Here is a 57,671-nt window from a genome sequence, read left to right as displayed (position 1 = left end):
ATCAATGGGTGACTTTCCTAATACCGTTCAGGCAATCAAATGCTTCGACACTGACAACCGTTCACAGCCATACAGATAAGAATTCGCATGCCATAAGGAATTTACCATCACCTGACACCCAAGAATGTAGGACAATATCACCAACGGATGTGGTTTTCCCCGGAGATGGCTTTTCAGCAGTAGACGACTCTGCTAACCACGCTACTCTAGTCTGAGGGCTACTCTATCCAGTAAGGCAACTAGGTAAACTCGGATCAACTAACGTCCGCAGGAGTGGCCCGAATGAATACAATCTCACCTAAATTGGCAAAGAGTTCTTTGCCGAGTGAATCCCAAGCCAATCTTCTGAGTCTGTTTTGCGGGTCTGGCGGTCTAGATTTAGGATTTCACCAAGCAGGCTTTGTAACTTCTCTCGCCTATGATAAGCGCAAAGACAGTCTAGCGTCATGGTCTAGGTCTTTTCCACGCGGCAAAGCCATAGAACAGGACATATTTTCTCTATCAGTTGAAAATCTTGATAGCCATTTCGGCAATGAGTTTGCTCCCGTCGGAGTTATAGGCGGACCGCCCTGCCAGGGCTTCTCTTTAGCCAACAGGTATGGTGGACAGCATGATCCTCGTAATCAACTCGTCCATCGGTTCTTCGATATTGCCCTGTCGCTCCACAAGCGAAAGCCGTTGAGCTTTATCGTCATGGAAAACGTACCCGCGCTTGCCGGGAGTCGTGGAGGCGATATTTTAGCGCTGGAAAAAGAGCGACTGAAAAAAAACGGCTTCTTTGTAACTATTACAACATTGGATGCCGTAAACTATGATGTTCCACAAAATCGTAAACGTCTTTTTCTTGTCGCTTTAAATAAGAATTTCAGCCGCTCTGAATGGATTGCACCTCAGAAGTCGAGTGAATTTAAGACTGTTCGCTTGGCAATTGGAGATTTGCCTGAGCCGACATTCTATAATCGTACGCTGAAAGACGGCGACATTCCTTTTCATCCGAACCACTGGTGTATGACACCGAAATCTCCGAAGTTTGGCTCAGGTGAACTGGTAGAGGGTTTCGTTGGAAAACGGAGCTTCAAAACGCTTAGTTGGGATAAACCAAGTTACACTGCGTCATACGGCAATCGTGAAGTTCATATTCACCCGAGCTGCACTAGAAGACTTAGCGTTTTGGAAGCAATGATACTTCAAGGCTTCCCTCGTGAAACCGTCCTACAAGGATCGCTTTCCTCCCAGGTCAAGCAGGTCAGCGAAGCCGTCCCCCCTCCTCTAGCTTACGCAGTTGCTAAATCAATTGTTTCTCAGGTTGATTTTCGTCGCTGAAAATCTGCTCCTTAGTAACCAACCATGCATCGTAACCGGCGACTGCATCGTCAACAGGATAACCGACTCTCTTAAGAATTTCCTTGCTTTGCGCCACCATTTCGTCGTGGAGAGACTTATTTGCGCGTAATTTAGTATCGAGATTCTCGATTTCGAATGACTTTCTCAACGCCCGCACATGTAATGATATGGCCGGATCTCCGTTAGCAGCTATAGCTGGCGGGTTTCCAGTCAATCCGGTCCCATCTTGGATAACGATTTCGTTAGGCTCAAAAAGGAAGCATAGTGAAACCATATTCGCGTCATACGGGGGCTTGCGAAACATCGAATAGCTGTAGCCTTTTAGTTTCTTCACTTTAAACGTGGCTTGCTCCGCCAAGTGGATAAGCCACTTGGATATACCAAGTGAGAAAACAGATAACAGAACGTCGCCATTGTCTTTAGAAACACGGTCTAGGTACGCTGCAACATCCTCTCCAGTTTCGAAACGAGTGGAAAGCTCTTCTGCAAACAACTCATCATTCTTCGTGTTTATTACAACCTGCTCATTGAGCGCAGCCATACTACTTTTCGATATAGAGTCAGCTTGTATTGGCGTCGTTAAAAAAAGTATCCAGGACTTCCGGCGGTTCGCAAGTTGGTACGCAGTAATCGAGCGAATTGCATCAACAAGACGTCCAGAGGCATTCTCGTCATCTCCTGCTAGCGGCTCGCAAGCATCAATGTTGATTATGTCAAAAGGCCCACCCTTGACCATCTCAATAGCCGCCTCAGAGTTCTTAATGCCCACGTCCTGCAGCCGCGAGCGAACAACCTTTGAACTGCTAACGACCGACTCTTTGTGAGTTAAAGAGAATTCATTGACATTTTGCCGAAGTCTACGCTCCTCAGTGTCAGTCGAGTGACAAAAACCGGTATACCGCAATTTGATTGATTTACTGGAACAAAAATCCGCGACCATTCGTATGTCAAGCAGATCTGGACCCGGCAATGTCATGTATCGTAACGGCTCACCGTCAACAAAACTTTGTGGTCCTAAAGTCCGAAAGATGCCTTCGACATGCCGTAGCCACTGCTCAACCCGCACGTATTGCTTGCGCGGCTTATGCCATGGCTCGAACTGTAGAGGTTCAGGCGACGCAAGCGGGGAAGCTTCGGGAGGCAAAACGGAATCGCTGAAATCGTCATCATCAGTAGTGTTCATTCGGCACTCTCTAAGATCGAGACCAGGTCGAAAATCAGTTCGGCTCGTCCCTCATCCGTCAGTCTCTCTAAGACACCATGGGCATCAAGAACTATTGACACGGCATCGATAAGCTCTGTTTTCTTTGATGCGGGTGGCATATTTTCGCGTATCTGGAGAGACACGGGAATATCGCCCACGACAAAATCATCGTGAGGTGATAGCGAGCTTGACCTTAATATGGGTGGAGGCGGGAACTCGTCACCACGCATCTTTGTCCAGATCGCCGCCGACTTTTCATAGTATTCCTTAGGTTGCACCAAAGATGAATCTACATTTTTGGCCTGCTTACCCAACCTTTTATGCATGGTAGCAAATTGTCTAAAAGCGCTATGAAGCCACCTCTGAATATAAAGGTAGTGCGGATTGCTCGTATTAAACGATTCACGGTCAATATTCAGCGCTCCGTCCAACCCCTCCGTGACAAATATCTCGCAAGTGATTTGCTTCTTACGGGTCTGTTCTGAAACCTGATAGCCCAGAAATTCGGGATCGAAGAGAGTACCGCTAGCGTCATTTACACGAACTATCGACCCAATATTCTCTTTGGGAACGATCCGTGTGTTCCAATAAAGGTAAGCCTCGAATGACAGCCTCCCGCCAGATCGTTCCGCCGTTGCGCCTCCGAAATCGGTACTTACTTTGCCCACAAATATAAGCGGCCGCTCTAATCGAGACGTCGACGCCAATTCCTTTGGAAGCTGAATTGGTCTACGCAACTCAACCGAATCGATGCACACGGAGAATGGTAGTGAACTCGCATTACCTGCGACCATATCAAACGCCTCACGGATGGTTTGGTCCCCGATATCTACGCGGTTGGCTGCACCTTTTTTCTTGTTCGAAATTTCGTACAGATCATATCCATCCGTTTCCCGCAGGTCGAAGGGATGACCGTGTATGTAAGCGACTGGAGAGGCTACGCTGATCCGCCAGATCATTTTCAGATAGTTATCAAAATGGGCAAGGTTGGCTTGCTCTTTCGATGATCGCGTTGTCGAGATTGCGGCCTCTACCAGTTGCTGAAACTTTTTCTCAGGCGAGTCCGTCGATGACCAAGGTAGCTCGGGAGGTTTAACGAGATGACCCTTTTCATCGAGTCGACCAATGTTAAATCGCGGAGGCAGGACGACATCGATAAGTCCGGTGCCATCATCCATGTTGTGCTCATCAATCGCAGACCATATGTCTTGGCTCTGTAATTTTTCTCTGATGGCAGGACGAATTCCGGTCAGAATTATTGTTGTCCCATGAATATCCACATCCGTCGTTTCTTCTGCTAGCACACTATAGGTGCCGCTGACGTAGTTAGATGCGTCTTGCTCATCAATTAAGCTGTCTTCTTGATAGGTGTGAAGACGTATCGACGCAGATACTCTTTTGCTGTCTCCCTTTCGTTTACTTATAATCTGGAATTGCTGGGTAAGCTGGGCAACGGCGAAAAGACCAATACCAATCTTGCCAATAAGCTTTCTACCCGCCGGGCTCCGCGTGGGATCTGTAGTATTAGCAGTTCCCAGTGTTTTTCCGCGAGCGGTCCGCTTAGAGCTACCACCAATATTCTCGAGAAGGTCCCCGATAATGTGTTCATCCATTCCATTACCGTTATCCGTGATACGGATTTCTTTAAAAAATGGGTAGTCACAGTCGATCGAAACCGATGTAGCATCAGCGTCGTACGCGTTTGAGATCATCTCCCTGAAGGCAGACCACGGCTCTCGATAAATTCCGTCAGTAACGCGCGCAATAATGCGATCATTTGTTTTTAAATTACCCTCTACGGGTCGCCTTGTATGGGCGCTCTCTTCGATCTTGCCAGCTAGAGGCAGCTCAGGTTCAGCTTCAGATGTGCTTGACATTGATCGCTCATAGTAGAGAGTAAGTTGACACTTACTGGTTGCATATCAGTTTGACTGATAATCTCAAGGGTGAAAAGCGTTTGAATTTATGTCAGCAGATACGTCTAATCTGTAAATCTTTGCGAACGGCTATCTAAGGGCTACCCTGTAGCTATTCTTCGCACGGGATGCGACCGATTTAGATAAGCAAAACTCTGTCAGCAATCCATCTTCTTAAAACTTGAATGCTAGCCAGGTATATTAACGCAAGAGATTGCAAACCAACTTCAACAGCACAACGCCCCCCCATTCCACCCTCACAACCATTGACCGCTAACACTCCACTCGATGGCCGATGTGGCCGGTGGAGCGGGATTTATGGATTATGGGCAGGCCAGTGAAAATGGTCAGACTGATAGCGGCCAGACAGACAACAGCAGCAGCAACATTGATATAAAATTCAAGAGCCCTGTTGCGGTGCGTGACGTGCTGGCGGTGAGTATTGCCCGTCGGCAGAATGCCGCAACCAATGGCCGATTGTTCTGCGTGATGCTGTTTTGCGTTTGCCTGCTGTTGTGGCTGTTCAGCACTGACAATTTCTTCCTGTGGCTTGCGATGTTTTCCACCCTGCCCGTTGCCGGTGCTGTTGTGGCTGACAATCTGGCCGCGAAATCCCCTGCAAACCTCCCAAAACTTTCATCCGGTCGGCGGGCGCATGGCGCCCTGCATGCGACCCTTTGCGGCATCAATACCGGTGTGCCGGTTGCCGTGTTCATCCTCATTCTTCTCAACATTGGATAACGCTCATGTGCATGTTCAAGACCCCGAAAACCCCGACTGTTCAGGCGCCGCCGGAATACGCGCAGCAGAAGACGCCAGATTATGCCGTGGGCCAGAGTTCTGCGGCGCGGCGCACCTCCGACCGCATTCGTGGTTCTGCCAGCACCATTCTGACCTCAGGTACCGGCGTTGGCACTTTTGCCAACACGCTGTCACCGACGCTTTCCGGCATGGATGGCAAAAAGACATTGCTTGGAGCCTGAGACATGGCAGACACCCGCCGAACCGACGAAAGCCAGATTGCCTACCACCGTCGCCGCCTGGAAGAGCTGAAGCAGCTTCGCCAGCCTTGGGAAGCGGAATGGCGGTCGCTGGCCGATTACATTGAACCGACCCGGTTGCGCCTTGGGGGCGACCGCGACGGGCCGCGCACCCGCGCCAAGATTATTGACAGCACCGGCACACATGCCTGCGACACGCTGAAATCTGGCATGCATTCCGGCCTGACATCGCCTGCCCGGCCATGGTTCCGGCTGACGACCTTTGATCCAAGCTTGAAAAAGGTGGATGCAGTAAAGGCCTATCTGGCCGCCGTGCAGGACAAGATGCGCGAGGTGTTTGCCGCCTCCAACCTCTACCGTGCCTTTCATGTGGGGTATGGCGACCTTGGCCAGTTTGGCCAGTCGGTTGCCATTCTGGTGGAAGACGAGGAAACGGTTATTCGCGTGCAGCAGCTGGTGCATGGCCGGTTCTGGCTGGCGCGCAACCACAAGGGCCGCGCGACGACGCTGTACCGGGTGTTTCGCTGGAACGTGCAGCGCATTGTCGAGCGCTTCGGCTACGAGCAGGTGCCGCAGCGCATTCGGGGCCTGTATGACACGGCCAAATATTCCGAATGTTTTGACGTCTACCACGCGATTGAGCCGCGTTACGACCGCGACGAGACGATGCGCGACAAGCGCAACAAGCCGTTCCTTTCCAATTACTGGGTGGACGAAATCGGCACCGAGCTTTTGGAAGAAAGCGGCTTTGACAGCAACCCGATCATTGCGCCGGCCTGGGAGCTTTCCGACGACGACCATTATTCCCTTTCGCCGGGGCAAAAGGCGCTGGCCGACATCAAGATGTTGCAGCTGGAGCAGATGCGCAAGCTGGAGGGCATCGACAAAAAGGTACGCCCGCCGATGAACGCGCCAACCTCCATGCAGAACAGCCCCAACTCGCTGTTGCCGGGTGCGGTGAACTATGTTGACGACCCCGCTGGCAAGGGTTTTCGCCCGGCGATGGAAGTGAACCTGAGCCTTTCCGAACTGCGCGAAGACATCCGGGAAACGCAGATCCGCATTGACCGGACGTTTTTTGCCGATCTGTTTTTTGCCATTACCAACATGGAAGGCGTGCAGCCGCGCAACCAGTTTGAACTGACGCAGCGCAAGGAAGAACAGCTGTTGCAGCTGGGACCTGTGCTGGAAAACGTGTTTGGCGACCAGCTGGGCCCAACCATTGACCGGACCTATGACATTCTGGTGGCGCGCGACGAACTGCCGCCGCCACCGGAGGAGCTGCAGGGGCTGGAACTGAAAGTGGAATATATCTCCACCCTGGCGCAGGCGCAGCAGGCAGTTTCCACCGGGCCGATTGAGCGCGGTGTGGCCTTTATTGGCCAGCTGGCCGGGGCACGACCGGAAGCACTGGACAAGCTGGATGCCGACGAGGCGATTGACCTTTACATCGAGGCTATCGGTGCGCCGCCTTCCATGATCCTTGCCGATGACAAGGTGGCGGCGCTGCGTGAACAACGCGCGCAACAGGCGCAGGCGCAGCAAAGTGCCGAAATGGCCGCGACCATGGCACCGGCGCTGAACCAGGGTGCACAGGCCGCAGAACTTTTGGCCAGCGCCAATGAAAACCCCAATGGCAACGCGCTGCTGCGCCAGCTTGGACTAGGCTAATGGACCATTTTAACGAACAACCATCTCACCCCCATACCCCGGAGCGTGATGAAATCACGACGGCGTTTCGTGACGTCTTTGCCCTCGAAGCCGGCAAGCGTGTGCTGTTCTGGATGCTGGAACAATGCGCTGTTTACCGCGATGCCTATTCCGGGGAACTGACCAACGCAACGAACTACATCCTCGGCAGGCAGGGGGCCGGGCGAACGCTGATCGCCAAGCTCGATAGCATCGACCCCACCATGTACCCGAAGCTGTTGCTGGCGATCGCTGATTTCAAGGAAGCAGAAAAGGTGGCGGCGAAACGCCGTGCCGACAGCGAGGAAGGCGAAGACTATGACGTTGATGCGTAACAGGTGGCTGGGCCGCGCCGCATTGCTGTTCAGTGCCGAAGGCGACAGCTTTGGCGGCGGTGGTAACGAGGCCAATGCGCCCTCACCCGAGGCCGTGCTGTTTCCCGATGATAAGGCCAATGCGGCTGGCAATGCTAATGGCGACTTTGACGACGACGATCGTGAAGATGATTTCGGCGGCGATACATCAGATGGCAATGGCAAAGGCAAGGACGGCGACAACGCCACAAAGGATGATGCCACCAAAGACCCTGACGATACGGTTCCCGACGACGGCAAATATACGCTCACCATGCCTGACGGCGTGGAGGTGGACCAGGAACTGCTGGATGCGATGGGCAGCGACTTCAAGGAGCTGGGCCTGACGACACGCCAGGCACAGCAACTGGCCGACAAGTTCATTGAAACACAATCACGACGTGGTGCGGCGCAGGCGGAAAACTGGGCCAACCGTGTTCAGGGCTGGGCCGACGAGGCCCGACGCGACCGCGACATTGGCGGCCACAAATGGCAGGGCACGGTTTCCAGCGCCCAGCGCGCACTTTCCACGCTCGGCACGCCCGCCTTGAGGGAATACCTCAACGCCAGTGGCGGCGGCAACCATCCCGAGCTTATCCGCATATTCGCAAAGGTCGGATCGATGATCCGGGAGGACAACCCACCAACGGGAGGCGCAGACGGCGGGGGCAGAAAGGCCGAAACCGCTCACCTTCTTTTTCCAAACGACGCACCGAAGGGCAAATAACACATGGCTATCATTGGTAGCACCGTACCTACCCTCATTGACGCCCACAAAGCCTCTGGCGAGGGCATCGTTCTTGAACTGCTGGCGCAGAACAACCCCATCCTGAAAGATGCGATTGCCACGCAGTGCAACCTCAAGGGCATTCACCGTCACTCCATTCGCACCGGTCTGCCGTCCGCTGGCTGGGGCCGACTGTACAAGGGCGTGCAGAAATCCAAGAGCACGCTGCAGCAGGTGGATGACACCACAGGTTTTCTGGAAGCGCGCTCTGAAATCGACACCCGCCTGTTGAAGCTTGCGCCGGACCCGGCCAAGCAGCGACTGGTCGATAGCGCGCCCTTCCTGGAAGCGATGAACCAGGAAATGGCAACCGGCCTTTTCTACCACGACACGGACAAGACACCGGAGAAGTTCAAGGGTTTTGCGCCCCGTTTCAGCGCCTATAATAGCAACATCCCCGACCCGACGCGCCCTAACGCCGCCAACCAGGTGATCAATGCCGGTGGCACCGGTGGCGACAACACCTCCATCTGGTTTGTGACATGGGCAGACCATGCCGCTTCCCTGCTCTACCCCGAAGGCACCAAGGCCGGCGTGGAAGTGATGGACAAGGGCGAAGAGCCGGTAAAAGACGATGACGGCAACACCTATTACGCCAAGGTCACCGCCTTTGAATGGCACATGGGTGCCTTTGTGAAGGATTATCGTTACATGGCGCGTATCGCCAATATCGATGTGTCCGACATGATGGCCGGCAATGTCGACCTGTGGAAGCTGCTGCGACAGGCCTATTACCGCCTGTACATGACTTACGGCATCAACGCCAAGGGCGGCCGCACCGTGTGTTACATGAACCGCCAGGTCATGGAAATTCTCGACGAACAGTCCACCGACCGTGGCCTGACGACGGGACGCGCCAACACCGTGCCGCTGAAGTCTGCGACACTGGAAGGCGAAGAAGTGACCACCTACCGCAACATTCCAATCCGGATTGCGGACTCGCTGCTCAGCACCGAAGCGCCGGTTCCGGCAGTGGCGCTGTAACGGCACCCTTAAGGCCTGCCGCCAAAGGCGGCGGGCACCTTCTCCCTTCTTTTGCTTTGACACCTATCACGGGGAAAACGCATGATTTTCGATACTCAGAGCCTGCTTTCCAATGCCCAGGCGATTACTGCCACGGCAGCCTCGACCAACATTCTCGACCTTTCACCCATTGCCGGCGGCGTTGTACGCGATGTTGGCCAGGGCAAGCCTGTCCCGCTGCGCCTGCAGGTGGTGGAAGATTTCAACAACCTGACAACACTGACAATTGCGCTGCAGACCGATGATGCGCCGGCCTTCGCCTCGCCTAAGGTCGTGTGGTCGCAGGCCGTGCCGGTGGCAGAGTTGAAAGCGGGCAAGGTGGTTCTGCCGGACTTTCTGCCGCGCGGCACGGCGGAACGGTATGTACGCCTGAACTATACGGTGACAGGCACGGCGCCGACCACCGGCCGCATTACCGCCGGTGTGACCATGGGCAACCCTTCGAATGGTTAAGGTGGTTGCCAACACGCGTGGTTACATTGACGGGGAAATCCGCGAAACCGGCGAGGTTTTTACGATTTCCGACGCGCTTTGGCAGGATGAAAAGCGCCGCCCGAAATGGGTGGATGCCGCTGATGCGCAACCGGTAACGGTGCCACAGGCCACAAAGGCAAAGCCGAAACCGAAGCCGACGGCCGCGATAGCCGAACAGCCGCAGGGTAACGGCGTTGCCGAAGCGCTGGGCGGCCCGCCACCGGACTGGCTGCCTGCGCAGGGTGACGACGCTTAAGGCACTAGTGCCTGCAGACACAGTTCCATACGGGCGGCTTGTTTGTTCAAGGCCGCCCGTTTCTGTTGAAGCCGTGTTCTGTACGAGCACGACCGCGACTGTCAGAGACCACAATCGCCGTCGTCATTCTCGCCCTTGTGGCGAGAATCCAACCACGTTGCATATCAGGCACCGGCTTAGATCCTAGGGACAAGCCCTAGGAAGACGGTTGAGAGGGTTGCAGCCGTGCTTATCCCCTAGCCAGAAATTAACTGCCGCCACCCGCCCAGACTTGCGATTTTATGCGCAAGGCCGTACCACACAACCGGGAATAGAGGGGTGTGGCCATGGAAGAATTCGCACGCGAGCTGCTTGAGCTCAGCATGTTCATGAGGATTTTGTGGTCGTGGCCCGTGATGGTGTTTTCAGCCTGGGCAATCCTTGCGATAACAAAACCGACATGGAAAATTGGCGGTGGCGCTTATTTCTTCGGCTGCTGTCTGGTCTTTGTCATACTTTACGCTTCTACCCTGCTCTACCTGCCGGAACAGCTGGCAATCGAACATGGCTATGCCCATGTTATCGTTGGCACACACATTGCCATGATGATGCTCGCTGGCGCTGTGGCCGGCCTGTTTTCGGCAGCGCGTTCCCGCGATGCCTATGGGGAAAATGACCGATGGTTGATGGGCCTGATGCCCGTTGCCAATCTCGCGCTTGTGTTCGACAAAGGTCAGGAAAAGACCAAGCCGATTGACGACACGATTTTAACAAACATCATCATGACGCTGGCCGGTTTGGGCGTTCTGATTTCTGCGACGCAGCTGGATCGTATTGCCGAGAAGCGTTTCGAACAATTCAGTTTCAGTCTGGCGCTGCAGGCCGCACAGCCGCCTCCTCCGCCCCCTCCGCCGCCAGAACCGCAAACACAAAGCGAAGCGATACAAGCGGCCCTGAAACGTTATGGGGCATCCCGCACCATTCCACAAAACTTCGACAGAAATGTCAGGCTGACCGCCGTTGTAGCGGATGGTTATACCCTGATCTATCGCTACCGGATTGGGAACGACAATGAGGCCGAGCGGCAGCAATGGCAAGATTTGACGGAATTTACCTGGTGCAACGCAAACGACTATAAAGAGCTGTTTGCATTTGGCGCCACGCTGCAAGGCGAGCTGCTGGACCGCACAGGCAATATTGTGCGCAGTGCCAATGCCGACGCCGTGGGTTGCAACCTCGACAACCTGAAGATTGATGCCGAAATGGCAGAACGCGCCAAGGCAGAAAAAACCTTTGCCACCACCAATGGCGAGTTGGGCATATCAGGTGCCAGCTATGCGAACCGGGTTTACACCATCACGATATTTTCCCCTGATCCTGTGCCGGCGCTGGCAAAGGACGTGATGCGGAAAAACTGGTGTAACCGCGAAGAATACAAATCGATGCTTCGCAAAGGCGTGACCATTCGTGGTCAGTTTGAAACCAAAAGTGGACGTCCCTTGGAAACTGTTGACGTCAATGTCATTGAATGCGGAATTGACACTGACAGCTGACACCACTGTCATGCGTCGTCAAATGTTCTTCGTCAGTGCGCTTGCCACCTGTTGCATCAGTTCTGCGGTCGGCAAGGCACCATCAAGGCGCAGAACCGGGGCGGATTGTTCTGCCAGCCATTCCTCATGCTGGGCGATGTTGCGACCGGAAAAGGTCGGGTCATCGTAACGGGACGCCCAATCGCAAAATGCCATGTGTTGAACATGCATGTCCCCGTCCGGCAGAATACGTTTGCCATAACGGGCGGCCTCGCGCGCATCCAGCCTTTGCAACCGGATGGCAGTTGGCGTGTGCAGGAAAAGGATGAGATCGACATCGCCAAGCATGGCATTGCCCCAGCCCATGCAGGACCCGGTCAGCACCCAGCCATTGCTTTGACGCTGCTGCGCCTGAATGAGCTTTACCCGGTCTTGTGGCGGGCGTTTGGTGGTGAATGGCGGATCAGTCGGCATCCAGTAGAAGTCATCGACATCAAATTGCGCCACGCCGTAATGCGCTGACAGAGCGGACCCCAATGTCGAAACGCCCGAGCAGGATGCGCCTGTCAGATGAATACGCGGGCGGGTATCGTGCGGGTTCATAGGCATCTCCTTCATCATTCGACTGCGGGATTTTTCAGGACGGTGCTGCAGGTAGCGTATTGGGGCCGCAGGCTCAAGAAACCGGGCACAGGACACGCCACGCCACGCGGCGTGACATGCACACCAAACAAAAGTCACCCTGCGTCTCCAAGGAGAGGCAGGGTGAAAGTTGTGCTATGAACGACTGTAATTTACTGCCAGGAAATAATGAGCAGCAAAGCGAATGCGCCGCATGTTCAGATGCGTCGTTACACGCCTGCCTCTTCATGGCGTTTGTCACGCTTGGCCTGACTGTCGCGGACAAATTGCGATACACGCCCCAGCTCCATTCGGTTGACCAGATCTTCCGCGCGCTCATTGGGAATGGCGCGCATGCCCTTGTCAGCACGGCGCGAGGTTGGTCTGTTGATGGGACTTGCGGCGGCGCGACGCATTTCCAGCGCCTTTTCGGCGTTACGCTTCAACTCACCACGTCCTTCAAAACGCTGACGACGGGCATGTTCCTGATTGGTGCGCTGCACGGCATTAGCAAGGATAGACAGCCGTTCGCGAATGCCGGCATCTGTTTTGGCCGCCTTGCCATCATCACGCGCCGACTTGCCACGCATTTCGCGGCGTGTGCGATTGGCAATGTCGCGGGCACGATCGCGGCGTTCCCGCAGGTTCTTGCGCAACTGCTGCAGCTCACTGTCGGAAAGTTCGTTTATGGAGGGATGGCGGGAGGCCTCGACAAGCTCTACTTCGGCATTATCAAGCACGCGCAGAGTGGTTCGTCTCGAGTTTGGCATGGGGATCTCCTTTCATTCTATCCAAAAAACCAATGCGCTATTGCTGTGTTCGTTCCTCAGACTGCGGTCACGTTGACCTGACATTTCTGTGAGGTCGGTGGGTGACGTCAACCGGGTAACGACCGCCGCATGCCGTAGACATGGGCGGTCGATCCATTGAGTTTTCAGGCTGCTCTGACAACTGGAACCCTGCGTCCGGAGAGCGCCAGGATCGTCGCGCCCACGGTGCCTGATACCAGCGAGCCCAAGAGAATGCCGATCTTCACATGGTCCTGCAAAGCCGGATCATCAAAGGCCAGGAGGCCGATGAACAACGACATGGTGAAGCCGATACCGCACAGGAAGGCCGTGCCAGTCATTTGCCCCCAGCTTGCATGCGCCGGAAGTTGTGCCCAACGCAGTTTGACCAGAAGTGCGACAACACCGAGAACACCGACCAGTTTGCCGAGAACAAGACCCACTGCCACGCCCATGGTGACCGGTTCTGAAAACACGCCGAGGCTGAGGCCAGACAGCGACACACCGGCATTGGCAAAACCGAAGACCGGCACCACGAAAAATGCCACCGGCTTATGCAACCCATGTTCAAGACGATGGAGGGGCGATTCCTCCGGTGTTGCCTCTGGTGTACCGGGGGTCAGCTTCAGGGGAATGGTGAGCGCCAGCATGACACCGGCCAGCGTCGCGTGAATGCCCGATATAAACACCAGCAACCACAGGACTGCCCCCAAAGCCAGATAAGGCCAGAGTTGCCTGACCTTCATTCTGTTGAACAGGAACAGATTGCCCAGGATGAACAATGCCCCGGCAAGGGCCAGCAGGTTCAGATTTTCAGTGTAAAACAGCGCAATGATGATGACTGCACCGAGGTCGTCAATGATGGCCAAGGCTGCAAGAAATATCTTCAACGAGGCGGGTACACGCGAACCCAACAGCGAAATAACGCCCAGGGCAAAGGCGATGTCGGTTGCGGCCGGAATGGCCCAACCTTGCAATGCAGCCGGATTGTCCTTGTTGAACAGCACGTAAAACAATGCCGGAAATGCCATGCCGCCAGCGGCAGCCGCACCCGGCAGCACACGCCGGTGCCAGCTGTTTAGCTGGCCATCCATCATCTCACGTTTGATCTCCAGACCGACCATGAGGAAAAACACCGCCATCAGGGCATCGTTGATCCAGTGCTGGACACTAAGCGGCCCAAGATAGACATGCAGCAGACTGAAATAAGCCTCTGCCAGCGGCGAGTTGGCAATGATGATGGCCAACAAGGCAACCGCCATCAGCACGAGGCCGCTGGAGGACCCGCTGTCGAGGAATTTACGAAGGGTAGAGTTGATGCGACCTTGCTTTAATGTCGAAGACACAGGTTCACGCTCCCTTGGTTGGAAGTTGATCTTAGTCTCCGTCGATTTCGGGGAATCCCGCAGTGCACGCAGCACGCACTGTTGGAAAGTGTATAGCCAAGCAACTATCCGGTTTCCAGAAAAACCGGAGCAGCCTCGATCACGATCAAATAACAGTCTCGTGATCCGCCGACTGTGCCTGGCGGCAAAGAAAAAGGCGCGCCGCATGCGACGCGCCTGATCACTCACATGCGTTGGCGCGGATGCTTCTCAACCGCGTTGCAACGCTATTTGCTTTCGTTTTCCGTGCGGCCGGAGAACCAGTTCGCCAGAAGTGCGCCAGATATATTGTGCCAGACGCTGAAGATGGCGCTTGGAACGGCTGCAAGCGGTGAGAAATAAGCGGTTGCGAGCGCTGCGCCCAGTCCGGAATTTTGCATGCCAACCTCGATCGCAATGGCCTTGCGCTTTGCCAACGAGAGACCCGTTGCCTTTGCTGCGAAAAAGCCCAGCAAATAACCCAAGCCGTTATGGAGTATGACGACTACGAAGATCAGCAGACCGGACTGGACGATGGAAGCCTTGGAAGCGCCAACCACGGCCGAGACAATGAGCACGATACCGATAACACTGACCAATGGCAGGGCTGGAACCGCTGCCTTCACCACACCAGGCAGGATTTTTTGCAGGATTGCACCCAGAGCAAGCGGCACCATGACCACCTTGATGATGCTCATGAACATGGCCCAACCATCCACCGGCAGATACTGGCTGGCAAATAGCCACACCAGGAACGGCGTGACGATAGGCGCGGCAAGCGTGGTGACGGACGTGCAGGCAACCGACAGCGCCACATCGCCCTTGGACAGATAGGTCATGACGTTGGATGAAGTACCGCCCGGGCAGCAGCCAACCAGAATGACACCCGCAGCAACCTCAGGCGGCATTGGGATGATGATCGTCAACAGCACGGCAAGCAGCGGCATGATCAAAAACTGGCCGAGTACGCCAACTGTCACGTCGAATGGACGTTTGACCACTTCGCGGAAATCATCAAGCGACAGCGTCAGACCCATGCCGAACATGATGATGGACAAAAGGGTGACAATCCATGGTCCGATCTGCTTGAAAGTGTCTGGAAAGAAAAATCCAAGAACTGCAAATAAAACCACCCATGCCGCGAATGTTTTTCCGACAAATGTCGATACCAGCGCTAAAGTTTTCACGTTTCTACTCCCGTCATACAATTACCCGTCGTGTAGTCGTGAACCTTCTCCTGTCAAGGTCATATGACCCCGTACATGATCGCTTGCTCACATGATGTCGGCATTTTCCAGCAGAAGAATATAATCCGGTCAAAATGCTCCCCCATCGTCACGACTGCCATTCAATGCTATGGGGCATTTCAAATCAGACTGGAGGCCACCCGATGAGCAAAAACTGGAACAAGAGCGTGACTTTGGCACTGGAAGAACCAGGCAAATTCACCACCATCAGCAACCTTCAGGAAGCATCCTGGGCGCTGATTGAAGACTGGCCGCTGGAGGAAGGCGAAGCGCTGGACAAGGCGCTGCTGGTTATTGAAGCTGCGCTGAAAGGCAAAAAGACCGTTGAAGAAGCAAGGCTTGCCTTTATTGCTGCGGCCATTGAAGCAGAGATTGAAATCAAGGAATAGGCCCCAGTTTTTGGTCGCCAAATCTGCCAATGGCCCTGCCCTACTTGCTGCGCAAACATTCAAGGTGATGCATGACGTTCGATCCCAAACTGAAACCGCTGTCGCTTGACGATGCCGATATGGAGGCGTTGTTTGGCGATGCCCGGCTGGCCAAGCAGCTGCGCTTCATTCTTGAAGTTGAAAAGCTGAAAACCGTGCTGCGCAGAACGCCGCTGCTGGATATTTCCCGGCGCGAAAACGACGCGGAGCATACCTGGCAGCTGGCGATGATGGCGGTCATTCTTGCCGAATATGCCGATGAGACAATAGACCTGACGCGCGTGTTGAAAATGATCCTGATCCACGACGTTGTCGAGATCGATGCCGGCGACACGTTCATTTATGACTCCGTGGCGATGCAGGATCAGGAAGAGCGCGAAAAGCTGGCGGCCGACCGGCTGTTTGGCCTGCTGCCGGAAGACCAGTGCAAAGAGTTCCGTGCCTATTGGGACGAGTTTGAAGCCCGCACGACGGCAGATGCCCGTTTTGCCCGCGCCATAGACCGGTTGCAGCCGCTGCTGCACAATTTCTTCACCAGCGGTGGCACATGGCATTCGCCCGGCGTACACCGGGATCTGGTGCTGGAGCGCAAGACGCCAATCGGCAAGTCATCGAGCCGCCTTTGGGACGCAGCCCAGACACTGATCCATGAAGGTGTCAAACGCGAGTTTCTGCCGGAAACGCTTGCGGATAATCCTCTTTCCCCTGCGGCAGAATAATACGGCGCTGACAGCCAAGGACGAGAAAAGCAGCCGAAGTGGCTGCTTCTTTTAGGCACGTCACGCGGCGATCAGTTGCGCCAGATGGGCGGGAATATTCCTTCTGCATTGTGGTGCCAATGCGTTTATTCTGCCAACTGGGCGGCTGAGATCATCCAGTTTTTAACTGCATCCAATGCGTCCGATTTGCGGTGTCTTGGCCAGACGAGATAAAAATCCGATGGGCCTTGCAGCACCCACTGGCCAATCTGCATCAATCGCTTTTCCGTCAGATCGGTTGTGATGAAATTGCGCGTGGCAAGCACGATGCCCTGCCCGGCCACCGCCGCGTCAATGGCATGCGATGTCTGGTTGAAGCTGATGCGGCGGAAGCCCTGCATGTCATGCGGGGCGGCGGCGGCACCAAAATGCTGTTCGATAAACTCCGGCCAGAAATTATGGGCATCCTGCAACAACGCAAAAGCAGAGAGTTCAGCGATGGTGGCGGGTGCGCCGCGCTCCCGCAGGACCAGAGGGCTGCAGGCCGCAATGATTTCCTGGCGGAAGAGCAGTTGAGACGCCAGCCCCGGCCCGAAGGGCGGCACGCCGTGGCGGACGGCCAGATCAACACCATCAATCTGGAAATTCGATATACGGTCCGTCGCGACGATGTGGATATCCAGTTCCGGATGGCGGGCTGTCAGTTCCGGCAGGCGCGGGATAAGCCATTTGGAAGCAAACGTCGGCGTCGTGCTGATGGCCAGCCGCACCGGTTGCGGGCGCAGGTCCGCCGTTGCGCGGGTGATGATTTCAAAGGCCCGCCTGATATCGGCAATGTAGGCGCGCCCTTCCCCCGTCAGCGCCAGCGTGCGCGGCAGGCGCTCGAACAATTGTAGACCAAGCTCGGCCTCCAACCCGCGCACCTGCTGGGCAACCGCGCCCTGCGTCACGCCCAGTTCTTCCGCAGCCAGCCGGAAGTTCAGATGGCGTGCGGCGGCCTCAAAGGCTTTGAGGCCATTCAACGAGGGAAGTTTTCCGGATGGATTGTTCATACGATAGATTTTCTACAGTCAAAATTCAAAAGAACTGATTGGCTAGCCCAAGCTTTACAATGATAAAACTCATTTCAGCTGATATCAATGAACACGCATGTTCTGGAAGGAAAACGACCATGGCAGTAGAAAAAACGGCAATTATCACCGCTGGCGGCAGTGGCATGGGAGCAGAAGCGGCAAGACGGCTTGCTGCCGATGGCTACAAGGTTGCCATTATTTCCTCCTCCGGCAAGGGCGAGGCACTGGCCGCCGAACTGGGCGGCATTGGCGTGACCGGTTCCAACCAGTCCAATGACGACCTGAAACGACTGGTTGATGCGACCATGGAAAAATGGGGCCGTGTCGATGCGCTGGTCAACAGTGCCGGCCACGGGCCGCGTGCGGCGATTACCGAAATTACCGATGAACAATGGCACACCGGACTTGATGTGTACCTGATGAATGTGATCCGCCCGGTGCGGCTGGTGACGCCGATCATGCAGGCACAGAAGTCTGGCGCGATCGTCAATATTTCGACCGCATGGGCATTTGAACCGGCGGCGATGTTCCCGACTTCCGCGGTGTTCCGTGCCGGACTTGCCTCCTACACCAAGATCTACGCAGACACTTACGCGGCTGACAACATCCGCATCAACAACGTGCTGCCAGGCTGGATCGACAGCCTGCCTGCCACAGAACAGCGCCGCGATGCGGTGCCAATGAAACGTTACGGCACAAGTGCGGAAATTGCCGCGACGATCTCCTTCCTGGTTTCCGAAGGCGCCGGTTACATTACCGGCCAGAACCTGAAGGTGGATGGCGGTTTGACGCGTTCGGTCTGATGCGAGCGACCTGATAACAAGATCAAAGCGGCTGTCATTGGCATGACCATGACAGCCGTTTTTTTATCACTCTTTGCCCTGCACATTCAGCTGTCTCCGGCGATTATGGCACGGCTGCCAGCATAAGCCTCTTCTTCCGCATATTATTCGTCTCGTGCTCTTTGGCCCGAACGACGCCTCTTTCGCCTCACCTCCCCAGGCTTGACACATTGATCTCAGTTTATTTATAACCATCTGGTTGGAAATAAATATGAGTGGTACAAATGGGCAGGAAACGGGTTATCGACCAGCAGGCTGTGCTGGATGCGGCCGAGCGTGTTGTGGGACGTGACGGAGCAGCCAACCTGACGATTGACGCCGTGGCAAAAGAGGCTGGCGTCAACAAGGCGAGTGTCCTTTACGACCACAAGTCCAAACAGGCGCTGGTTGAGGCGGTTGTTGACCGCGCCTTTGAGCGTGACAACGCCCACCATGCCGGCATTGAAAGCAGGCTCGATGATCCCAAGGACCGCGCCATTCGTGGGCGCATTTTAGCGGCTGCCGAACCGCCACCGGAAGAGTTTCGCGCCGTTGCGCTGAACCTGAGTGCAGCCCTTGCACTGGATGAAGGTTTGCGCGCCAAGATGAAAGACAATCAAGCCCGCACCATCAGCCGGATCGAGGAAACCTCACCTGCGCCCCGCGGCGCATTGCTGGCCTATCTGGCACTGGAGGGGCTGAAATTTCTTGAGCATCTGGATTTCCATCACTTCACCCGCGAGGAACGCGACAGGGTTCTTCGTGAGATAAACTGGCTTGTGAGCGTGGACACCCAGGAGGCCGACCTTCCTGACAGGCCCTCCTGAACCACAGACTGACAATTCCTGCCGTGCCGACACGGCAGCAAGCTGACCTAACTTCCCTTTGAGGTAAATGACATGACTGACAATATTGCCGCAGCCGACGCGGCCACGGATAAACACGCCCAATTTCAACGCCTGTTCCTGACCGGAGCCAGCGGTTATGTGGGCCGCAACCTTATCCGCCATTTTACCGCCCGCAATATTGCCGTGACGGCGCTGGTCCGCAATGACGCAGCAGCACGACTTGTGCGCAGCCTTGGCGCAACAGCGGTGACGGCAGACATTCTGGACGGCAACCTTGCGGCAAACATGGCCGGTTGTGATAGCCTGATCCATGCGGCGGCCGACACGGACCATGGACCGGCAACGGCAAAACAGCGGCGGGTGAACGAAGATGGTACTCGTGCGGTGATGGATGCGGCACGAAAGGCCGGCATCAAAAAGGTGATCCATCTGAGCACGGAATCCGTTCTCGCCACCGGCAAGCCGATCATCAATGCCGATGAAACCACACCGTTGCCGCGTAAACCGGCCGGAGGTTATTCCCGCACAAAAGCGGCAGCCGAACGTTTGGCGCTGGCGACCAGCACACAGGATATGCCGGTTGTGGTGCTGCGCCCGCGTTTCATCTGGGGCCGCGATGACACCACCGCCCTGCCCGCGTTGGTGCAGGCCGTGCAATCCGGCAAGTTTGCTTGGATTGGTGGCGGCACCTACCTGACCTCAACCACCCATATCGGCAATCTCTGCACGGCGGTTGAACTGGCGCTTGGCAAGGGCCGCGGCGGCGAAGTCTACTTCATTTCCGATGGCGAGCCAGTGCCGTTCCGCCAGATGGTATCGGCACTGGTGGAAACACAAGGGCTGACGGTGCCTGATAAAACCGTACCGCGTGGTGTGGTGCGGATCGTCGCTGCGATTGGTGATCTGCTGGGCGCGATGTCTCGCGGCAAGATCATTCCACCCTTGACCTTGCAGGCCTATGCAACATCGGCGGTTGAAGTGTCATTCACCATTGGCAAGGCGCAACGTGAACTGGGTTATGCCCCTGTGATCTCACGCGAGGAAGGGCTTGCCGAGTTGCGCGCAGCTCAGCACTGATAATCTTCAAGGCGTGGCGCATCATCCGGTTTACCACTGTTGATCCACGCCACCTTACCCCGCAGGAATGACAGGGCCGCATCCAGTGCGGCCTTTTTCTCTTCCAGCCTGGCGATCTGCGACTGCAGAACCTCTAGGGTTCGCTCGGGCGAATGTTCACCGGCGCGGTACTCCTCATTAAGCGCCAGGATTTCACCCAACGAATAACCAAGCGTCTGTTGCAGGCGGATCATGCGTGCCGTTGTCACATCCTGCTCACCAAAGACCTGGTACGGGTTGGAGCCACCCTTGACGCTACGCTCAGGTCTCAACAGGCCCTTGGCAATGTAGAACCTGATCGTATCGACCGGCAGGCCGGTCTGTTTGGCGAACTGCGAAATCAACATCATTAAACCCTTGACCATGGAGCATACTCCACACTTATAAACCTTATCTGTCACAATGTGGAGACCCGACATGATAGGTAAAACAACCCCTATTCCGCAGCTGCAGCTTGGACAGACCGGCCCAATGATTGGCATTCAGGGACTGGGCTGCATGGGCATGAGCGAATTTTATGGCAAGAGCGATGAGGTTGAATCCCGCGCCACGCTGGAACACGCACTGGAGCTGGGTGTCAGCCTGTTTGACACGGCTGACATGTATGGCATTGGCGCCAACGAAGAGTTTCTGGCGCCTTTCATTAAGACGATCAGGGACAAGGTTATCATTGCCACCAAGTTCGGTTACACGCGCACGCCACAAACGCCGGATGACTGGAGCATTGACAACCGGCCGGAGTTCATTCGAGCAGCCGTGGAAGGTTCGCTCAAACGCTTAGGTGTCGAGGTTATCGACCTCTATTACATGCACCGCCGCAATGATACCGTGCCGCTTGACGATTCCATTGGCGCGATGGCTGACCTGGTGCGTGAGGGCAAGGTGAAATGGCTGGGTCTTTGCGCCGTCAGCGAGGCTGAGTTGCGGGCTGCCCATGCCATTCATCCCATTTCGGCGCTGCAATCGGAATGGTCTATCTTTACCCGCGACATTGAACGCCATGTTGTGCCGGCAGCGGCGGAACTTGATATCACCATCGTTCCCTACTCGCCGCTTGGCCGGGGCATGTTGACCGGACAGAGCTTTGCCAATGGGCTGACCGATGGTGACGCCAGGCAGTATTTTCCACGTTTTTCGGCGGAAAACCGGGGTGCCAATATACGGTTGGTTGGCGAGATTGAAGCAGTTGCTGGCGCCAAGGGCATTACTCCAGCCCAACTTGCACTGGCATGGCTTTATGGGCAGGCAAAACGCCTGAACGTAAAAACAGTGCCCATTCCCGGCACACGCAAGCGCCACCGGCTGGAGGAGAATATTGCGGCGACATCCATTACCCTCACACCAGAGGAGATGGATTTGCTGGAGCCGTTGGCCCATGCCGTGCAGGGCGTGGCGGTGTAAGGCCCGCCATCTTCAAGGCATCACGATAATAGCAGCATCAACCAGACAATAAGGCTCGCAGCAATGCGGGTCTTTTATCATTCTGGCATGGGATTTTGCCCAAGGCATGTGCGAGCTGTTGTGCGTAAACCCTTGCAATGTTTCCAAATTTGTAAGGAGCAGCCTTCATATTGCCCGAGAGCAGCTTGGGGGCGGAATGTTTAAAGCCGGGAATGTAAAGGTTGGTTATCTCATCACCGCGGCTTGGGCTGTCCTGAGTTTGCTTTTGGCTTACCTCATCGCCATCGAAAACTGGGGCCCAGACAGTTCCATTGCGAAGTTCTGGATATGGTTGGGCCTAATGTCCGGTCCTTTGATGCCGTTTCTCTGGGTAAGTACCGACCTGAAAACCCCTGCCGGTCGGCAGTTTGTAATGTGGATTGTAGGTTTGGGTGGGCTTGGAGCCATTGTCGCCCTGCGCTACGAATTTACCTATACGGCCATTGGCCTTTTCGGCTGGATGATGATGGCATTCATGTGCGCGCTGCAGTGGCCGAAAGGCGATGACTACATAATCCAGTTGGAATTGGAGAAGCTCGTTAAAGCACTGGAAAATACAGAGCACCTCGAGAAAATCGTCATTGAGTACGAAAAATATCTGCATTTGCTCAGTGCTCAGGCAGCTGTCGGTTTCCCAAGTGTCATGCGTTTACGCGCGCATTTTCTGGAGGCATTGCCAGAGGTTATCCCCTCTCTCAAGGACGATGGTGGCAGTGACAGCCAACACCTGACGACAAGAGAGACGGCCCGTATGAGACAGTTCATTCTGGAGAAGCTGACATGCGAACTGGCCTATCTCTGCGCCATCTCGTTTTTTGACCGGGTATGTGGCCCTGACTTTCGCGGTAAGAAACAATATCAGGCGCTCGTCAAAATGTTGCTGCAGATCAAAAGCACCGAACAAGAGGTCAAAGGTGTCATCAAACGGCGTGGCAAGAAACTGACCGTGATGACGATTGATGATCTTAGGGAAGTGGAGCATGTGCTGGGACAAGTGCGCAACGATGACGCCAAGGAACATGGAAGACAGGTGCTCGATAGCGACCTGACCGTGACATGGGCCGCACGCACACTACTCGTTCACAGACAATTCCTGCCGGAAAAATTCGACAGTGACACGCAGGCCAAGATGTTCGAGATGATGCGGACCGGTATGCGCGATGTCGGCCAAACCTTCGCGCGCATGAGTTCGGAATATGCAGTGCGGCGATGAGAGACTTTGGGGGGGGGCGGAATGTTTAATGTCGGGAATGTAAACGTTAGTTATCTGATCATGGCAGCATGGGCTGTCCTGAGTTTGCAATTAGCTTACTTGATCGCTAGCGAAATCTGGGGACCAGAGAGCTATTCAGCGCTTCCGCTGGTGTGGCCGTTGTTGAATTCCGGCCCAATCCTGCCGATTTTGTGGGTCAGGAAAAACAAGACCTCTCCAGTCGACCGCAGGTTTGTACTTTGGACTGTGGCCGCAGGCGGGCTTGGAGCCATTGTCGCCTTACGCTACGAATTCACATACATGTCGCTTGGCCTGTTCTGCTGGATGATGCTGGCACTGACAAATGCACTGCTGCTGCGGGATTCTTACCACAAATACCTTCTCGAACTTCCAAAGCTTAGTGCCTCGGATCAGGTCAAGCTTGCCGCGTTGGATCAGGTCGAGCCTGGCGCGTCGGATCAGATCGAGCCTGGCGCGTCGGATCAGATCGAGCCTGGCGCGTCGGATCAGATCGAGCCTGGCGCGTCGGATCAGATCGAGCCTGGCGCGTCGGATCAGATCGAGCCTGGCGAGACGATTTTCATCGCGCACGAGAAGTATTTGCATTTGCTGAATGCGCACGCGGCAGTCGGTTTTCCAAGTGTCACGCGTTTACGCGCGCATTTTCTGGCGGCATTGCCAGAGGTAATCCCCTCACTCAAAGACGATGGTGGTCTCGACAGCCAACAGCAAACGACGAGAGAGATGGCGCGTATGCGACAGTTCATTCTGGAGAAGCTGACATGCCAACTGGCCTATCTCTGCGCTGTCTCATTTTTTGACCAGGCATGTGGTCCTGACTTTCGTTATACAAAACAATATCAGGCACTCGTCGACATGTTGCTGGAAGTCAAAAGTACCGAACAAAAGGTCAAGGGTTTCATCAAACGGCATGGCCAGAAACTGACCGTGATGACGATCGATGATCTCAGGCAAGTAGAGAATGTGCTGGGACAAGTGCGCAACTACGAAGCCAAGAAACATGGAAGACAGGTTCTTGATAGCGACGTGACCATAACATGGGCTGCACTCACAATACTCATTCACAAAAAATTCCTGCCGGAAAAATCCGACAGTGAAACACAAGTCAAATTTCTTGAGATGATGCACACCGGCGTGCGCGACGTGGCGCAAACTTTCGACCGCATGAGTTCGGAATATGCCATGCGGCGGTAAAATGCCCTTCCCCATTGCTATCTCATTTCAGATTCCTGCATGGCTATTCTCTGGCCGCACCACCACCCGTAAGAAATTATTGACAGGTAACATTCCCCACATGTAAGAAATTTCTGACAGGTGGGATGAATTGTGAATCACGACAATGGCGACCAGTTACTGATGATGCTTGCAGCGTTGGCCAACCCCCACCGCCTGCGCATTATTGCCGCCCTGCAAAATGAGGGCCGGATTTATGTGAGCCAGCTTGCCCGCGACATTGGTCTGAGCCGGCCGCTGACCCATCTTCACCTTCGCAAGCTCGAGGAAGCAGGACTTGTGCGTGGTCAGCACGAGATCGCCCCCGATGGCAAGGCACTGAATTATTACGAACCGACTGCATTTTCCGTGACGCTGACCCCGCAAGCCATTGCCGCGGCAGCACTTTCACTCAGCGATGCAGCCAATAAAACCGAGACGTGAAAGGATTAGCCATGGGCCGTGTCAACTTCGATTTCTTTACTTTGCCAGCGCTGTTGCTGGCGACGATCCTGCTGATCTTCGCGATGAAATATTTCGTGGCGGGCCGGACGGCACGGCTGACACACCTGGATAATGAGGCCTACCGGAAACTTGCCGAGCGGGCCGTTGCCGCGCAGGAACAGCAAACGGCGGTGCTGGTGGCATTACAGGCCAAGACAGCGGCCACTGAAGCGCGGCTTGGCGAGGTTGAAAAGCTGCTGAAGGATGTGGGCTGATGCGTATGCCGGGCAATGCAGAAGAGCTGGTGGCGCTGCGCCGTTTGCGCATGATTTCCATTCTTGAAGGCACGACATTGCTGGCGCTGGTGCTGGTTGCCGTACCTTTGAAACATATGGCCGGTTTGCCAGTTGCCACGAAGATTATGGGGCCCATTCACGGGTTGGCCTTTGTCGCCTATGTCTGGATGTTGATGAACAACCTTGCCGGCAGCGATTGGTCGCGCAGGGAGCGCATGCAGATGATGATTGCGGCGATGATACCCTTTGGCGCTTTTATGAATGAGCGTATGTTAGCGCGCCGACAGGCGATGCTTACAGGTGCGGTTTGAAGGTGCTGAGCAATGGACTATTTGTGGCTGCGGTTTCTGCATATCATTGCCGTCATTCTGTGGACGGGCGGCATGCTGGTTGTTGCGGTAACGCTGCGTTCCGCCGGCCCTGACAGTGCGCAACGCAATCCGGCGTTTTTTGCCGCCATTCACCGTTGGGACCAGCGTGTGACCACACCGGCCATGTTTGCCGTTTGGGCACTGGGGCTGACACTGGCATTCATGGGTGGCTGGTATTCCAGCGGCTGGTTCATTGCCAAATTTATCCTGGTGTTTGTGCTGTCAGGAATACACGGCACGCTGTCCGGCAATTTGCGTCGTCTTGTGGCCGACCCTGGGCGCACCCTGCCCGGCCCTTTGCGACATGCGGCACCGGCCATTATCGTGCTTGAGGCCGTGATAGTACTGCTGGTTGGCTTAAAGCCGTTTTAGGCAATCCGCCCCGGTAGAGGAGTTGTTTATTCGGGATATGTCCAGAGTTCATCATCGGCCTTGATAGCGACAACGGTTGCTTTTGCTCTGGCGAGACTATCTGGCGCCTCTGTCAGCGCCATATGGTCGGTTTCGATCTGTAGCAGGAAGTCGACGACCTCCTGGTCCGGCGCACCACGTCTGAGCATTCCGGCAGCAGCAATCAGATAGCTGTCATATTCATCCGCAAACGGTTTTGCATCCTCGTCATTCCAGTGCTTTCCCTCGACCAGCAGACCGATCGGATCCCAATGGCTCCAGCCGATATCCCTCAGACGGGATAGTTTGATGCGGGGCTGGATCGAAAGTGGAGGCATTGCATTATCCTGATTGCAGCTGGACTTGTTATCCCGGCGAGAACATGCAAACAACCGGGCATGAGCGTTGGCGGCGTTGAAACCGCAAAGGTTGATCAATTCAAGCAACCATGCAACCCTATATAGCTGCACAGAAAACAGGAATCTGGAATGTCGCGCGAAGGCTGGGTTGATACCGACGATACGGAAGATACGGATGACGACTGGGATCAGGAGTTTGCCGACGAGTTGCTTGGGTCTTTGGTTGTTATTGGCATTACCTACCGGGAACCGGACGGCACGGTAACCAGAGAACAGCAAATTCACGGCTACATCAGAACCGTTGATCGCCACATGGGAATAACACTCAAGCCCGAAAGTGATGACGAAGAGGATGAATTTAACCTGCCGCCGTTGCTTGAAGTTTTTGAAAGAGCAGAACCGGGCATCTATACCGACGATGCCGGAAACAGGGTCAGCGACCCGGACTTTGTGGCCTATTTCAGCGTGACCTCACCCACCAGCTAATACGCAACCAACGCGGTGTGTTACGCAAACCAGTGGTCATCCGCAAAAGGTTCGGCCACGATCTGATGCCTGTCTTCAAACACCACATAACCCGGGCGGCGGGCCTTGAGAACCTCGATGGCGTGGCCGTGTTCATCCAGCAAGGCTTTCAGTTCAAATGCCTTTTTCACATGCAGCTGCGCGCTCGGCTTGAACCAGCTGAGGCCCGGCGTGTCCATGCGGCGGTAATGCCCTTTTGAGGTGGTGCGACTGAACTTTTTGGGTGCCGCGAGATTTCCGCCAAACCACACGAGAAGTTCGGTGACGTGGTTATATGTGGTTTCATCCAGATTGGTGTTTCTGGACAATTCATATGCGGCAACAAAAAAGCCTTCACGGCTTCTCGCTCCCGGCATTGATGTCTGGCGCACAAATCTCAAATACACGTAAACAACCTTTTTCGACAATAATAAATCGCCCTTAAGTTGCATACATTAGCTTTTTATCGGAACCTGTAAAGGGGGAGATCACGCGGAATTTTCCTGCTCGGAAACGCAGTGTCACAGGCATCAAGACTAACGAATATAGGGGAAACCAGCCCAACCGAATGAAACAGCCGGCGGTAAACGGGCATGAATTTGCGTTGCAATCCATCGCCCGTCATTGCCAATGGCAGATGTTAAGTCCTGTGCGTTGCAGGTCTCGTGCCTTTAGACTTCGGCGCTGCAGGTACGTTGCAGCCTTTAGCTTTCATGCTGGATTCAAGCGCATTAACCTTGCCCTTGGCGACGGCAACCTTGCCTTCCTTATCTCCACCGGCCACGCTGGACATTGGAACGCCAATAAGGAACACGCCAAACGCATCACCCGTGGCCGCGTCATTTTGCTGTTTTGATACAGTTGCCAGAACTTCAAGTTCTTGCAGGTATTCGCGCGAAAGTCCCTGACAATCCAGATTGCCATAAGCCGCCATTGGAATGTCCACTGGCACAATGGCATCAGGTCTTTTAGCACAGGAAGAAATGGCCAGCCCGCAAGCCAGCACCATCACAAACTTTTTCATTCAGCCCCCAACTCTCTCAAAACGTGCTGCGTCTGATCATTTCTGCGCAACCCGCCATTTCTCTTTGTTCGCACACTGCCGCAGCCATAAGACCACTCAGCATTTTGCGCGACATGCTTGCCCTATCGCATGTCGTCACATGGCATAACGACCGATCTACACTACAGGATCGCGCGATAGTCAATCTGCATTGCAACCTGAAATATGGCTGACCACGTTGTTATTTCGGCGAACACGGTGCTGCCACGGCATTCTGCATTTCCCTGACAAGGTCTGCGTTGAAGCGGCCGGCACACAAGAGCTGTTTTTTCCGCACACCATATGCGCATCAACAGACAACAGCCCATTGTTTTCAAGGTCTTGCACTTTTTTTGGCAAGGTATTACCACAACCTTGAATTGGGGACTGGCGGCATGGAAGAACTGGCATATCAAATAATGTCGCTGGGAGAGACCGGCACCTATATGCTGGTCTGGGCAATATTCGCTGCCTCGGCTGGGCTTGCGGTCGCGGCGACCAAACTCGAATGGAAGCTGCACAGAGCCCCCTATTTTCTGTCGCTTGGTTTTACGTTTGTTTTGATGGCCGGCAGCGTTTCGATCCTGACTGATTTGCCGACTGCGATACGGGACGGCTATTCCGGGCAAATAATTGGCAGCTATTTCGTGTGTACCGCGCTGGCTGGCGGGTTGCTTGGCATATTTTCAGCGGCACGCGCGAATGATGCCTATGACACGAGGGGTCTGTGGTTTCTTTCTATTATTCCTATTGCGAACCTCTTTCTTCTCTTCGCCAAATCCATGACCCCGAAAAAGACTGGCTCAGGCGGGTTTATTGCGAATGCAGCCATCGTTTTCATCGGGCTTATGTTATTTTCCACCGGCAGAACCATGGAAAAGCACCTCTCGGAGGTAGCTAGCGAGACCGCCGAGACTGGCACGACAGCCAATAATACTGGCATGACAGTTAAAAAGACTGCCCAGAAGCAACCCGCAGTCCAAAACATTGACAGTACAAACGATACTTTCGGCAACGCCGCCAAGGACGCAGTGAGTGACACAGTTGATAAGCCTGTCAGCAACACTGTTAGCAACAGTGGCAGCAACGGGCAGGCAGGCAGATTCGACTTCGAACCGATGCTGAAACAGATTGTGCTGCAAACCCCAGTGCCACAGCAACTCAGTGATCTCATGACGTTAATACGCATGGAGGCCGAGGCCGATCGGCTGATATCTGTTTATGAGATATCGAGCACCGACTTCACGCTGAGTGAAAGCGTCATGGATTTTCAGATGTTCAACACCTGTAGTCCGACAAGCCCAACATTGCTTTTTGAATTGGGCCTGACGAGGACGAACGTGTTTGTAGACACCGAGGGCAAGGCCCTGGGAGAGGTATCTGCCAATCCCGCATTGTGCGAGGAATGGAGCACATCCTTCGACAAGAGAATGGAGGAAAAAGCTGCGGACGAAACACGGCAACTGTCCGGGAACCAGCAAACGACGGGCGATGGCGTAACCTTAACCCACGCCACTTACCGCGATAAGACATATATCAAACATTTCACCGTGCCCGCCAATCTGTCTGAGAAAACGAGACGGGACATGGAGAAAAACTGGTGCCAGACACCTTACGTCAAGGCCATGCTGTCGATCGGCTTGACGTTGCGGCTGGTTTCAACGTTAGAAGACAGCAAGCCCGCTGGCGACGTCGTGATCAGCAAGGCGACTTGCGATCAAGTTTAGCGTATCAAACTGATGTTTTGCTGTATGCAACCTTGACATCACGAGGCACGCTTGGTTCGATTTATCAAGATAATGTTTCTGCTGCTCTGTCTCGCGGTGTTTAAGGTCATTGCACTATTTGGCCCTAAATTTTGGCGTCTGAACGACCATATCACGCTGTGTTTCGACGACTATGATCCACGCTACACAGCGACCCTGTCGAACGCGAAAAGGTTTGCAAGGCGCTGGATGAAGATATCTAAGACCTGCACCTTTGAGGCGGTGTTTAGGCCAGCGTGCGGCCGGTGCCAGCGTGGCTACGCGTGGAGGTGACCACCAACAACGCCGTTTGCTCGGCAAAAAACCTTTAAGTGTAGCGAGCGACACCATGCCCGCATGAAGTTTAGACGCTAACCCTATTCTTTAGTATGTGCCAATTTGGCACATATTATTCGTGCAATTTGGCCGATAAACCGCTATGAGTCTGGTTAATACTGGCGGGAGGAGGATTTCGCCAGATATTGACATTGGGGCGAGGAGAGATATTGACGGCACAGCATCACAATGCTGCCGGAGATATCAGAAAAGATAAGCAAATGCGGTTACAGGTCTACATTATTGCAACCCTGTCCTGCCTCCTGTTCTGGGGCGGTGTTTATCACGTATCACGTGATGTCTACCGCGCAGCGCACACGGCTGGCGTTATCCCCAACCTGCACATCAAGTACAAGATCGGGCAGATTGGCAACTACGTCTGACAGCAAGGCTTGCGGCTGTCCCCATCAGGCCCGTTTTCAGCGGGTCATGATTTCATTTGGCACGTTTGCGTTTTTGCCTGACTGGAGCCCTGCCCCGGTTTTGACCTGTCTATTTCCCTCAATGTCAGCGTGACAACCATTGCGCTTGTAAGCATGGGCCAACAAAAGAGGTTGGTCCATGGCTTCGGTCGTTTCTATTTGCAATCTTGCCCTTTCCAATGTGGGCAAAGACAACATCAATGACTTAACGGAAAAGAGCGCGGAAGCCCGCGCTTGCAACCAGTTTTATACGCAGACACGCGATATGCTGTTGCAATCCTACCCCTGGAAGGCGGCACGAAAAACGCTTTCTTTGGGCGAGATAACCAATGACAAGCCGGGCGTGTGGCAACATGCCTATATGCGGCCTTCCGACTGCCTGCAGGTGCGCTGGATAAGGCCGGTTTACGCGGAAGATGACGGTGCGCCGGATATGGCCTTTGCCGGTGCGCACCATGAGCGCGAAGCGCAGTATCCTTACGAGATTGAGGGTGACACGCTGTATTGCAATTTGTCGCCCTGCCTTTTGCGCTACACCGCCCGCCTGACGGACCCGACACGGTTTTCGCCGCTGTTCATAGAGGCGCTTTCCTGGCACCTGGCGGTGCGACTGGCGATGCCATTGACGCGCGACCCCAAGATCCGCGCTGATGCGCTGACCATTGCCAGAACCATGCAGGCGGCGGCCGAACAGGCTGATGTCAACCAGGTGCGCCAGACATCCGACACGTCTACCGATTTCCTGACGGTGCGCAGCCATGGCTGATTTACGCGCCTATCAACCCTCGTTCACCGGCGGTGAGCTTTCCCCTGCCCTTGGCGCCCGCAACGATCTGGCCAAATATACCAGCGGCCTTCGCACGGCACTGAATGTATTTGTGCACCCGCATGGCGGCGTGTCCAACCGGGCCGGATTTGAGTTCGTGCACGAAATACGCGACAGCGCAAAGCCGGCGCGGCTGATCAAATTCCAGTTCAATACCGAACAGACCTATGTCCTGGAATTTGGCCACACCTACATACGGATTTTCCGCGACGGTGGTCTCATTCTCTCCGGTGCGACCCCGTATGAAGTAGTGACGACCTACACATCGGCCGAGGTGAAGGATCTGGTATTCGTCCAGGAAGCTGATGTTCTCTACCTGTGCCATGTCGACCACCCGGTGCGAAAACTTGGCCGCCTTGCGGACGATAACTGGACGCTGACACCGGTTGAGTTCAAGCCGCTGATCAATGCACCAGCAGGCGCAATTACCGTGACGGCACCGGGCAATACGGCAGGCAAGACCGGCTATGTGGCAACCACCTATCGTTACGTGGTGTCCGCCGTGGCAGACAGCGGCGAGGAAAGCCTGCCTTCCGCCTCCGGTTCTGTTGTCAACGACCTGTCACTGCAAGGTGGCATAAACCGCGTGGCCTGGACCGCTGTGCCCAAAGCAGTGCGTTACATCGTGTACCGCAATGACAATGGTGTGTATGGCTATATTGGTGGCACGACCGGTGTTTCTTTTGATGATGAAAACATCACGCCCGACCTTTCCGACACGCCACAGTCGGGCCGAAACCCGTTTAACGAGGCTGGCAGCTATCCGCGCTGTGTGACCTTTATCGAACAGCGGCTGGCCTTTGCCTCAACCAAAAATGATCCGCAGGCGGTATGGCTCAGCCAATCGGCCAATTATGAGAATTTTGGTGTGTCGTCTCCCGCCAAGGCCAGCGATGCGGTGACCTTCCGTATTCGTGTAAGGCAGGTCAACGAAATACGCTCGATGATTTCAGTGCGCGGTCTGCTGCTGTTGACCTCCGGTTCCGAATGGATCGTGACGGGCGGTTCTGCAGCCGATGCGATTTCGCCCTCCGCCCTGAAACTCGATAACCAGGGATACCGTGGTGCGGCCCGTGTGCAGCCAATCGTCGTGGGCAACACTGTGTTGTTTGCGCAGCGCTTGGGCGGGGTCATCAGAGATTTTTCCTACGACTATACGCAGGACAGCTATGTGGGCAAGGATTTGACCATTCTGGCCCGCCACCTGTTCAAGGACCGGGAAATTGCCGCATGGGATTATGCCCAGGCGCCGGATTCCATTGTGTGGGTGGTGCTGGATGACGGGGCGCTGGTTTCCCTGACCTATATGAAGGAACAGGATGTATGGGCCTGGACACGGCATGAAAGCGGCGCTCACGGCGATGCCCATTTTGAAGATGTGACTGTCATTGAGGAAAACGGCGAAGACGTTCCCTATTTCATTGTACGCCGGACCATCAATGGCCAAACAAAACGTTACATAGAACGACTGCATTCCCGTTCCTTCAGCAGTGTGGAAGATGCGTTTTTCGTCGATTGCGGCCTGACCTACAGCGGTGCGCCAACGCAGACGATAAGCGGACTTTCCCATCTGGAAGGACAGCAGGTGGTGGCGCTTGCCGACGGCAATGTGGTGCGCAATCTGACCGTGACAGGTGGAACAGTGAGATTGCAGAACGCCGCCGCCAAGGTGCATATTGGTCTGCCGATGACGGCAGCGATTGAAACGCTGGATCTGGACCTTGGCCAGGTACAGGGCCTTGGCACCGTGCAGGGCCGCGCCAAGACGGTGAGTGAAGTGACAATGCGTGTGGAAAACACACGCGGCATTTTCACCGGGCCGGAAGATGGTGACCGCAACAGCGACAAGCTGGTGGAATATAAACAACGCCGTGACGAGGCCTGGAACGAGGCCATACAGCTTTACACCGGCGATGTGCGCATTACCCCCTATTGGGACTGGAATAACAGCGGCAGCCTGTGGGTGAAGCAGTTTGACCCGTTGCCCATGACTATTCTTGCCTTGATGCCGGACGTGACCCTTGGCCGCTAATGTCGAGATAGTCCAGGCTGCACCCTGCCATGTCGCCAGCATTGCCGCACGTATGCGACAGGCAGACCGTGATGAGGTTTTTGCCGCATCCGGCCACACACCGCTTGCCGCCCTTTCCTTTTCCTACCGCAAATCCTCCTGCTGCTGGACAGCACTGTTCGACGGCAAACCGGAGGTAATGGGCGGCGTGGGCGACATCAACATTCTGGCCGGTGTTGGCGCGCCCTGGCTGCTGGGCACCGACGCGGTGGAGCAAAACTTCCGCGCCTTTCTGCGCATCTCCAGCGGTTGGCCAAACCAACTGTTGCAGCGTTATTCCGTGCTGAGAAACTTTGTGGATGCCCGCAACACGGTTTCCATTCGCTGGCTGGAATGGCTGGGTTTCCGGCTGCTCGAGCCGGTCGACATTGGCGGGCATCAATTCCGGCTTTTCGAAATGGAGGCAGCCGATGTGTGATCTTGGACTGACGTTGATGATAGGGTCCACCCTGATGGGTGCCGCCGGACAAATTCAGCAATCAAAGGCAACTGCGGCGGCGAGCAATTACAACGCCCAGATTGCGGAAATGAATGCGAAAATTTCCGACAAACAGGCGAAGGACGCGCTGGAGCGCGGCAAGCAGGAAGAGCAGCAGAAACGCATGCAGACCGCGCAGCTTGCGGGCCGCCAGCGCGCTGCAATGGCCGCCAATGGCGTTGACCTGACCTTCGGCTCGCCGCTCGACACGATTATCGACACCGCAAAAATGGGCGAGATCGACGCGCTGAACATTCGCACCAATTCCCACCGCGAGGCCTATGCCTACAACATGCAGGCTACCAACCAGCGCGCTGGCGCAACACTGGACCGCATGCGCGCCAGCGCCGCCAAGAAGGAAGGTTTCCTGTCTGCCGGCGGCACCATTCTGGGCGGTGCCGGCAGTGCCTACAACCAGGCCGTAGAAATAGGTCTTATCAAGTGAGGTTTTAAATGCCGACTGTTCCTCTTTACCAGGACACACAACAGCGCGTTGCGCTTCGCCCCGAATATTCCGAAAACTTCACAACCCGCGCCGATGCCGATGCATTTGGCGCGGGTGTTGGCCGTGGCATGCAGGCACTTGGCAAGGGCATGGAAACCGCAGCCACCAATCTCAATGAAGCCGCCCTTCGCCTGAAAAAGCTTGATGACGAGACCAGGGCAAAAGAAGCAACGACTGAATTTTCGAACTGGAACCGTAATGCCCTGCACGGCCCCGGCGGTTTTCTATCGCTCACCGGCAAAGCGGCTATTGAAGCACGGCCGGCTTTTGAAAAGGAAGCCGAGAAGAAACATGGCGACATCAGCAAAGGGTTGCCGCCGGGCGCACGCGATATTTACGAGCGCTCGTCACGGGAGACACGACGGGACACTGGTGTGAGCGTTATCAACCATGCCCTTGGGCAGCAGAAAACCGCCGTTACCGACGCTTTCGACGGCAGTATAGAAAGTCATATCAATGATGCGGTTGAAGACAGGCTGGTGCCCCGCAAACTCGAAATGAGACTGGGAAAGGTTGCGGATACAGTCGAAAAAGCTGGCCTATTGCTGAACTGGGACAAGGAAACCATTGAGCGGAAAAAAGCGGAGTATCAGTCCGACGCGTTCACGAGGATCGTCACACGAATTGCTGAGACAGATCCGATCGCGGCGGAAAAATACATGCAGGATCACTCAGAACGGCTTTTGGAAAAAGACAAAACTGCCCTGCAGGAGCGAATGAAACCCGCTGTGTTGAATGCAAAAGCAACACGCAACTCCGTCGACATTGCCACCGGCGCACCATTGCCGCCAGACAGCCCTGCACTGCTTCGACCAACCACGGCAGTGGATTATCTGCGCTACACGTCGGGCCGCCATCTTGCACTCGAAGCGCTTGCCAACTTCAGCAAGAATGCAACGGGCAACGCGGCGCCAACCCCGTGGTCTGTCGATATCGTCAAGAATGTTCTTGGTTCGCCCCTGACAGATGGCGCGCAGGCCACTTCAGCCAAAACATTTCTGAACTTTGGCGTGGCGACCAACAGTCCGCGACCAGGCGATATCGTTGTCGTATCTGGCGAGAGTGGCTCTACCGAGGTCGGCTTTTTTCAGGGACATGACCGAAATGGCAACATTCTGATGATTGCCGGACAAAGCGACCGACCCGGCCAGGTATCAACAAGGGTGACGAGTTCCCGAAGCCTGTTGGGGTTTCGTACGGCCCGCAATGTCGACGCGCGGCGGGTGGAGCTGCCAAATTACAACATGCCGGGGATTACATATCTCGCCCAAAGCCTGGACGCGATTGGGGATGCCGAAGAGCGGGCCGCCACCGGCAAAACAATCGATACGAGCTACACCACCGGGCAGAAAAACATCGACGATAAGCGCGATGAGATCATGCAATCTGGGATGACACAGATTTCCGCAAACAACGGGTTTGACCCTTTGAAAATGTCGCCGGAAGAACAACTTATTATCGGTCCTCTCGGCGTAAAGTTGCTTCAGGACCACAGCGAAACCGTGCAAAAAAACGGGCAACCACGGACAGCCAGTCGCAGATTTTACGAATTGCAGCGTCAATTTGCGAATGACCCGTTGGAATTTGCGCAGTCTGATCTGTTTAATGATCGTCAAAATCTTTCCGACGAAGACTGGGCAATTGTCACAAGCTGGAAAGAGTTGGCACGCACCGACCCGCAGAAAGCACGCGAGCATAGCCGCATTCTGGCGATTACGTTCAAGAGGCTTGAAGATGGGCGTTTTGTCAAAGTTCCGGCGCAGATGACAGAGCAAGACTACAAGCGCCTCGCCGACTTACAGCGGGAGCTTTACGGCTACATTGCGGAACCGGGGACATCAAACAAGGACAACATCAGCAAAAACAAAGATATCAGGACGTTTATGGATGATCTGTTGCGGCGGATGTATTTGGACAACAGCGGGATGTAGCGCGCCTATTGGCCACCACTACCCGCAAATCCCCCTACCCGGACGACGCAACACATCCCGAAATTAAACGGCCTTGGACACCACTGTCCGAGGCCGTTTAAAATTAGTACCTAATCATTCAGCATGCCCTGCATTGCCGCATAAGCACTGACGACAGTAAATATTGCGCCGGTAACTAGACCAGCATCTGCCACGCCGCTACGGTAGCGAATACACCGCGTGATAAGGAAGCCAACAAAACCGAAGAGAAAGAAAGCAATCGCCGAGCCTACCTGACTTCCCAGATACCTGCCCATGTTGGGATAATTGGCTGGGACATGTCCTACGACAACCATGACAACAAGTTGTGAGACAGCCGCCAACACAGCGAGTTTCAACAACACTCCGCGTCGTGCCGCTCTCCAATTTCTTTTTGCTGTGATGTCTTCAGCCATATCACTCATCGATGCTTCCCCCATTTTTTGGCATTATTAAACAACGTACCTGTCGTTTCAGCGCAATTTCCATGATTTGCAATTGTCTATGCAATATTCAGGGAACAGTATTTTCCTATCCGCAGGACTTAACGTCACGCGAAGACGAGTAGCTGGCTGCGATTTCCAGAGAAACTTCCCCACTTTCATCACAAACGTTTCAGCAGGAAGTATTTCCCGGTAAGCAATTTGATCGCGGTAATCTCCAGTTACAAAAGGTCGATTGACATAAGTAATGCTGTAAATTTTGTCGTCATTTTCTGGTGCCAGAAGTCTGGCCGCTTTGGAGACAATACCGGATGCCCTGTCGTGGTAATGCTCGCTGATAAAATCGATGAAATCTGGATTTGAACCTATTTCCAACAGCGTGGTGTTGGCGTCCTGCACGGGATTAAACCGCTTGTAGGTGGACCATACCGGCGGCGCACTGAGAATATAATGTGCACCCAAGTATGCCTTGTTATTCTGAAACTCCAGTTCGTACACTTCAGGCTTGCTGTCCGGCCCCTTGATGTCAGTGCACAATTTCGGCCGCGGTGTCTCGCCACACTGATACCAGCCGGCCAAAGACTTGACCTTGTCGTAACTGTCACCCGCCCGCACACCGTTCCAGAATTCTGGAGGTTTGTACCCTTCTGGCGGCACGCCCGGGGCCGACTGCGCAGATGCCGGGGTCGCCAGCGCATAAATCAATAACGCCAACCAGCCCATAAAGCTGCGCGCGACTGCGATACCCATCCCCTTCGTCCCCACAACCATCACACCGGTAATCATGCCTCATTTAAACAGGAGAGGCATGTTTTGGAAAATAAGCCAGACACGGAAACGCAAGAGCAAAACACGCAAGCTGGCATTGGTCCAGTTACAGCTACGCAACCAGTGGACGAAAGTCCAGATGTCATAATGAGACAGCACAAGCTCGCACAAGACTATGCGCAAGTGACCGGAAAACAGCAACCGCCGCTCTACCTCCTGATTGGACATGAGGATGAATTTCAGTCCGAGATTGATGAGATAAGGCTTCACGACCTTTTACAAAAATCTCCACGTTTTGCGTCATGGGTCAAAGGAAATGAGATCGCGCTGGCTTCGGGCAAAAATGAACTGCCCGATCTAGCCTGGTGGGACACAGTTGGCGAGACGATATCCACTATCGTCACGCCAAAAACTGACCGTACACCGCGTTTATATAATGCCCCTAGTAAGCTCCCCGTCAGACCAGACGCAGATTTTTCCGAAAATATGAACAGAATGTACCGTCAATCAGGGATGACGGATATTGCGTTTCTTGTCGACAGTCGCTTCAAAAAGCAAGCTTCGTCGCAGTCGTTTCCCGCTATTTTCAGTCCGGATTTTTTGCAGCCATCGACTGAACGTCAGGCGGAGGGATTTGAACGCGAACCTCGCGATCTCAACTCATTTATACACAGCTCAGATAATGACTTTGCCAACAGCGTTAAAGTACGCGCTCCTCGGCCAGGGGATGTTGATATTGCGTTTCTCGCCAACAGGCGCTTCGAAAAACAAGCTTTGTCGCAGTCGCTTCCCGCTATTTTCAGTCCGGATTTTTTGCAGCAATCGACTGAACGTCAGGCAGAGGGATTTGAACGCGAACCTCGCAATCTTAACTCTTTTATACGCAGATCAAACGATGGTTCGGAAAGTACTCAAGACAACAAAACCACAAAAGCAGATAAGCGCGTCTCCGAAGCTACACCACCCGATAATATTTGGGGAGCGATAGTAAACACAGGAATTCGGGCGATCGATGGTACAGCCCTAATATACAATCAACATCTGTTTGAAACTACGCTGGGTAGACACCTAGACCGCCAAATGTCTTTTGACGAGCTCTTAGCGTCTGAGGAGAGAGGTGAGAGAGGGTTTAGATTAATTCCGAGCAACTATTTTAATGCTGCTACCCGATACATTGACGCCCGCTATGCTGACCTCATCGATACAAATGACGAAGAAAGTGCCGGATATTACGGTGCTAAAGTTGCGGCCAATCAGGAGGCAATAAAAAATGCCCCGAAGTCCGTTTGGGCCACGGATGCCCAGAAAACCATGTTTGTCGACGATGCTACATTTGGCCAGACATTGGGGAATGTTGGGTCGACACTCATAGACAATCCTTTCGGGTTTCTGGTGTGGTCTGCCGAAACGTTCGGCGAGACCACGCCACAGCTTTTCGTCGTTGGAGGAGCTACGCTCCTAACTAAAAATCCTGCTTTCATTACAGGCTTACAATTCGGCACATCCTACATGACCGAAAGAAACAAGTCGGCCGCAGACTTTTTAGTTGAAAAGGGTTTGAATCTAAGCAAACCCGAAGATTTTCAACGCCTCATCGACGATCCTCACTTGATGAGAGACGCTATTAACAGAGGTTTTTTTCGAGGTGTCGTTATCGGCGGTGTGTCAGTTATTACACAAGGCGTAGGTAATAGACTGCCCGTTAAAAACGTCGTCACCAAGACGTTCTCCTCATCAGCAACAGATGTGATTGGTGGTTCTGTTGGCGAATATTTTGCACGCCTTGCTGCGGGGCAAGATATAAAATGGGGCGAAATTCTCTCAGCTGGACTTCAAAATTTGGCGGGTTTGCCTCACAACATGGGTACAGCCACAGCTAAGGCATTTATAGATCGACGAAAAGCTTCGGCAGCCAATTTAACTCTTTCTGTGATAGATGAATTATCACAGAAAGCACAGGATTCTAACCTTCGACAGCTCTCCCCCGAGGGGTTTGAGCGCCGAGTAGAGCAGGCAACCGAAGGCACACCCGCGGAAAACATGTACGTGGATGCAAATAAACTGGCCAACCTGCTGGAAACAGAGGGTCGCGACCCCTACGAACTTGCTGAAAAAATAGGCTTAACTAGGCAGCAATTTGATGAAGCCCGCAGCAGCGGTGGTGATATAAAAATTTCTACCGCCAAATTTGCTGGACGCGTAGCAGACGACCCCGATAACGCAGCGATAAAAAAACAAATGCGTTTTACGCCGGACGCCATGTCCTACACCAAGGCTCAGGAACATCTCAAAAATTTTAATAAGACACTCAGTGATGCTCTGATTGAGGATCGAAAGGCCTATCAAGCCGCCGAAACTGATGTGGTGCCGAGTGACATTTCCAGCGGTCAACCCGCCCGCGACGAGCCAGCTATCCTCTATGGTAAACTATTGTTCGATGGGACAGTGGTTTTTATGAACTTGAAGAAGACAGGTCCGCAAACATTTACTTTTGACGCGCCAGCTAAATATCCGGCCGACATGGATCTCGAAGCCTTATCACAACCGGCGACTGATGACACACGCGCCAAGAACGGTGACGGTGTTAAATTGACGCCGGTCAAAAAAGGCGATGCACAACCACTGCCCAGTGAAGACGGCAAAGCCCATGCCCTGCCCCAGGAAAATGGTGATGTGCAACCCCTGCCTCAGGACAAAGCCGGAGGCAAACGCGCGTCCGCATCGGAAAGCCGATCTTTAGGGGGGATGGGAGCCGGTGGTATTACGGCCTTCTCCAGCGCTGGTCTTGCAGGCGTAGTTGGCCAGTTCACCAATTATATCCGGGACATGGCTGACGAGGGTGAGCCGACGGCGGTGGCGGCAATGGCCCAGCTGAATGACTGGTGGGGTCAAAGCGCAAAGAACGTTGCAGAGGCTGATGCACAAGCAGTTGATAACAACGACATTGCCGCGACCGATGGCGCGACCATTCTTGGTACGGCTTCGACCGACAATACGGCAAAAACGGCGGTAGTCGACAGCGGCCTACAAACACAGTTCAGTCGTGACTTTCAGACATACATGCTGGAAGGCAAAGTGCCCTCACCCGAACTTGCTGGCACATTTGAAACCGCTCGAAAATGGTTGACGACGGCCTACGTGAACAGCGCAGCTGTTAACGGGAAAACCAGCCCCGAGGTCGCGGAAGTGTTTAACCGCATGCTGGTCAGTGACGGCCAGCTGGAAATGGCACGTCTGGACGCTGGCGAAAGCGGCCCTGTGTTTTCCTCCGCAGAAGCCATGGGGCTTTCCGAGGCGGCATATGCCGAATTTACAGCCACACGCCAGCAAAGCGAGGACGAAGCAAGTGCGGAAATGCTGCAAAGCGTGATGCAGCCGGTGCGACGTGAACAGGACAAAGCCTACGCACAAGAAAAGGCAACGGTGCGCGCCCAAGTGGAACAGCAGGTTAACACCGAAGGGTACTACCGGGCGACCGAGCTGATGAGCAACCGCCGCTGGCTCGGTGACGGCGAGATGCCTGATCATCTGGCCGATATCCGTTTTGACGAAGCAATGCTGGTTGCGCACTATGGAGATGGTATTCTGGGCCTGCTGCCGCGTGGCAGCCAGACCGTTTATACGGACAAAGGTGGTCTTGACCCCGATGATGTCGCCAGCATTTTCGGCTATGGTTCCGGCGACGAATTACTGCGTTTCATGGTGATGGCGCCGAGCCGCAACGACCGGATTGACAGCGAGACAGCGCGTATCATGCGCGAGCGCCATGGCGATCCGCTTTATGACGGCACCGCCGACCTAAAAGCCATGGACGCCATTCACAACGACCGCCGCGGGCAATTGCTGGAAATAGAGCTGAAAGCGCTTGGCCGTTTGTCCAACACGACACAAAACACGACCCTTAAAGAGGCACATGCATCTGCTGTATCCATGATGTCGACCATGTCCGTGGCAGACGCGATGGAGAGCAGACGTTTTCTGGCTGCCGAGCGACGTGCAGCAGAGGAAGCGGAGCGTCTTGGTGTACAGCTTTCCGCGGGATCAACGGTCGACCCAGCGACATCAGTGACGATGCAAAATGGCGATGCCGCCGTTGACGCAGATATCTCAACCGGCACATCCGCTGATAAGAACGAGACTGCGAAAAAGCTCTACACCGCCAAAAAGCGGCAGCTGCTCAACCACGCGCTTTATGTCGAGAGCCGGAAAATCGCCCACGAAGTGGAGGAGATGGAACGCTATGTTCAAAGCGTTGACACCCCGGAAAGGCGCGAACAGTTTGCCGTCGCATCATTTCACGATAATGGCCGCATAGACTACAACAGTGCCATGGACGACCTGCTGGGCCGTTACGACCTGAACGCCTCACAGTCCATGCAGGCCAGTGACCAGCTCGGGACATGGGCAGACAGGCAGGCAAGTGCAACGGGTGGCTTGGACGTATTTATTGAGCAGATGAAGGCGGCAGGTCGTGAAAACGAGTTGGCAATAACCGACGAGGTTATGTCCTCCACCACGCGCATACCGTACCAAAAACTGCCGCTGCAATCGCTTCGTGGCGTGGTCAACAGCATCCGTAACCTGCAACACATAGTAATGCGGGCCGGCAAGCTGGTGGATGCCGAGCAGACACGCGACTTTGAACAGACCGTTTCCGGCGTGTTGGGCGCCTTTACCCACACATCAACGGGCGCTCAGCAGTCTATCGGAAACGGTACGGTGCCGGCCGCTGCAGATACTGGAGGTACCGCCGGCACTAAGGGGTATGGGCGCCCTCGCCCTTATCTTGACCCGGCCATGAATGCCAACCTTGTGCTACGCGATCTCGATGGATCAAAAAAAGCGGGCACCGTGCAAGCTGCCATCAAGGCACCTGTCGATGCCGCGTCTGGGCGATTACTGGCACGCAAACAAAAGGCCGCGAGCGATCTGGCCGCACTATATGACGTCTATTCCCCCGCGGAGCGTCAGGACATGGGCAGGCGCCTGCATGTGCCAGCGCTTGGAACGTCAATTTCCAAATGGGACATGATTGCCATTGCGCTGAACACCGGCACTGCCGAAAACCGCAGACAGCTGACAGATGAAACCATTGCCGGAGCGTTCAGCGAGCAACAGGTTGTTTCCGTGTTGAAATACCTTGACGCACGTGACGCGGATTTTGTTCAATCCGTCTGGGATTATACCGCTTCGTTCAAGCCGGACATTGCTGCCCGCGAAAAACGGGTAACCGGTGTTACACCACAATGGGTGGACGCAACGCCTGTTGTGATTGGTGGCAAAAAACTGGCAGGCGGTTATTACCCGCTGCGCGACAATACAGATGATATGTCACAGGCGCTTGTTGCCGGCAAGTTTGCCAAGGCGCATACCAGCGGCCTTCATGGCCGGCAGCAGCAAGGCCAGACGGCCATGCCGCTCGAGCTTGATATGTCCGTGCTGCACAGCCATGTCAACGAATTGGTGCATGATCTGGAACTCAGTGAAGTCGTGGCAAACACTGGCCGCCTGTTGCGGGACGAGCGTATTCAGGCCGCCTTTATCCAGACTGGTCAAGGTGCAGACCATGTGATGTTGCAGGGGTGGCTGCGCGACGCCGCGACCGGCGACACATCTGGCGCCGCGTTGTTGAGCGGAACAGCGCGTTTCGCAAAGAACAATGTTACCGCGGCTAGCCTTGCCACGGAACTGGGGTCATCAATGACACAGATGTCCGGTTTGTCAGAGGCCATGACCGGCATCGGTCAGCAGCAGTTTGCCGTTAACCTGCAAACTGCCCTGCGGCCGGGCGTGATGCGCCGTGTGGCGGCGCTTTCACCCTATATGTCCAGCAGGCAAGGCACGTTCGAAAACTCCAGCGGTGGCAGCAACACGCTGCTTGGCGGGCTTTCCACCTGGATGATGCAACGACTGAACTATCAGATGGTGGAGGTGCCGGTATGGCTGGCGGGATATCATCAAGGACTGGACACATATCGACGCAACGAGGCCAAGGCCATAAGCCATGCCGACAGGCTGGTAAAACAGTTGCAGACATCGCGTGATGGAAAACCCTCTGACAATGCGATGACCAGCGTCCAAGAACGAGAGGTTGAAACCCTGCTGACAGCGCTTGGCGCGTTGATGACAGCAAAATCCCGCACGGGCGAAAACAGTGTTCCGCAAGGTGGAATGCCGGTCAGTAACGATGCTGCCGAGGGTATCGCCTTGGCGATTGATATTGCCGCATTGTTTTACACCGATGCAGTGTTGAAGGCTATTGCGCATGGCAAGTCTCCAGTCGGTGATGCAGTATCAGCTCTCTCTATTGCCGAGACCATGCCGTTTTTCCGCGATGCTGAAAGCCCCAAAACTGGAGCGCCACGCCGTGGCAAAGGACAGCGTTCCAAGGACAACAATGGCACCAAAAGACTGGCAGGCATGATCAGTGCGTCTGGTGTCCTCAACGGCATCGATGCCGCCGGTTTGATGGCAACTCTCAACACGACTGGCCTGTCTTTTGGCCTGCCGGCCACACAGATCAGCCAGGTGCTGGAGGCGCGCATGCCGCAGACAAAGGGCGGAGAAACCTCACTCATGCAGCTTCTGACAACCAGATCAGCCTGACAACCTTCTTGCGCCTATGGTTCGCCAAATCCCATAGGCGCGAGAAACAATGACGATACCCAGCGAAGTGAACCGCTCTGGCCCTTACAATGGTAACGGCGTCACAACGGCATTTGAATATCAGTTCAAGATTTATGAGCCCGAACATTTGCGGGTTATTCTTATCGATACCGACGGCAGCGAGTCTGTTCTCAACCATCAGCACGATTTTACCGTCACCGGTGTCGCGGACGATTCCGGCGGCAATGCCGTGTTGAATTTTGCACCAGCCAGTGGCCAGAAAATCGTGCTGCTGCGCGGTGTGCCGTTTACTCAGGATACCGATCTCGAAAACCAGGGCGCTTATTACGCCGAGACGGTTGAAGTGCGTATGGATCTGCTGACAATGCAAATCCAGCAAATCAAGGAGCAGACCGATCGCTCCATTCTGGCGGATTATGGTCAGTCCGGCTTAAAAATTGCCAATAATCTCGATGAAGGCGACACGCTGATGATGGTCGGTGGTCTGCTTGGCAAAGGGCCAAATTCCGGCATGATCGTCAATGCCGCTGGTTATGCGACGCAAGCCCATGAGGCGCGAGATGCCGCGCAAGGCCATGCACAGGATGCCGAAACCTCGGCCGTTGAGACGGCAAGCTCCGCAGCGACGGCAGCGCAATGGTCGGCACGCGCACAGGATTGGGCTGTCAAATTAGATGGGGTTGTGGATGGCACGGACCATTCCGCGAAATACTGGGCAACTCAAGCCTACCTGAATGGCGGCGTGCCCATTGGCACGATCATCGATGTCTACGGCAATGGTACCACGACACCACCGGGCTATCTCAAGATTATTCCGGGCCTTGAAATTACGGCAGCCTATCCAGAATTACGGACATGGGCTTTGGCGAACGGCTGGTCCGTCAATGGTGCCGGCAACCCGGTCTTCCCTGCCACTGATGACGCACTGTTCAAACGCCAGTGGCGGGCTGGCCAGACACTTCGTGATGCCGGGCGCGCCTTTGGGTCGGTTCAGGCGGATGCGTTACAAGATCATAGACACGCTATGCCGACAGTGGGACAATCTTCTTGGGCTATTTTTGGCATAAAAAACGTTGTGTCTTCTGTAGTCGCTGGGTTTGGATCAACAGCAACAACTACGACTATTGCCGTTACCGATAGTCCGGACGGTAGAATGGCCTCTGAAACTCGCGTAGCCAACATCACTGTTACCTGGTTCATCAAGGCTTATGATACGCCGTTGGATGCGGCCACGTTGACTGCTGCCCAACTGGTCAATGACGTTGCTGACGTGCGGACCCGCGTTACAACACTTGAGACCACGAAGCCGTGGGAAGTTATAGATGACAGCGAAGATCTATCGAACGTCGCCGTCTATACCAGAACAGGCCTTGATGCATTTCGTCAGATCAGGATCAGCGGCACAATTCGCCCGAATGTCAACAACGCGGTTCCCTGTCTGATACTTAGCCCGGATAACGGCCTGACGTGGATCAACTCAAATTATTATATCTCGGCCAGCGGCATGATTGGCGTCAGCAGCGGATACGATGCAGGCACGTCGGGCGTTGGAGCACTGACTCCCAGCTATAGAAGCCTTTCCAATACCTATGATCTCAACTTCGAAGGCATGATTTTCGAGTTCAACAAGGCCAAGGGGCAATCAAAATATTACACGGGACAGGCTGTGGGAGTTGATAGCGGAAACGCCTATTTCAGCCTTCTGGTTGGCGGTGCCCATTCCACATCTGCGGCACTCAATGGGCTGCGCATTTACATGAGTTCCGGCAATTTTAGTGGACGTCTTATCGTCGAAGGCAGGAGGGGCTGATATGGAACAGACATATATTGACGGTATTTTTCGTGAAATGACGTCCGCTGAGTATGCGGAGTTTAGCGCACTTCAGGAACAAGCTGTGAAAGCCCCCAAACCATTCCTGCCAATCGAGCCTGTGCCCTTCTGGAAGGCTGCATGGGATCTGCTGTCTCTTAAAAAAGCTGATGTTTACGCCGCCATTGAAGACCCGGACGAGCGTTACCTTGCGGAACTCGACATCGAGGGACGCAAGTCTTACCGCAGGGATGATCCCGTGGTCGTGCGGCTGTCGCAGTTGTTGGACTTCCCTGCCGACCAGATGGATACGCTTTGGGTCTATGTCCAGGATCATTACGAATAATCGGCGCGGCCAATCCTCAGATTGATGCCGCACGCCCCAACCTATGCAAGTTTGATATTATTCAGGGTGCCGCCGCAGAAGATGACGGCTTCCTGAACATAGTCTTTGACCATGACTGAAATGGAGCCTCAACGAATCTTTGACAGACGAAAGCCAGCAAAATGGCCGCAGGCACGGATAGATACGGGCCGAATGTGGAGATGCAAATTGCATGGATCAGATAGAGAGAAAAGCTGATTTCACCAATGAATGTCAGCGGCTTGAACGACAGCACCCTCTCAGACCAGCCGTTGTGATGACCGTCAATAACGACGATGGCAGTGACGGCTGCAAATACCGGACCGCTCCACGATCCTTCACCAACGATCAACTGCATTGCCAGAGCAGCAAGCGCAACGAACAAATACCATCGTTTCTTTAGGCTATCCCGGTAGCGAAAAGCCAAAACGCCGCACAAAAATGCGTAAGCGTGCCATGGCAGCGTGTAATGTCTGAATTCGAAAAGATCATCGCCTATCAATTTAAATCCTCCGTGTAAAACGGCAGGAACAGATAGAACGGCTGCGGCGCATGCCACAGTTGATACGCTACGTCTCGTGGCAACGATCAACAGCGGAAAAATCGCGTAGAACCCGACTTCAACAGCTATTGACCACTCAACCGATAATATGTCGTTGGCATATCGAGGATAGAGCACATTCAGAAAGGTGAAGTGCGAAATGATTGATACGGTGGGCGGCCAATTATCTGGCTGTCGCACCAGAATGCTGACTATGAGAGTCAGAAAGTACATCGGCGCGATACGAAAAAATCGCCTGACGTAAAAGGCTTTCCAGTTGTAATCATGCCCTTCGAATGCCCGCGATGCGGACAAGCAAATGACATAAGCGGAGGCAACAAAAAATACGGTAACACCGTATTTACCGTGGTCAACAATGGAGTTTCCGATATCGCCAAGCGATCGAAGACCCCATCCACCGGCGTGAATCATAAAAACTAACAGTATTGCAACGCCCCGGAGGCCATCAAGGTAGTGAATTTTGCGCATATCCATCCCATAGCGGGAGTTGTCGCGTGCGGCAAACCTAATTCCTAAGAATAAGGAAGGGAACGGTATTTGTCAGCGTCAAACGTTAGTGCAGGTCTCTTAGCTACATGGCTTGACCGAAAAACAGGTTGATGCGATGTGGCACATGACTTTAGCGATATCACAATCTCTGCGGGTACTGAGATTACTAAATCGGGGGAGTGGTCTGCGAACACCATCCTTCCGCTATTCAAAAAAGGGAATTTGTATGGCCGACTTTTTTAGCGGGAATCAGCTCTTTCGTACATTAGCTATTCTTTTGATGGTTTGGTCAGGCCCGGCGCTGGCTTATACCCAAATGCCATTCATCGAAAAAACACCGCCCCGCATTTGGGAGCAGACGCCATTCGTTATTGGTGAGAATTTATATCGAGCTGGGTTCATGCGCCCCAAGCCGCACGATACCAAGGCGATTGTCATTGAACAGTATGATCCCGAGAAGAATGTATTTTGGAAAGTCGCTGAACTGCCTTGGGACTTGGGACTTGGTTGCCTCCTTGTGGATGGAAATGACGTATGGGTCTTCGGATCTACTGACTGGACGGCACCGGATAACGAGATCCGCAAGCAGAAAATCGACCCTGATAAATGGACATTTTCTGGTGACGATAGCGTCGTGGTCCAAGCCCCTGCAGGAAAATCGGTGTTCAACTGCTCTGTGACAAAAGGTCCCGACAAATACGTGATGGTCTATGAGACCAACGAGTTCAAGGCATTTACCGGGCGCTTTATACAGTCGACTGATCTTGAGACGTGGTCCCCAATTGGTGAGCCATTGAGACCTGAAGTATATAACGCCTGCCAGACGATTAAATACGTCGGGGACGGCTGGTACATGGTCACTTGGCTCTGGTTTGACGGAACCCGATATATGACCAATGTAGGTCGCACGCGGGATTTTGTCACTGTCGAGGGTTGGCAAGGTAACGCCACTTATCCGGCCACCACGCAACTTTTGGTTCCTGGCAAATATGAGGGAATTAACGCCTCAGACAACGACTTTGTTGAATGGAACGGCAAGGTTTACGGTACGTATTTCACAGGAGATCAAGGCACTTGGGGCGTCAACAGTGACTGGTGGTATGCCGGAACGTTGGCGGACCTGTATCACGAGATGTGGCCATAAAGTATGCAAATCATTTTTGTACGATCACTGCATTTAGATCCGTTGCAGTAAGCAATGCTTGGGTTGATATCTCCGTGAATCCACAGACATGAAACATGACGCACAGGGCGCTGAGTTGCCCTGTGCTTCTGATATTCTCTCCTGACGCCGATAATCGACACAAGCAAAGGACAAATAAATCGGTTTGAATTGGGGGAGAGTTACCGGCTTTGTTGAGATCCAACTTCTGCCATCCTTGAAGCCCTCTGCACGAGGATGCGGCCGAGCGATACTCCTGGCTTCTCAATCCAACGATGAAGACAGTAAGCAGCAACCAATGACAGCGCCAAAGTCACGATCGCTCCGATTACTCCATGTTGTTTACGGATTATCATTACTAGCAAAGGCAAATGAACTAGATACAATGAGTAGCTGCGTTCACCGAACCACAGCGCTATCCTGTTTGCAAATATGTATTCAGATATCACAGACCGTCCAGAAAATAACAGCGCGCAGGTGACTACCGTCCACCAAACAATAGTCATAGGAAACGAGAACACTGGCCGGATGAGGATCGCAGCCATTAGCACTACAATCAAAACAACACCTGATTTAAATACGCGCCATTCTGAAATTGCACTCCAATATTTGTAAGCAATTACCCCAGTGGCGAAACAAATTGCGTAGGGCAATGGAGACCACTGCCAAGGCTCAGTTACTGGTGGTGCTGGTGTCAGAAGGTGAAATCCTACACTCACCACAATTAGTAAGACCGCGCCAAGGCCGGTACGCGAAATCCAGATAAATGTAGGCAAAAGGATATAATATAACGCCTCAATCGATAGCGTCCATTCCACACCAAGCGCGTTGTTTGCATGACGAAAGTCTATCCAATTTAAAAAACTCAAGTGAAAGATAAAGCTACGCAATTCAAAAGGTGTATTGAACTGTGCAGCAAAGGAAGACTCGCGCCCAAACAGCACAATTACCAGCATTAAATAATACGCTGGTGCGATCCGGAAAAATCGCCTCACTGCATATGAGCACCATTCACTTTGGCGACCGTCTAGCGACAGTGCTATCGTAAATGCGGACAAGACGAAGAAAACAATGACCCCTTTTGGCCCCAGAATAAGAATGTCCATAACAGCCGGGTGAATGTTGGGAGTGAATATTGCGAAAATATGGAACAGCACTACACCCAGAGCTGCATAGCCCCTCATCCCCGTCAGAAAGTCCAATTGAAGTCGTTCATTCATTCTTGTTTGAATCCAGCGCACAAAAAAATTATCGCCGTAGCACGCAAGGATTGCAAATTCAATCAACACCAAGAATACCGCAACTTGCAGATCAGCACTGGAATCTACAGCAGCCTCGGGCAGGTAATCACCGAACCACCACAGTGACAGATGATAATTTTTTTACGAACGGTCGTTTTTCTATTGCTTTTAAATACGATCGTTCGTAAATCAAAACCCACAACAATCCGGAGAGCGCTGTGGGTCGCACCAGAAAAATCATGAAGGACGATATTCTCGATGCCGCTGAGCGTGTCGTCGTGAGGCTTGGCGCAGCCGGCCTGTCCATTGATGCGGTTGCGCAGGAAGCTGGCGTCAGCAAATCGACCGTGGTGTATGACCACAAGTCGAAAAGCGCACTGCTGGAAGCACTGATCGATCGCCGGATGAATATGGAGCTGGAACGGCAGTCTGCTGCTGTTGAGGCGGCGGCGGACACCCCTCACCCGGAACTGTATGGGCGCATCAACGCTGCATCACGGGTGGTCGATGACACGGAGCGTGCGGTTGCCCTTGCAGTGTGCGCGTCAGTCTCCTCAGAAGAAAAACTGCAGCGGCAGATGCGCGAGTGGACGCTGACCGACATCAAGGCGATGGCTGACGGACCAAAACCACATGCGGCGCTAATGTCCTATCTCGCTTTGTGCGGCTTTTTCGTCACCGAGCTGTTTGGCTTTTACCAATGGAGCCCGGAAGACCAGATCAAGATCCTTGAAGGTGTGCGAACGATTTACACATCCTATCCCGATCAGACGTAATTTTGGGCCTTAAGGCCTGATCCCGATATTTAAAGGAACCACTATGTACCGCAGCATATATTTGCCGCGCCTGAAGGCGTGCCTTATTGCCACTTCTCTTTTGGCCCTGACCGCAACCAGTACACTGGCGCAGGAAGGCATGCCGCCGCCGGCCGTTGCTGTGCTTGAGCTGCAGGCGCACCCCATTCCCGTCATCAACGAGTTGCCCGGCCGTGTGGCCGCAACCCGCGTTTCGGAAGTGCGGGCCCGTGTTTCCGGTATTTTGCAGGAACGCGTTTTTGAACAGGGAACCTTCGTCAAACAGGACGATGTTCTTTACCGTATCGACCCGAAATTGTTCCGCGTACGGGTCGCCAGTGCTGAAGCCTCGTTGCGCCGCGCCGAGGCAACCCGAGACAATGCCAAGGTTCAACTGGCCCGCCAGACGACACTGCGTGAACGCAATGTAGCCAGCGGCATTGATTATGACACCGCATCCGTCAATCTGGCGCAGGCAGAAGCAGACGTCGCGCTGCAGCAGGCAGCACTGGACGAAGCCAAGATCAATCTTGAATATACCGAAGTGCGCGCGCCAATCAGCGGAATCATCGGTGGCGCACTTGTCACCGAAGGTGCGTTGGTGACGGCGGATGGCACATCCAGCCTCGCCCTTATCCAGCAGATCGACCCGGTTTACGCCGACTTTACCCAGTCGGCACAGGACCTGCTGGCGCTGCGCCGTGCCGTCAATGACGGCCGCCTTGAAAGCCCGGCACCGGGACAGGCCAGCGTCGAGCTGGTTTTTGATGGCGGCGATGTCTATGGCGAAAAGGGCAAGCTGCTGTTTTCCAGTGCCAATGTCGATTCCACCACCGGACAGGTCACGCTGCGCGCTGAATTTCCCAACCCGAATGGTGACCTTCTGCCGGGCATGTATGTGCGGGTAAAGGTTGAACAGGCCGTCAGGCAGGACGCCATTACCGTGCCGCAGCGTGCGGTGGTGCGCAGCCAGGATGGCAAGGCGCAGGTTTATGTCATCGAAGGTGATGATACCGCCAAGGTGCGCGTTGTCGAACTGGGTCAGGCGACCGGTCAGGAATGGGTGGTCGAGAGTGGCCTGAAGGCCGGTGAAAAGATCGTGGTCGATGGTGTGCAGAAGGTGCAGCCGGACAGCAAGGTGGTGCCTGAACCATGGGTCGCCAGCGAAAACCAAGCCGAGCAGCCGCAAGACGCGGCAACGTCAACACCAGCAACGCCGGCCCCGGCAACTTCTGGCCAGTAAGGTAACAAGATGGCACAGTTTTTTATCAGCAGGCCGATCCTTGCCTGGGTCTTTGCCCTGTTTATCTCGATTGCAGGCATCATTGCCCTGCCCTTTCTTCCCATTGCGCAATACCCCAAGGTCGCGCCGCCACAGCTTACCATCTCCACGTCCTATCCCGGCGCATCTCAGCAGGAGATCTATCAGGGTGTGACGCGCCAGATCGAAGAGGAGCTGAACGGCGTTTCCGGCATGATGTATTTCGAGTCCACCTCGGATACGTCTGGTGCCGTCAGCATCACCGCAACCTTTGAGGCCGGCACTGACATCAACCAGGCCTCGGTGGATGTGCAGAACGCCATCCGGCGTGTGGAATCGCGCCTGCCCTCTGCCGTGACATCACAGGGTATCAACGTTGAAGAAGCCGCCTCCGGCTTCCTGATGATGGTCACCCTTACCTCCACCGATGGCAGCATGGACGAGGTGGCACTTGGTGACTACCTGAACCGCAACGTTCTGGGCGAACTGCGTCGTCTGGATGGCGTGGGCCGTGCCCAGCTGTTTGCCGCCCAGCGCGCCATGCGCGTGTGGATCGACCCGGACAAGATGGTTGGCCTTAATCTGACAGCGTCAGATATCAATGCGGCCATTTCGGCGCAGAATGCGCAGGTTGCTGCCGGCCAGATTGGCGCCGCCCCCAACCCGATTTCGCAGGACCTGACTGCAACCGTGCTGGTTCAGGGCCAGTTGTCCGATCCAAAGGCATTTGGTGAAATCATTCTGCGTGCCAATCCCGATGGCAGTACCGTGCTGTTGAAGGATGTGGCGCGTGTCGAACTCGGCGCGGAAAGCTATAACTTTACAAGCCGCCTGAACGGTCAGCCAACCGCTGCCGTCGGCGTCCAGCTATCTTCAACTGGTAATGCCGTGTCAACCTCTGCTGCGGTTCAGGCCAAGATGGATGAGCTGTCGCAGTTCTTCCCCGCCGGCGTGGAATACGCCACACCTTACGACACCAGCCCGTTCGTTTCCGCGTCGATCAACAAGGTTGTATCGACACTGATCGAGGCGGTTGTTCTCGTCTTCGTCGTGATGTTCGTGTTCCTGCAGAACTTCCGTTACACCATCATCCCGACACTGGTGGTGCCGGTTGCCCTTTTGGGTACGGTCGCGGTCATGTATGCGACAGGCTTTTCCATCAACGTGCTGACGATGTTTGCCATGGTTCTGGCCATCGGTATTCTGGTTGATGACGCCATCGTGGTTGTTGAAAACGTTGAACGTATCATGGCGGAAGAAGGGCTTTCGCCCAAGGCCGCCACGCGCAAGGCCATGAAGCAGATTACCGGGGCGATCCTCGGCATTACGCTGGTGCTGTCCTGCGTGTTCATTCCCATGGCGTTTTTCCCGGGCTCCACGGGTATCATCTACCGTCAGTTCTCGTTGACCATGGTCGTGTCGATTGCCTTTTCGGCTTTCCTGGCGCTGTCGCTTACGCCTGCGCTCTGCGCTACCTTCCTCAAGCCCATCAAGAAGGGCCATCATGAAAAGAAGGGTCTGGCTGGCTGGTTCAACCGTAACTTCAACGGCCTGACCAACCGCTATGTCAACGTCACCAGCGGCATGGCAAAACGTGCCGGCCGGATGATGGTGATCTACCTCGCGCTGGTTGCCGGTCTCGGTTACCTGTTCATCAGCCTGCCATCGTCCTTCGTTCCGGCGGAAGACCAGGGCAACCTGATTGTCGATATCCAGGGCCCACCGGAAGCCAGTGCCAACCGCACAACCGCATCCATTGAGCAGATTGAGAAAATCTTCCGTGCAGAACCTGCGGTTAAAGACATTGTTGCCATTCAGGGCTTCAGCTTCTCCGGCAGTGGTGCCAATGCGGCCCTGATGTTCGTGACGCTGAAGGACTGGAGTGAACGTGGTGACGGCAATTCCGCACAGGAGATTGCCGACCGTGTGAACATGCAGTTGTTTGGTCTGAAGGATGCTACCAGCTTTGCACTGTCGCCTCCGGCCATTGACGGTTTTGGCGCCACCGGCGGCTTCTCCTTCCGCCTTCAGGACCGTAACGGCGTTGGCCAGACTGCACTTGCCGCCGCCGCCGGCGACCTGATGACCAAGGCCAGCCAGAGCCCGGTTCTCTCGGGCATGCGTGTAGAAGGTCTGCCAGATGCCGCACAGGTTCTGCTGGTCATCGACCGTGAAAAGGCCAACACGTTTGGTGTAACCTTCTCTGACATCAACAACACCATCACCGCCAATCTCGGCTCGTCCTATATCAACGACTTCCCGAATGCGGGCCGCATGCAGCGCGTTATCGTGCAGGCACAGGATCGTAACCGCCTTCAGGTCGAGGATCTGCTGAAGCTGAACGTGCGCAATGCCAGCGGTGGCATGGTGCCGCTGTCCTCCTTTGCCATTGCACAGTGGCAAAAGGGTTCGCCGCAGATCGTCGGTTACAACGGTTATCCAACCGTGCGTATTGCCGGCGAACCGGCACCGGGCAATTCCTCCGGTGTTGCCATGGCGGAAATGGAACGACTTGCCAGCGAAATGCCAGATGGTATCGGCTTTGAATGGACAGGCCAGTCGCTTGAGGAAATCAAGTCCGGCTCGCAGGCACCGTTCCTGTTCGGTATCAGCCTGCTGTTCGTGTTCCTGCTCTTGGCAGGTCTTTATGAAAGCTGGTCGATCCCGCTTTCGGTGATGCTGGTGGTGCCACTCGGGGTGATTGGTTCCGTGCTGGCGGTGATGGCGGCAGGCATGCCGAACGACATCTACTTCAAGGTCGGCCTCATCGCGATTATCGGTCTGTCGGCCAAGAACGCCATCCTGATCATCGAGTTTGCCAAGGATAATTACGCCGAAGGCAAACCATTGCTGGAATCGGCAATCGAGGCTGCCCGCCTCAGATTCCGCCCGATCATCATGACCTCGATGGCCTTCACACTCGGCGTTGTGCCGCTGGCCATCGCATCCGGTGCCAGTGCCGCAAGCCAGAACGCCATCGGTACTGCTGTTCTTGGTGGCATGATTTCGGCGACAATTCTGGCGGTGTTCTTTGTACCGGCATTCTTCGTCTTCGTGCTGAAACTGCTGCGGACCAAGCGTCCGGAAGCGGATGAGACGGAAACGGAAATGGCCGAACCGCAAGTCAAACAGCTGCAGTCGCACTAAACGCAAACTGCCCGCCCTGTCCCCGAAACGGGCAGCTACGCCCAACCCCGATACCTCCTCGGGGTTGGGCACTTTTTTTGGTGCAATCGTGACAATGTCATCGCGCCATCAGTCGGACCGTCCCGTTCAAGGAACAAGGTTTTCCTGACGATAATTCAGGTGCAGCGGCAATTAATCACTTCAACTCATACGCGAAAAACGCTAGCGTCCGATTCTGTCGATCGACCCACCTCATTCGGATGTGCCCCACATGCCCACCTTGACGTTTTTCCCCGTCACCTCTGCGCACGGGTTTGGCTTTCTTGCGTGCTCCGGGCATGCAGACACACCGTAAACATCTCACGACATGCTCTTGGCCCATCAGGCGTGCGCCGCTTTCATTAAAGCGCGCCATCACCAACAGGTCTTTCCCGGTTTCTCCGCACAAAGGTTACTTTAGATGTCTGCATATCTGGCAGGCCTTCCGGCTTTCCTCACCTATTTCGTTACCGGTCTTGCCTGCTACGGGCTGTTTATCTTCATCTACACGCTGCTGACACCGCACAAGGAATCCCGGCTGATCCGCGAAGGCAACCTCGCCGCCATCGTGGCGTTTCTGGGTGCGCTTCTCGGTTTCAGCCTGCCGCTGGCCTCGGCTGCTGCACATTCCGTCAGTCTGATCGATTATGCGCTCTGGGCATTGATTGGCATCATCGTTCAGGTCATTGCCTTTTACATCGCCAATTTCACGATGAAGGACCTGCACAGCAAGATCACCAATGGTGACATTGCCGCCGGTATCTGGGGCGGCGGCATTGCAGTTGTGATCGGCATTTTGAATGCCGCCTGCATGACGTATTGAGGTGCGATCATGGTCAGACGCCTGATGGGAGAACATTCCTTTCTTACGCTTGGTACGCTTGCGACCGGTGCGATTATGATGACGAGTTGCAGCAAAGATCAGACCATCATCGACTCTCTTGATCGCTGCCTGTCACAAACCCAAAGTGAGGATGTGTGCAAGGTTGCAATAGAAGATGCGAAAAAGGACCATGTTGCGACTGCGCCGCGGTTCATCAATATGCCCGCATGTGAAATGGAATATGGTGCTCGCGCATGTGAAATGCTGCCGACAAACCCTGCCAACAATCCGTCCGGAAACGATGTTTTCAGCCCCAAACTGGTAGGCTTTTATTTGCCTTCGGGCATATATTCGCTGGCCACTTATCACGCATACCGCAAGCGTATGGAAGAAGAGCAACAAACGCCACCCGGCACCAGCACAAGTGGTGGTGGATATAGCAGTTTCGGCAGAACGATCTATCGCAACAAAAATGGTGAGAATGTTGTTCCGGACCTTGAAGCACGCGCCAAGGCCAAGCAGAGCGGGCTGCGAGATGTGATCAGCATGGCGCCCTATGACTCTCGCGCCTTTAACCCTCGCACTGAAACCTCCAGCCGCAGCGGCTTTGGCAGCGGACACAGTGCCGGTAGCGGAAGCCATTTCAGGTTGGGAGGCTGAGCTATGCACCGCATCTCTCTAGCACCCCGCCCGGACTGGCGTGAAAAAGCCGAAGCCGTTGGTTTCAGGTTTCACGAAATGTATGGCGAAGCCTATTGGGTGGATGATGCGGCCTATTGTTTTGAGCTGGAAGAGATAGAAGACGAGATCGAAGCCCCCAGCCAGGAACTGCACGACATGTGCATGGACCTGGTCGGCGATATCGTCAATGACGAACTGGCGCTTCACCGGCTGGCCATTCCCCGTGAGTATCATGATGTGGTGCGCAATTCATGGCAGCGGCAGGACCGCCATCTCTATGGCCGTTTTGATCTGGCCTATGATGGAAGCGGCCCGGCCAAGCTGCTGGAATACAATGCCGATACACCGACCTCGCTGTTTGAAACGGCCTATTTCCAGTACAACTGGCTGATCGACCAGATTGCGCTTGGCGCCCTTTCGCCGGATACGGACCAATTCAACTCCGTGCAGGAAAAGCTGGTGGATGCCTTTGGTCAGTTCTCAAAGGACCGGATTTTCCATTTTGCCTCCATCTCCGACAGCACCGAAGATTACGGCACCACGGCCTATCTGATGGACTGCGCCATACAGGCCGGTCACAGGGCACAGTTCCTTGACGTCAGGGAAATCGGCATTGACGCCGAGGGCCGTTATTCCGACCTGCAGAACCGCATCATCGAGCGCTGTTTCAAACTGTACCCGTGGGAGTTCATGCTGCGCGAGACCTTTGCCGAGCAGCTTATCGACAACGGCCAGGTGTTCGTTGAACCGGCCTGGAAGTCCGTATTGTCCAACAAGGGGTTGTTGCCACTGCTGTGGCAGCATTATCCCGGCCATCCCAATCTTCTGCCCAGCTTTTTTGCCGATGATGCGGATGCCGCCGGACTGTCCGACTATGTAGTGAAACCGCTTTTGTCGCGTGAAGGCGAAAATGTCAGCCTGTTTCGTGACGGGCATGAGGTGCTGGCAGCCCCTGGCGATTACGGTGACGAGGGTTACATCGTGCAGGCGTATGCACCGCTGTTTGAAAGTGAGGCCGGACACGCCGTGCTGGGCAGCTGGATTGTCGGCGATCAGGCCTGTGGAATTGGCATTCGTGAAGACAAATCGCTGATAACAGCCAATCTTTCGCGGTTCGTACCGCACATCATAAGCGGATAACGCTACTCGTTAAACCACTCTTGTCTTGCCCAAGGTCCGACACGGCTTGGATTTTCGCGGGCAACCATCACGGCCGTACTCTGTCGCCACACGATCAACATGGCAGCGGTACAATGGATGAAGTCACCAGAGGCGAACTTGAGAAGCTTCATGGG

Annotated in this window: 56 protein-coding genes (1 of these 56 running past the window's edge); 41 read left to right on the top strand and 15 right to left on the bottom strand. The window is 54.5% G+C overall.

Translation table 11 applies throughout. The features are described from left to right. Window positions 1-282 precede the first annotated feature (282 nt). Entirely contained in the window at window positions 283-1,323 is a 1,041-nt protein-coding gene (locus IB237_RS24280; RefSeq protein WP_192491317.1) for a DNA cytosine methyltransferase, read from the top strand. On the opposite strand, the gene IB237_RS24275 is transcribed toward IB237_RS24280, so the two are convergent. Then, a complete protein-coding gene (locus IB237_RS24275) occupies window positions 1,286-2,527 on the bottom strand; it encodes a hypothetical protein (RefSeq protein WP_192491316.1) in 1,242 nt (413 codons plus the stop codon). The genes IB237_RS24280 and IB237_RS24275 overlap by 38 nt on opposite strands. Then, a complete protein-coding gene (locus tag IB237_RS24270) occupies window positions 2,524-4,425 on the bottom strand; it encodes an ATP-binding protein (protein WP_192491315.1) in 1,902 nt (633 codons plus the stop codon). Before IB237_RS24270 ends, IB237_RS24275 begins: the two co-directional genes overlap by 4 nt. A gap of 357 nt (window positions 4,426-4,782) precedes the next feature. On the opposite strand from IB237_RS24270, the gene IB237_RS24265 reads away from it, so the two are divergent. The 9 genes from IB237_RS24265 to IB237_RS24225 all read left to right on the top strand — a co-directional run bounded on the left by IB237_RS24265 (window position 4,783) and on the right by IB237_RS24225 (window position 11,579). Beyond that, window positions 4,783-5,205 (top strand): hypothetical protein, encoded by a 423-nt coding sequence (locus IB237_RS24265; protein ID WP_192491314.1) that lies wholly within the window; start codon window positions 4,783-4,785, stop codon window positions 5,203-5,205. An 11-nt stretch (window positions 5,206-5,216) separates the two neighbouring features. Beyond that, on the top strand, window positions 5,217-5,447 hold the full coding sequence (locus tag IB237_RS24260) for a hypothetical protein (protein WP_246788273.1): 231 nt from the start codon (window positions 5,217-5,219) through the stop codon (window positions 5,445-5,447). Window positions 5,448-5,450: 3 nt separating this feature from the next. Next, window positions 5,451-7,136 carry a portal protein gene (locus IB237_RS24255; protein WP_192491312.1) on the top strand — a complete coding sequence of 562 codons (1,686 nt, stop codon included), beginning with the start codon at window positions 5,451-5,453 and terminating at the stop codon, window positions 7,134-7,136. Then, window positions 7,136-7,489, top strand: a complete 354-nt coding sequence (locus IB237_RS24250) for a hypothetical protein (protein ID WP_192491311.1) — start codon at window positions 7,136-7,138, stop codon at window positions 7,487-7,489. The genes IB237_RS24255 and IB237_RS24250 overlap by 1 nt, the downstream gene beginning before the upstream one ends. Then, window positions 7,473-8,234: a hypothetical protein gene (locus IB237_RS24245; protein ID WP_192491310.1), complete on the top strand. Its 762-nt coding sequence runs from the start codon at window positions 7,473-7,475 to the stop codon at window positions 8,232-8,234. The genes IB237_RS24250 and IB237_RS24245 overlap by 17 nt, the downstream gene beginning before the upstream one ends. A 3-nt stretch (window positions 8,235-8,237) precedes the next feature. After that, window positions 8,238-9,278, top strand: a complete 1,041-nt coding sequence (locus IB237_RS24240) for a major capsid protein (RefSeq protein WP_192491309.1) — start codon at window positions 8,238-8,240, stop codon at window positions 9,276-9,278. Between the two features lie 81 nt (window positions 9,279-9,359). Further along, window positions 9,360-9,770, top strand: a complete 411-nt coding sequence (locus IB237_RS24235; RefSeq protein WP_192491308.1) for a Bbp16 family capsid cement protein — start codon at window positions 9,360-9,362, stop codon at window positions 9,768-9,770. After that, window positions 9,763-10,047 (top strand): hypothetical protein, encoded by a 285-nt coding sequence (locus IB237_RS24230; RefSeq protein WP_192491307.1) that lies wholly within the window; start codon window positions 9,763-9,765, stop codon window positions 10,045-10,047. The genes IB237_RS24235 and IB237_RS24230 overlap by 8 nt, the downstream gene beginning before the upstream one ends. A gap of 326 nt (window positions 10,048-10,373) precedes the next feature. Beyond that, window positions 10,374-11,579, top strand: coding sequence for a hypothetical protein (locus IB237_RS24225; RefSeq protein WP_192491306.1), 1,206 nt, complete (start codon window positions 10,374-10,376; stop codon window positions 11,577-11,579). Between the two features lie 18 nt (window positions 11,580-11,597). Here IB237_RS24225 and IB237_RS24220 read toward each other — a convergent pair whose 3' ends face one another. The 4 genes from IB237_RS24220 to IB237_RS24205 form a co-directional block, all read right to left on the bottom strand. Beyond that, window positions 11,598-12,161 carry an AAA family ATPase gene (locus IB237_RS24220; RefSeq protein WP_192491305.1) on the bottom strand — a complete coding sequence of 188 codons (564 nt, stop codon included), beginning with the start codon at window positions 12,159-12,161 and terminating at the stop codon, window positions 11,598-11,600. Between the two features lie 248 nt (window positions 12,162-12,409). Further along, window positions 12,410-12,949, bottom strand: a complete 540-nt coding sequence (locus IB237_RS24215; protein WP_192491304.1) for a hypothetical protein — start codon at window positions 12,947-12,949, stop codon at window positions 12,410-12,412. Window positions 12,950-13,113: 164 nt separating this feature from the next. Beyond that, a complete protein-coding gene (nhaA, locus tag IB237_RS24210) occupies window positions 13,114-14,313 on the bottom strand; it encodes a Na+/H+ antiporter NhaA (protein ID WP_192491303.1) in 1,200 nt (399 codons plus the stop codon). A 266-nt stretch (window positions 14,314-14,579) separates the two neighbouring features. After that, window positions 14,580-15,518, bottom strand: coding sequence for a bile acid:sodium symporter family protein (locus IB237_RS24205; protein WP_192491302.1), 939 nt, complete (start codon window positions 15,516-15,518; stop codon window positions 14,580-14,582). A 203-nt stretch (window positions 15,519-15,721) separates the two neighbouring features. On the opposite strand from IB237_RS24205, the gene IB237_RS24200 reads away from it, so the two are divergent. Together IB237_RS24200 and IB237_RS24195 are read left to right on the top strand one after the other, a co-directional pair. Beyond that, window positions 15,722-15,967 (top strand): DUF982 domain-containing protein, encoded by a 246-nt coding sequence (locus IB237_RS24200; RefSeq protein WP_192491301.1) that lies wholly within the window; start codon window positions 15,722-15,724, stop codon window positions 15,965-15,967. Window positions 15,968-16,038: 71 nt separating this feature from the next. Continuing rightward, a complete protein-coding gene (locus IB237_RS24195; protein WP_210324082.1) occupies window positions 16,039-16,725 on the top strand; it encodes an HD family hydrolase in 687 nt (228 codons plus the stop codon). 125 nt (window positions 16,726-16,850) lie between these two features. On the opposite strand, the gene IB237_RS24190 is transcribed toward IB237_RS24195, so the two are convergent. Next, entirely contained in the window at window positions 16,851-17,756 is a 906-nt protein-coding gene (locus IB237_RS24190; protein WP_192491300.1) for a LysR substrate-binding domain-containing protein, read from the bottom strand. Window positions 17,757-17,875: 119 nt separating this feature from the next. Between IB237_RS24190 and IB237_RS24185 the strand changes: the two genes are divergently transcribed. From IB237_RS24185 to IB237_RS24175, 3 genes are all read left to right on the top strand, one after another. Beyond that, a complete protein-coding gene (locus IB237_RS24185) occupies window positions 17,876-18,580 on the top strand; it encodes an SDR family oxidoreductase (RefSeq protein ID WP_192491299.1) in 705 nt (234 codons plus the stop codon). A gap of 263 nt (window positions 18,581-18,843) precedes the next feature. Next, window positions 18,844-19,425 carry a TetR/AcrR family transcriptional regulator gene (locus IB237_RS24180; protein ID WP_192491298.1) on the top strand — a complete coding sequence of 194 codons (582 nt, stop codon included), beginning with the start codon at window positions 18,844-18,846 and terminating at the stop codon, window positions 19,423-19,425. Window positions 19,426-19,497: 72 nt separating this feature from the next. Then, entirely contained in the window at window positions 19,498-20,523 is a 1,026-nt protein-coding gene (locus IB237_RS24175; RefSeq protein WP_192491297.1) for an NAD(P)-dependent oxidoreductase, read from the top strand. Here the strand turns inward: IB237_RS24175 and IB237_RS24170 are convergent. Further along, on the bottom strand, window positions 20,514-20,927 hold the full coding sequence (locus IB237_RS24170) for a MerR family transcriptional regulator (RefSeq protein WP_246788269.1): 414 nt from the start codon (window positions 20,925-20,927) through the stop codon (window positions 20,514-20,516). The two genes, IB237_RS24175 and IB237_RS24170, sit on opposite strands and share 10 nt — an antisense overlap. A 52-nt stretch (window positions 20,928-20,979) precedes the next feature. Here IB237_RS24170 and IB237_RS24165 point away from each other — a divergent pair, with 52 nt between their 5' ends. The 7 genes from IB237_RS24165 to IB237_RS24135 all read left to right on the top strand — a co-directional run bounded on the left by IB237_RS24165 (window position 20,980) and on the right by IB237_RS24135 (window position 25,931). Beyond that, window positions 20,980-21,963: an aldo/keto reductase gene (locus IB237_RS24165; protein WP_192491296.1), complete on the top strand. Its 984-nt coding sequence runs from the start codon at window positions 20,980-20,982 to the stop codon at window positions 21,961-21,963. A gap of 196 nt (window positions 21,964-22,159) precedes the next feature. Further along, on the top strand, window positions 22,160-23,215 hold the full coding sequence (locus tag IB237_RS24160; RefSeq protein ID WP_192491295.1) for a hypothetical protein: 1,056 nt from the start codon (window positions 22,160-22,162) through the stop codon (window positions 23,213-23,215). Between the two features lie 99 nt (window positions 23,216-23,314). Next, on the top strand, window positions 23,315-24,430 hold the full coding sequence (locus tag IB237_RS24155) for a hypothetical protein (protein WP_192491294.1): 1,116 nt from the start codon (window positions 23,315-23,317) through the stop codon (window positions 24,428-24,430). Window positions 24,431-24,562: 132 nt separating this feature from the next. Then, window positions 24,563-24,892: an ArsR/SmtB family transcription factor gene (locus IB237_RS24150; RefSeq protein WP_371815397.1), complete on the top strand. Its 330-nt coding sequence runs from the start codon at window positions 24,563-24,565 to the stop codon at window positions 24,890-24,892. A gap of 11 nt (window positions 24,893-24,903) precedes the next feature. Further along, window positions 24,904-25,167, top strand: a complete 264-nt coding sequence (locus IB237_RS24145) for a hypothetical protein (protein ID WP_192491293.1) — start codon at window positions 24,904-24,906, stop codon at window positions 25,165-25,167. After that, complete coding sequence (locus IB237_RS24140; protein ID WP_246788267.1) at window positions 25,167-25,499, top strand: DUF3817 domain-containing protein; 333 nt, start codon at window positions 25,167-25,169, stop codon at window positions 25,497-25,499. The genes IB237_RS24145 and IB237_RS24140 overlap by 1 nt, the downstream gene beginning before the upstream one ends. Window positions 25,500-25,511: 12 nt before the next feature. Next, a complete protein-coding gene (locus tag IB237_RS24135; RefSeq protein ID WP_192491292.1) occupies window positions 25,512-25,931 on the top strand; it encodes a CopD family protein in 420 nt (139 codons plus the stop codon). A gap of 26 nt (window positions 25,932-25,957) precedes the next feature. On the opposite strand, the gene IB237_RS24130 is transcribed toward IB237_RS24135, so the two are convergent. Next, complete coding sequence (locus IB237_RS24130; protein WP_192491291.1) at window positions 25,958-26,287, bottom strand: hypothetical protein; 330 nt, start codon at window positions 26,285-26,287, stop codon at window positions 25,958-25,960. 150 nt (window positions 26,288-26,437) lie between these two features. Here IB237_RS24130 and IB237_RS24125 point away from each other — a divergent pair, with 150 nt between their 5' ends. Continuing rightward, the gene (locus IB237_RS24125; protein WP_192491290.1) at window positions 26,438-26,794 is read left to right on the top strand and encodes a hypothetical protein; all 357 of its coding nucleotides are present in this window, start codon (window positions 26,438-26,440) and stop codon (window positions 26,792-26,794) included. A 20-nt stretch (window positions 26,795-26,814) separates the two neighbouring features. Here IB237_RS24125 and IB237_RS24120 read toward each other — a convergent pair whose 3' ends face one another. Both IB237_RS24120 and IB237_RS24115 read right to left on the bottom strand, forming a co-directional pair. Beyond that, complete coding sequence (locus IB237_RS24120; protein WP_192491289.1) at window positions 26,815-27,219, bottom strand: hypothetical protein; 405 nt, start codon at window positions 27,217-27,219, stop codon at window positions 26,815-26,817. 233 nt (window positions 27,220-27,452) lie between these two features. Then, on the bottom strand, window positions 27,453-27,836 hold the full coding sequence (locus IB237_RS24115; RefSeq protein WP_192491288.1) for a hypothetical protein: 384 nt from the start codon (window positions 27,834-27,836) through the stop codon (window positions 27,453-27,455). A 413-nt stretch (window positions 27,837-28,249) separates the two neighbouring features. Here IB237_RS24115 and IB237_RS24110 point away from each other — a divergent pair, with 413 nt between their 5' ends. From IB237_RS24110 to IB237_RS24080, 7 genes are all read left to right on the top strand, one after another. Next, window positions 28,250-29,581, top strand: coding sequence for a hypothetical protein (locus tag IB237_RS24110; RefSeq protein ID WP_192491287.1), 1,332 nt, complete (start codon window positions 28,250-28,252; stop codon window positions 29,579-29,581). A gap of 524 nt (window positions 29,582-30,105) precedes the next feature. Further along, window positions 30,106-30,318: a hypothetical protein gene (locus tag IB237_RS24105; protein WP_192491286.1), complete on the top strand. Its 213-nt coding sequence runs from the start codon at window positions 30,106-30,108 to the stop codon at window positions 30,316-30,318. Between the two features lie 178 nt (window positions 30,319-30,496). Further along, entirely contained in the window at window positions 30,497-31,123 is a 627-nt protein-coding gene (locus IB237_RS24100; RefSeq protein ID WP_192491285.1) for a hypothetical protein, read from the top strand. Then, on the top strand, window positions 31,116-33,215 hold the full coding sequence (locus IB237_RS24095; RefSeq protein ID WP_192491284.1) for a hypothetical protein: 2,100 nt from the start codon (window positions 31,116-31,118) through the stop codon (window positions 33,213-33,215). Before IB237_RS24100 ends, IB237_RS24095 begins: the two co-directional genes overlap by 8 nt. After that, entirely contained in the window at window positions 33,205-33,672 is a 468-nt protein-coding gene (locus IB237_RS24090) for a hypothetical protein (protein WP_192491283.1), read from the top strand. The genes IB237_RS24095 and IB237_RS24090 overlap by 11 nt, the downstream gene beginning before the upstream one ends. Continuing rightward, window positions 33,665-34,177, top strand: a complete 513-nt coding sequence (locus IB237_RS24085) for a hypothetical protein (RefSeq protein WP_192491282.1) — start codon at window positions 33,665-33,667, stop codon at window positions 34,175-34,177. The genes IB237_RS24090 and IB237_RS24085 overlap by 8 nt, the downstream gene beginning before the upstream one ends. Before the next feature lie 8 nt (window positions 34,178-34,185). Continuing rightward, a complete protein-coding gene (locus tag IB237_RS24080; protein ID WP_192491281.1) occupies window positions 34,186-36,168 on the top strand; it encodes a hypothetical protein in 1,983 nt (660 codons plus the stop codon). 110 nt (window positions 36,169-36,278) lie between these two features. On the opposite strand, the gene IB237_RS24075 is transcribed toward IB237_RS24080, so the two are convergent. Beyond that, on the bottom strand, window positions 36,279-36,611 hold the full coding sequence (locus tag IB237_RS24075; protein WP_192491280.1) for a hypothetical protein: 333 nt from the start codon (window positions 36,609-36,611) through the stop codon (window positions 36,279-36,281). A gap of 48 nt (window positions 36,612-36,659) precedes the next feature. Continuing rightward, on the bottom strand, window positions 36,660-37,379 hold the full coding sequence (locus tag IB237_RS24070) for a hypothetical protein (RefSeq protein ID WP_192491279.1): 720 nt from the start codon (window positions 37,377-37,379) through the stop codon (window positions 36,660-36,662). Between the two features lie 2,064 nt (window positions 37,380-39,443). Here IB237_RS24070 and IB237_RS24065 point away from each other — a divergent pair. Genes IB237_RS24065 through IB237_RS24055 form a run of 3 tightly spaced genes read left to right on the top strand, consistent with a single transcriptional unit; the run spans window position 39,444 to window position 46,180 of the window. Then, the gene (locus IB237_RS24065; protein WP_192491278.1) at window positions 39,444-44,003 is read left to right on the top strand and encodes a hypothetical protein; all 4,560 of its coding nucleotides are present in this window, start codon (window positions 39,444-39,446) and stop codon (window positions 44,001-44,003) included. 49 nt (window positions 44,004-44,052) lie between these two features. After that, window positions 44,053-45,834, top strand: a complete 1,782-nt coding sequence (locus tag IB237_RS24060) for a hypothetical protein (RefSeq protein ID WP_192491277.1) — start codon at window positions 44,053-44,055, stop codon at window positions 45,832-45,834. Window position 45,835: 1 nt separating this feature from the next. Further along, window positions 45,836-46,180, top strand: a complete 345-nt coding sequence (locus tag IB237_RS24055; RefSeq protein WP_192491276.1) for a hypothetical protein — start codon at window positions 45,836-45,838, stop codon at window positions 46,178-46,180. A gap of 61 nt (window positions 46,181-46,241) precedes the next feature. Here the strand turns inward: IB237_RS24055 and IB237_RS24050 are convergent, their stop codons facing one another. Continuing rightward, a complete protein-coding gene (locus IB237_RS24050; protein WP_192491275.1) occupies window positions 46,242-47,228 on the bottom strand; it encodes an acyltransferase in 987 nt (328 codons plus the stop codon). A 247-nt stretch (window positions 47,229-47,475) separates the two neighbouring features. Here IB237_RS24050 and IB237_RS24045 point away from each other — a divergent pair, with 247 nt between their 5' ends. Next, window positions 47,476-48,393: a hypothetical protein gene (locus IB237_RS24045; RefSeq protein WP_192491274.1), complete on the top strand. Its 918-nt coding sequence runs from the start codon at window positions 47,476-47,478 to the stop codon at window positions 48,391-48,393. Between the two features lie 200 nt (window positions 48,394-48,593). On the opposite strand, the gene IB237_RS24040 is transcribed toward IB237_RS24045, so the two are convergent. Next, the gene (locus IB237_RS24040; RefSeq protein WP_192491273.1) at window positions 48,594-49,700 is read right to left on the bottom strand and encodes an acyltransferase; all 1,107 of its coding nucleotides are present in this window, start codon (window positions 49,698-49,700) and stop codon (window positions 48,594-48,596) included. 170 nt (window positions 49,701-49,870) lie between these two features. On the opposite strand from IB237_RS24040, the gene IB237_RS24035 reads away from it, so the two are divergent. The 7 genes from IB237_RS24035 to IB237_RS24005 all read left to right on the top strand — a co-directional run. Continuing rightward, a complete protein-coding gene (locus tag IB237_RS24035) occupies window positions 49,871-50,428 on the top strand; it encodes a TetR/AcrR family transcriptional regulator (RefSeq protein ID WP_192491272.1) in 558 nt (185 codons plus the stop codon). A gap of 43 nt (window positions 50,429-50,471) precedes the next feature. Further along, window positions 50,472-51,689, top strand: coding sequence for an efflux RND transporter periplasmic adaptor subunit (locus tag IB237_RS24030; RefSeq protein WP_192491271.1), 1,218 nt, complete (start codon window positions 50,472-50,474; stop codon window positions 51,687-51,689). A 9-nt stretch (window positions 51,690-51,698) separates the two neighbouring features. Beyond that, a complete protein-coding gene (locus IB237_RS24025; protein WP_192491270.1) occupies window positions 51,699-54,854 on the top strand; it encodes an efflux RND transporter permease subunit in 3,156 nt (1,051 codons plus the stop codon). Window positions 54,855-55,293: 439 nt separating this feature from the next. Further along, a complete protein-coding gene (locus IB237_RS24020) occupies window positions 55,294-55,695 on the top strand; it encodes a DUF350 domain-containing protein (RefSeq protein ID WP_192491269.1) in 402 nt (133 codons plus the stop codon). A gap of 9 nt (window positions 55,696-55,704) precedes the next feature. Beyond that, on the top strand, window positions 55,705-56,355 hold the full coding sequence (locus IB237_RS24015; RefSeq protein ID WP_192491268.1) for a DUF1190 domain-containing protein: 651 nt from the start codon (window positions 55,705-55,707) through the stop codon (window positions 56,353-56,355). Window positions 56,356-56,358: 3 nt separating this feature from the next. Then, on the top strand, window positions 56,359-57,516 hold the full coding sequence (locus IB237_RS24010; RefSeq protein WP_192491267.1) for a glutathionylspermidine synthase family protein: 1,158 nt from the start codon (window positions 56,359-56,361) through the stop codon (window positions 57,514-57,516). Window positions 57,517-57,629: 113 nt separating this feature from the next. After that, window positions 57,630-57,671, top strand: the beginning of a protein-coding gene (locus IB237_RS24005) for a hypothetical protein (RefSeq protein ID WP_192491266.1). 210 nt of this gene lie beyond the right edge of the window; 42 of the gene's 252 nt are visible here — the first part of the coding sequence; its start codon is at window positions 57,630-57,632; its stop codon lies beyond the right edge, outside the window.

This window comes from Agrobacterium sp. AGB01 (assembly GCF_014851585.1).
GTDB lineage: Bacteria > Pseudomonadota > Alphaproteobacteria > Rhizobiales > Rhizobiaceae > Agrobacterium.
Note: the sequence above shows the minus strand (reverse complement) of the source record. Positions and strands in the feature narration are given on the sequence as shown.

Bases quoted from the DNA above. Each gene is read 5' to 3' on its own strand.
- IB237_RS24110 (WP_192491287.1), top strand. From the start codon at position 28,250: ATGGAAGAACTGGCATATCAAATAATGTCGCTGGGAGAGACCGGCACC.
- IB237_RS24200 (WP_192491301.1), top strand. From the start codon at position 15,722: ATGAGCAAAAACTGGAACAAGAGCGTGACTTTGGCACTGGAAGAACCA.
- IB237_RS24025 (WP_192491270.1), top strand. From the start codon at position 51,699: ATGGCACAGTTTTTTATCAGCAGGCCGATCCTTGCCTGGGTCTTTGCC.
- IB237_RS24265 (WP_192491314.1), top strand. From the start codon at position 4,783: ATGGATTATGGGCAGGCCAGTGAAAATGGTCAGACTGATAGCGGCCAG.
- IB237_RS24240 (WP_192491309.1), top strand. From the start codon at position 8,238: ATGGCTATCATTGGTAGCACCGTACCTACCCTCATTGACGCCCACAAA.
- IB237_RS24270 (WP_192491315.1), bottom strand. From the start codon at position 4,425: ATGTCAAGCACATCTGAAGCTGAACCTGAGCTGCCTCTAGCTGGCAAG.
- IB237_RS24170 (WP_246788269.1), bottom strand. From the start codon at position 20,927: ATGGTCAAGGGTTTAATGATGTTGATTTCGCAGTTCGCCAAACAGACC.
- IB237_RS24190 (WP_192491300.1), bottom strand. From the start codon at position 17,756: ATGAACAATCCATCCGGAAAACTTCCCTCGTTGAATGGCCTCAAAGCC.
- IB237_RS24070 (WP_192491279.1), bottom strand. From the start codon at position 37,379: ATGGGTATCGCAGTCGCGCGCAGCTTTATGGGCTGGTTGGCGTTATTG.
- IB237_RS24080 (WP_192491281.1), top strand. From the start codon at position 34,186: ATGCCGACTGTTCCTCTTTACCAGGACACACAACAGCGCGTTGCGCTT.
- IB237_RS24055 (WP_192491276.1), top strand. From the start codon at position 45,836: ATGGAACAGACATATATTGACGGTATTTTTCGTGAAATGACGTCCGCT.
- IB237_RS24085 (WP_192491282.1), top strand. From the start codon at position 33,665: ATGTGTGATCTTGGACTGACGTTGATGATAGGGTCCACCCTGATGGGT.
- IB237_RS24275 (WP_192491316.1), bottom strand. From the start codon at position 2,527: ATGAACACTACTGATGATGACGATTTCAGCGATTCCGTTTTGCCTCCC.
- IB237_RS24160 (WP_192491295.1), top strand. From the start codon at position 22,160: ATGTTTAAAGCCGGGAATGTAAAGGTTGGTTATCTCATCACCGCGGCT.
- IB237_RS24075 (WP_192491280.1), bottom strand. From the start codon at position 36,611: ATGAGTGATATGGCTGAAGACATCACAGCAAAAAGAAATTGGAGAGCG.
- IB237_RS24230 (WP_192491307.1), top strand. From the start codon at position 9,763: ATGGTTAAGGTGGTTGCCAACACGCGTGGTTACATTGACGGGGAAATC.
- IB237_RS24015 (WP_192491268.1), top strand. From the start codon at position 55,705: ATGGTCAGACGCCTGATGGGAGAACATTCCTTTCTTACGCTTGGTACG.
- IB237_RS24100 (WP_192491285.1), top strand. From the start codon at position 30,497: ATGGCTTCGGTCGTTTCTATTTGCAATCTTGCCCTTTCCAATGTGGGC.
- IB237_RS24215 (WP_192491304.1), bottom strand. From the start codon at position 12,949: ATGCCAAACTCGAGACGAACCACTCTGCGCGTGCTTGATAATGCCGAA.
- IB237_RS24195 (WP_210324082.1), top strand. From the start codon at position 16,039: ATGACGTTCGATCCCAAACTGAAACCGCTGTCGCTTGACGATGCCGAT.
- IB237_RS24180 (WP_192491298.1), top strand. From the start codon at position 18,844: ATGGGCAGGAAACGGGTTATCGACCAGCAGGCTGTGCTGGATGCGGCC.
- IB237_RS24095 (WP_192491284.1), top strand. From the start codon at position 31,116: ATGGCTGATTTACGCGCCTATCAACCCTCGTTCACCGGCGGTGAGCTT.
- IB237_RS24235 (WP_192491308.1), top strand. From the start codon at position 9,360: ATGATTTTCGATACTCAGAGCCTGCTTTCCAATGCCCAGGCGATTACT.
- IB237_RS24140 (WP_246788267.1), top strand. From the start codon at position 25,167: ATGCGTATGCCGGGCAATGCAGAAGAGCTGGTGGCGCTGCGCCGTTTG.
- IB237_RS24245 (WP_192491310.1), top strand. From the start codon at position 7,473: ATGACGTTGATGCGTAACAGGTGGCTGGGCCGCGCCGCATTGCTGTTC.
- IB237_RS24115 (WP_192491288.1), bottom strand. From the start codon at position 27,836: ATGAAAAAGTTTGTGATGGTGCTGGCTTGCGGGCTGGCCATTTCTTCC.
- IB237_RS24135 (WP_192491292.1), top strand. From the start codon at position 25,512: ATGGACTATTTGTGGCTGCGGTTTCTGCATATCATTGCCGTCATTCTG.
- IB237_RS24130 (WP_192491291.1), bottom strand. From the start codon at position 26,287: ATGCCTCCACTTTCGATCCAGCCCCGCATCAAACTATCCCGTCTGAGG.
- IB237_RS24045 (WP_192491274.1), top strand. From the start codon at position 47,476: ATGGCCGACTTTTTTAGCGGGAATCAGCTCTTTCGTACATTAGCTATT.
- IB237_RS24250 (WP_192491311.1), top strand. From the start codon at position 7,136: ATGGACCATTTTAACGAACAACCATCTCACCCCCATACCCCGGAGCGT.
- IB237_RS24280 (WP_192491317.1), top strand. From the start codon at position 283: ATGAATACAATCTCACCTAAATTGGCAAAGAGTTCTTTGCCGAGTGAA.
- IB237_RS24185 (WP_192491299.1), top strand. From the start codon at position 17,876: ATGGCAGTAGAAAAAACGGCAATTATCACCGCTGGCGGCAGTGGCATG.
- IB237_RS24030 (WP_192491271.1), top strand. From the start codon at position 50,472: ATGTACCGCAGCATATATTTGCCGCGCCTGAAGGCGTGCCTTATTGCC.
- IB237_RS24050 (WP_192491275.1), bottom strand. From the start codon at position 47,228: ATGCGCAAAATTCACTACCTTGATGGCCTCCGGGGCGTTGCAATACTG.
- IB237_RS24175 (WP_192491297.1), top strand. From the start codon at position 19,498: ATGACTGACAATATTGCCGCAGCCGACGCGGCCACGGATAAACACGCC.
- IB237_RS24010 (WP_192491267.1), top strand. From the start codon at position 56,359: ATGCACCGCATCTCTCTAGCACCCCGCCCGGACTGGCGTGAAAAAGCC.
- IB237_RS24125 (WP_192491290.1), top strand. From the start codon at position 26,438: ATGTCGCGCGAAGGCTGGGTTGATACCGACGATACGGAAGATACGGAT.
- IB237_RS24225 (WP_192491306.1), top strand. From the start codon at position 10,374: ATGGAAGAATTCGCACGCGAGCTGCTTGAGCTCAGCATGTTCATGAGG.
- IB237_RS24220 (WP_192491305.1), bottom strand. From the start codon at position 12,161: ATGAACCCGCACGATACCCGCCCGCGTATTCATCTGACAGGCGCATCC.
- IB237_RS24145 (WP_192491293.1), top strand. From the start codon at position 24,904: ATGGGCCGTGTCAACTTCGATTTCTTTACTTTGCCAGCGCTGTTGCTG.
- IB237_RS24255 (WP_192491312.1), top strand. From the start codon at position 5,451: ATGGCAGACACCCGCCGAACCGACGAAAGCCAGATTGCCTACCACCGT.
- IB237_RS24260 (WP_246788273.1), top strand. From the start codon at position 5,217: ATGTTCAAGACCCCGAAAACCCCGACTGTTCAGGCGCCGCCGGAATAC.
- IB237_RS24020 (WP_192491269.1), top strand. From the start codon at position 55,294: ATGTCTGCATATCTGGCAGGCCTTCCGGCTTTCCTCACCTATTTCGTT.
- IB237_RS24165 (WP_192491296.1), top strand. From the start codon at position 20,980: ATGATAGGTAAAACAACCCCTATTCCGCAGCTGCAGCTTGGACAGACC.
- IB237_RS24060 (WP_192491277.1), top strand. From the start codon at position 44,053: ATGACGATACCCAGCGAAGTGAACCGCTCTGGCCCTTACAATGGTAAC.